This window comes from Glutamicibacter sp. AOP38-B1-38, from assembly GCF_052377485.1.
Classification (GTDB): domain Bacteria; phylum Actinomycetota; class Actinomycetes; order Actinomycetales; family Micrococcaceae; genus Glutamicibacter.
This window is the reverse complement of record NZ_JBQSWU010000007.1, coordinates 1-56,268: the sequence shown is the minus strand read 5'-3', so window position 1 is coordinate 56,268 and position 56,268 is coordinate 1. Positions and strand designations below refer to the sequence as shown.

The window sequence follows — 56,268 nt, the reverse complement described above, 5'->3', positions numbered from 1 at the left end:
CACTTGTGGGGGTTGATCTTCCGCGTCGGCGCGCTGCGCGCCGTCTTCCTCGACTGTGTTCCGTGTCATAACGAAAAAGTTTAGCCTTTGTTTCAGATTTTACGAAGCATTCCATGCCGCAGAAGGCGAGCAATAGCTTCATAAAGCCTTTCAGTGAAATTCTCCTCGCCCTCACCGATCAGTGAATCAAGGGCTACAACCAACTGCGCGACCGATAATTCACCATCGCAGGCCGACAGGAATCCGGCCTGCGCCGAGTCCAAAATTTCGGTTCGGCGGATCCCCGCGCCCTGGCGCAAGAGGATCACTCCTGGATGTTCGGCACCGGGGCGCTGATGGCGTTCCTCGGTGACATCTTCTGCGACTAGCAGGTGCCACTGCTTCCATTCTTCTCCGGCTTCGCGCAATGCATCTGCCATCAGAATGTCTCGCTCCAAGGCAGGAGCCAGCGGCTGTTCCACCTGGTGCGGTATCTGTTCGAAGAGACGGAAGGTTACCTCCGGTTGCGCGGGCCGGCGGAAATACACCATGCCGAAACCGACCGCACCGACCTGGCGGGATTCGAAGTCGTCGAGGTAGGCGTCATAGGCGGCCGCGTAGGCGGCGCTGTCCTCGCTTTGCGACGCATCGCGCAACCAGGTTTCGGCATAAACGCTCGGAGTGGCCTGTTCACGTTCAATCACCCAGACGTCCAAGTCATCGGCAAACCAATCGGAGACCCGCCGCGCCCATGGTTCATTGGATTCCTCATCTAGGCGAGGTATCTCCCAATTCGACAGCATCTGCATATGTGCACCGGGGTTCAGATGCTCGGGGGCCTGGGCAATCAGCGTGCTCACCAAGGAATCGCCGGCCATGCCACCATCACGGTAGGTGAAGCGGTCTTGCTCACGCTCGGACTTATTGCGCGGTGTGATCACGAATGGCGGATTGCTGGCGATCAAGTCGAATTTCTGGCCGGCCACCGGTTCGAACAGGCTGCCCTGCAATAGCGTAACCCGCTCTTCTAGCCGCTGCGGGTCCAGCTTCAAAGCTCGGTGGTTGAGCACCAGGTTAAACCGGGTGAACGCCAGTGCGCGGTCCGAAAGGTCCGTGGCGGTCACGTGCTTGGAGTGCGAGAGCAAATGGAATAGCTGTATTCCGCATCCCGTGCCGAGATCGAGGGCCCGTTCAGCGTCCGGACGGACGGTGACCTGCGCAAGCGTGCGCGAAGCATGGCCAATGCCTAAAACGTGGTCCGTGCGCAGAACCCCGGGACGCTGGTGCGAACCCAGGTCGTGAGCCACCCACAATTCACCATCTACATCCGAGCCATGCACCGCCAACGCCACCTTAGCCCGGTACCCCGAGGCCCATGGCTCAATCAACCCGAGCTTGAGCAGCCCGTCGGCACGCACCGTGGGGAATGCCGCGGCGATCGCCGCGACTGATTCCGCCTGTCCCAACTGGAACAGCCGAACGGCGCACGCCAGGGAACCGGCTTCGGGCTGCTTGTTCAGAACTCGAAGCGCCGAGTGGATCTGATCCCGACCATAAGCAGCCACCGCATCATCACCTAATAGCTCGGTGATGGCATCAAAGCCAAACTTCATTGTTGTCAAGTCGGCATGGAGCTTGTCCAGCAACGCGAGGTCGTAACTACTAGGGGCATCTTCAATGGCAGAAAATTCAGCGGCATTCACAGTTCCAAGTCTAACGAGTCCGCGGGTGTTACAAGACTGCGCAACAACTGCCCAACCGCCTTAGGATGTTCGGTATGCCAGTCGTGACCATCACCTATTTGCAGCAGCTTTCGAGTGCCGAAATGCGCCCGAGTGCCAGAAAACTTCCGCAGCATGCGAGGATCGAACGCGCCCAACAGATCTCGGCCGAGTTTTCCCGCTTCCTCTATCAAAGCGTGGGGAGCAAATTGAACTGGGCAGATCGGCTGGCTTCCAGCCGTGAACAATGGGATGCGACGCTGCGCCGTGCGGGCTCTGAAACCTATGTGCTCTACCAGGATGGGGTGCCGAAGGGGTACGCGGAACTGGTGACCGAGGTGACCGAGGCCCAGAGCGAGGTAGAGATCTACTACTTCGGGCTATTCCCCGAAGCCATCGGGCAGGGTCTCGGTGGTCTGTTGCTCAGCGAAGCCAATCGTCGGGCTTGGGATCTGCACACGCGCTTCGAAGATCTCCCGCCGGTGGGCCGGGTGTGGCTGCACACCTGCTCGTTGGATGGGGAAGCGGCCATCCCGAACTACCAAGCACGAGGCTTCAGCGTTTATGACACCACGGCCGAGGAAACCGAAGTAATCGATGCGTCACTCGACCTGTGGCCAAGTTCCTAAGCGCCGATTAAATGCCAGCGCACCGCATGATCTCTAGATCATGCGGCGCGCTGGCTCTTGCCTAGGCTTCGATCGATACTTCGGTGCAGTCTGGGCACCGGCGCAATTCTTCATCCTTGGCGCAGTCTTCACAGAAGAGACGCAGGTTGCGGCATGTCGGGTTCGCGCAATTCTCGAACTTGTTCGTGGGCCCCTGGCAACCGACGCATTCGCCGATGGTCACCGCATCCTCGGAGAATTCGGTGTGCATGCGCTTGTCGAAGACATACAGGGAACCTTCCCACAGGCCCTTGTCACCGTACTGTTCGCCGTAGCGGACGATTCCGCCCTGCATCTGGTAAACCTCTTGGAAACCGCGCTTGACCATCAGCGCGGAGAGCACCTCGCAGCGAATGCCGCCGGTGCAGTAGGTGACGATCGGCTGATCTTTCAGGTGGTCGTACTTTCCCGAATCGAGTTCATCCATGAACTCGCGGGTGGTTTCCACCGCTGGAACGATCGCGTCCTTGAACTTGCCGATCTGGGCTTCGAACGCGTTTCGGCCATCGAAGAAGTGAATTTTCTCCCCAACCTTCTCCTTCGTTTCGACCAGTTCGTGCAGCTGCTCGGGACGCAGGTGGACCCCGCCGCCGACCACACCGTTCTCGTCGATCTCGATCTCGCCCGGGGCGCCGAACGTGACAATTTCGTCACGGACCTTGACGGATATACGCGGGAAGTCTTCGGCCGAGCCCTCGGACCACTTAATATCCATCTTGGTGAATGGCGGGAACTCGCGGGTAGCTTTCACGTATTTCTTGACGGCAGAAATCTCGCCGCCAACGGTCCCGTTGATGCCGTCCTTGGAGATGATAATTCGACCGCGCAAGCCCCAGCGTTCCAGCAGCGAACGCTGCCACAAGCGGACGGCTTCCGGGTCGGGAAGCGGAGTAAATGCGTAATACAAAACGATGCGATGAATGGCCACCATATAAGGGTAGTAGCTTTTCGGCACAAATCGCCGCGCAAAAGAGCAAAGTCACATTCTCGGTCCCGACCATTGTCCGGGTATCAGCATTGACTATAGTTTCAAGTAAGCAACGATTAGCTCAACGTCAGCTAATTCCTAGGTAAGACAAGGTAGGGTCAAAACATGGCATCAAACGCAAGCGATGAACTGATTGGTACCTGGGTAGACGGCTGGGCAGGCGTCCGTGGATACGAGACCCGCCATGAGGGGCGAGTCCACGCGGCCCTCCGTCACGATACGACCGGGGACTGGGAATACGTTATTTATGAGCCTTCCAAGGAAGAGCTCGCAGCGGTCGCCGAGACGCTTAAAAAGCATCCAAAGCGCCGTCTCACCGCATTCGATGACTCGATCGAGGGACTGCTGCGTACCGCCAGCGAGGTTGGCCTTCAGGTGTCCGCAGACGATGAAGTCCTCATGGTCACCGAATTAGCCGTGCACGACGTCGAAGTACCTTTGCCCGCAGATGGCTTCGTCTTCCAGATCGAACGCGACGGCACCCATGCCTATGTATCGCTGCATCCAGAAGACAATCAGGAGATCGTAGCCGCTTCCGGCCACGTCTCGGCAGTCGCCGGATTCGCGATCTTCGACCGCATCATTACCGGTACAGATTTCCGCCGTCAGGGTCTTGGAACTTTGATCATGCGCGCGCTTGCCTCACTGGCCCAAGAGCACGATGTGGACGAGGGCCTGCTCATCGCCTCCGTTGACGGCCAGCAGCTCTACGCTTCCTTGGGCTGGACCTCGCTAGGCAAGGTTGTCCTGTTCAAAGGCTAACCGCCACCATTTCTTCGCTGATCGCCGTCGGAATTATTTTCGACGGCGATAAGCTTTTAACTACCCACCGTTGCTCAGAGAGGCTCTAGACGTGAAGTCCGTGCGCGCGTTGCTGGATCCGTTCAATCGGCAAAACGATCCCGAAGCGGTCATCCATCGCAAGTCGGTGGCCGCGAAAGATGAGATCACCGCGCCATGGCCGACCTGGATCCACGACGCGGTCCGGCAAACCTTTGAGGAACTAGGCATTCAGCGGCCCTGGCTGCACCAGGTGCAAGCCGCGGAATCCGTTCATGCGGGAAACCACACGATCATTTCTACCGGCACGGCCTCCGGCAAATCTTTGGCATATCTCATGCCAAGTATTGACCTGCTCTACCGCACCCGAGAGACCGGCCCCAATGACGCCGAGGCCCAAGGGACCATCTTGTACATCTGCCCCACCAAGGCCTTGGCGGCAGACCAGTTGGCCTCGGTGCAGGCTTTGAAGGTGCCAGGCGTTCGGGCCTCTAGCTATGACGGCGACACCGACCAAGGGACCCGCAGCTGGGTCAGGCAACACGCGAACTTTGTCTTCACCAACCCGGATATGCTCCATCGTGGCATCCTGTCCAACCATCAGGCCTGGTCGCGTTTCTTCAAACGGTTGCGCTACGTGGTCATCGACGAGGCGCATTCATATCGCGGAGTTTTTGGTGCCCACGTCGCAAACTTGATGCGCCGGCTGCGGCGCATCTGCGCCCACTACGGAAACGACCCGGTCTTCATCGGCGCCTCGGCAACCAGCTCGGACCCGGAAGAATCCTTCTCGAGGCTCATCGGCGCCCCGGCACAGGCCGTTACCCACGATTTCTCCGCCTCGGGGGAACTAGTCATCGGACTGTGGGAACCGCCCTTGACCGATCGGACCGGCGAAAATGGTGCCCCGGTACGTCGCACGGCGATCGCAGAGAGCGCCTCAATCCTCACCGATTTAATGGCGGACCATGTGCGCAGCATCGTGTTCATCAAATCCCGCCGCGGCGCAGAGACCATTGCGGCACTCACGCGCAAGCATTTGGAAAAGTTCGCTCCAGAACTCAGCGTCCGCTTGGCGGCGTATCGATCAGGATACCTGCCGGCCGAACGCCGCGAAGTCGAAAAACAGCTGCGCTCCGGCCAACTATTGGGAGTCACCTCGACATCCGCATTGGAGCTTGGCATCGACATCGCCGGATTGGACGCGGTGGTGGTGGCCGGATGGCCCGGAACGCGCGCTTCATTCTTCCAACAGATCGGTCGTGCCGGTAGAAGCGGGCAAGATGCGCTCGCAATATTTGTCGCCGCCGAAGACCCGCTCGACACCTATCTGGTGCACCATCCCGAGGCAATTTTTGAACTCGGAGTCGAAGCGACGGTCTTTGACCCGCAAAATAAATACGTGCTCAGCGGCCACCTGTGCGCAGCCGCCCAGGAACACCCGTTGCGGCCCGAAGAATTAGACCTTTTTGGTCCGCAGACCGAAGAGTTGCTGGACTCCTTGGTGCAACGCGGCTACTTGCGCCGCAGACCGGCCGGATGGTTCTGGACGCATCCACAACACGCTGCCTCGATGTTCTCTATTCGGGCAGACGGTGGTGGCCCGGTCGACATCATCGACGCCGAAACCGGGGCGCTGCTTGGAACCATGGACTCCCCGCAGACGCATTATCAGGCACACCCCGGAGCCATTTACGTGCATCAAGGAGCCAGCTACCACGTTGAAGAACTCGACGAACAGAATCACGTGGTCGTGGTCAGTCGAGTCAATCCGGATTATTACACCAACGCCCGTGACCTGACAACGGTAGAGATCCATTCCCAAGAGCGCAGTAGCAAACATCAAGAACTCGGTATATTTTTCGGCGAGGTCACCGTCACCACTCAGGTCGTCTCGTTCCAGCGCAAATCGGTAGCCTCCAATGAAGTGCTCTCCGAGGAACCGCTGGAGCTGGAAGCTCGTGAGCTCCATACAAAATCTGTGTGGTTCACGCTCACCGAACAGCGGCTACTGGGCGCCGGGCTCACCGTGGACCAGTTCCCGGGCGCGTTGCATGCGGCCGAACATGCCATGATCGGGCTGCTTCCCTTGGTCGCGACCTCGGACCGCTGGGATATTGGCGGGGTGTCAACGGCCCTTCATATGGACACCGGCCACCCCTCCATCTTCGTTTATGACGCCCAGCCGGGGGGAGCCGGATTCGCCGAGCGTGGTTTCGAGCGTTTCCTAGATTGGGTGCGAGCTACCCGAGACGCCATTCAATCTTGCGAATGCGCCCACGGGTGCCCCAGCTGTGTGCAGTCACCGAAGTGTGGAAACCGCAATAACCCTTTGGACAAAAGCGGAGCCATACTTCTGCTCAACACCGTACTGCAGGATATTGAGCCTGCTCATCATCGCTGATCCAACGGTGGTGCACCGGCCCGGGCTCGCGCCGTAGCCGCGTGCAGCTTCACCTCAAGCGCGACGAAGGTCACCGGCACGCTGACGGTTACACGCACAGAGGTTCCTCCGTCTTCCACGGCACAGTGCTCAAGTTCGGCTTCATTGGCCGCCGATACGCTTCGGGCGATCTCGCAGGGATCCCCGGCGCGAAGACCTCTAGCGGTATCTGCGGCGGCTAGCGCCGCTAGATCGGCGGCAGCCGCCGCATGCATCGATGCATGGGTCGCGGCCGTCCAAAGGAGCACCGCCGAGGCCAGGATCAGTGCCACCGCCACTAATGCGGTGGCCGTCACCGTTCCGTTGCCGCGTTCGCCTCTCGCGCTGGCTGGTTCTCTCATTCCAGCGCCACGCTAGCTTCGCCACGGACCTGTATCGGTCCGAGCAATGGAATGCGCACAGACTTGCTGACATGAACTTCGGAGAATCCCCCACCCTGTGAAATCGCATATGTCGCGTCATGTCCGGCGAGCCTGATCCCGCTCGAATGCACTACCGAGCTCTCTTCTCCGCGTGCCAGTTCTCTGGCCATGGCAGCGGCAGCCTGTTGCACTTGGATCTGCTTCATACCCAACACTCCAAAGCACAACAGCAAAGATAAAAACACGGCAACAGCCGGTAGCAGCACCGCGAATTCCGCCGTGCTGCTACCTCTCTCGTCGTTGAAGTTCATTGCCTACAGCGACAGGGCCTTGCTGATAAGACCCATCAGCATGCCACGCACATCCCCACTGGACAGGATGCTGATCAGCAATCCGGCGAAGGCTACGGCGGCCAGAGTGACCATAGCAAATTCTGCGGTGGTTGAGCCCTCTTCGTCAGCAAGACGCTCGGAAAGCATAGCTTCCATACGTTTCATGATTTTTCCTTTCGTTGTTTCCCAAATGCGAAATAATTTGGGGTGGTGCCTTCAGCTTGAGCTACCTGAACGTTCCACGGATTAGGTTCCTTTCAAGCTGGGGATTACTCGTTCAGAGCCCCGGCAGCAAGGCAATAATCAGCGGCACCACGCCCAAGGCAATGAATGCTGGCAAGGCGCATGCGCCCAGGGGCAGCACCAATCTGGTCCCGAATTGCGCGCCCAGCCTTGCGACTCTTTGGCTGCGTTCGCGACGCTGCAACGCTGCCGCATTGCGCAGCAAGCTCGCCGCCGGGGCTCCGGTGACATGGGCGAAGCGCAAAGCCTTTTCAAGTGGTCGCAACCAATCCGGTGCCGAGTGCCAGGCTTTATCCCACTCCATGTTCATTTCCAAGCATCGTGCGACGGTGCAGAGCTGTGCGCCTTGCGGGACACCGCGACCTAGCGTGTCTAAAATGTCTTTAATCGGCATTCCCGAATCCAACAAGCTTGCGCTGACATCCAGAATCAGCTCAACAGGTTGATTCTGGATGTCAGCGGCTTTGGCTTGCGGACGCTTTATGCTCAGCGTTCTTTCGTGCCTCTCGTGGCTTGAAATAGCCAGCAAGACCGCGGCAACCGCACAGCACAACGCGAAGAAAGTCATTGCAGGGCCTGCCGAGTGGTGGTGCGCAGCAGGAACCTGCACCACAGCCGATTGAGCAGCCACAACGCCATCCCGAGGACTACGCTCAGCTGCGCCGCCCATGAGGTGGCTAGGGCACCTAGCACGTCAATGCCTAGAAGGATTCCGGCACCGAACCCAACCAGTGGCAGCCAGGTCAGCAACTTGGCCGTGGCCTTGGGGCCGGCCATGGCGGCGTCGAATGCCTGTGATGCGACCAGGTCTGCTTCCAAATCATCGGCCAACCGTTCCAGCACCTCCGCAAGGCTTGCGCCGCTGCGCTCGGAAACCCGCAAGCACCAATGCATTCGATGCACCGACGAGGGAAGCGCGTTGTTCGCCGTCGGTTCAGTCGGATTAGGCCTCCGAGCACCCAGCCGGTGCGTGGCGCGTAATTGGTGAAGCGCCTGGTGCACCGGACACTGGCTGTGTTCGGCGGCCAGCAAGGCATCAACGGCGGGGTAGAAGGTCAGTCCGCTGCGCACCAAAGCGGCAAGCTCGCGAATCGTGCGGGCGTCTTCGGCCAACGAATTCTTCGGCTCAGCGGACCGTCGCGAGGACCCGAAAATACCGTGTTGCTGCCAGGGACGACCGCCCGTTTCATTTTTAGCTTTGCCAGGAAACCAGAGCCAGAGTGCCACAGCGCTCAGTAGGAGAATCAACATCGCAGTTCAGCCTCCACTTCGAGCCATCCGCTCGGCGAGCGCGCTGAGAGTCGCCTGACCGAGTTTCTGTTCAAGGATCGGCAGCGAAGCCGGGTCCAGGGGTACGCGCCGATTGCTGTCGATCGCAGTGATCACGCTCATGTGTCCGTCTCCCTCGGAGTTCAGGATGCCTAGGGCCACCGGACCGCGTTGTCCCTGTGCTCCGCGCGACATGTGAATAATAAGGTCAAGCGCGCTGGTCGCCTGCAGGGCCGTCGCTTGGAGGTTCCACCCGGCTAGTGCGCCCAGAGCTGCCAGACGGGCGGGAACGGCTTCGGGGTTATTGGCGTGCAGAGTCCCGGCAGCTCCTTGATGGCCGGTATTCATGGCAGCCAAGAAATCTCGGATCTCTGCCCCTCGGCACTCCCCGACGATCAATCGATCCGGTCGCATTCGAAGTGCTTGAACCACCAGATCGCGCAGTTCGATGTTGCCGGCCGCTTCAACGTTTGCCGCACGAGTCTGCATGCCGACCACATGTTGGTGGGTGACGTGCAGCTCTTGGGAGTCTTCCACGACAACGATGCGTTGACCCTCGTGAGCCAGCGAAAGCATAGCCTGAAGCAAGGTGGTCTTGCCGCTGCCGGTGCCTCCGGTGACGAGAAAATTCAGTTCCCGTTTCATGATTTCTTCAAGCAACGGATGCCACCAGCACGCCGCGTGTTCCAGTACCCCGGCGAGGTCCAAGGGCTTGGTTTTCTTAACACGAATCGAGATCAGCGGCCCCTGCGTGGCAATCGGAGGCAGCACCGCGTGGACTCGGTAGTGCTTCAAGCTCATGTCCATAAATGGGCTTGCATCGTCTAGTCTGCGTCCAGCTAGCGTGGCAAGGTGGACTGCCAGCCTGCGGACCTGTTCGGCTGATCCGAAGACGTATTCGGTCGGTTCCAACCCGCGAGGCGAATCGATCCACACCCTGCCCTGCCCGTCAACCAAGACATCGGTCACCTCGGGCTGTTGGGCGAATGGTTCGAGTACCGATAGGCCGGCGACTTCGTCTTGCAGAGCTTTTAGTGATTCGGCGGCTCCCGAGGCGCCCAAGGCGGCCCCAGAATCCTGTACGGCCCCGGCGAGGGCTACCGCATCGAGTTGCCCACCGGTGGCCATCGCCCGCTGACGCACCGATTCGAGGATGCGTTCATCGACTTCGCGACGGGTTGCGCGCCCCGCACCTTGCGCACTGTGTTTGCCCGTGCTCATCTCTTGCTCCCCTCGGATTCTGGCAGGAGCCGCAGGTCCGCTAGCACGTGGCGGACTTTTCGAGAGCGCAGCGCGTCAAAGAGCACTCCGCGTTGTATCGCCCGGGAAATCCTCGGCAAGCTCGCAAAATGCCCTAGGTACTGTCCCGTCGCGGTATTCGAATTTCGCAGGTTCCTTGGACCGCAGCGGATATGGGCTTCGGCCGGCGGTGTGCCGGTATCTTCACAGGTCAGGATCTGCCGGTCAACGAATTGTTCAAGCACCGCACGCTGCGGGTGCACCGCGCGTCCGGTATCGACCACTAGCAGGTCGAAGCCTTGTCTGGCCGCCGCCAATAATCGCACCACCAGTTGTTCATCCAGCTCGCTGGGTGCGGCGCTGGGCGACCAAGTCAAAACCGCGGTGTCTCGCACCGTGGGCAAGGTATCCACCAGCTGGTGCGGTGCCAACGCGCCACCGGAGCGGCACAGCTCTTCCCAGCCGATTCCCGTGGGCGGATCGAGCGTCACCCGCGGCCACAATCCGGTGGAATGAGGATCCAGATCGATCAGCAGGCTCTTCAATCCGCACAGCGTGCCCGCGTGGGCAACGAGCGCCGCCAAGGTACTGGTTCCCAAGCCGCCGGCGAGAGAACCCAAGGAAAGACAATGCGCCTGGCCTGCGCGCATTCCCCAAAGCCCTAGGTACTCCCCCAACCATTGCTGTGCCCTGGGCAAGACGGCCACTCTGGCACGCGGGATTTGGCTAGCCACCGACCACAGCTGTTGGTCGTCTTCTTCAAAGCCGAGGACAACGTCGCAGAGTCCGGGGAATGCCAGTGCTTCGGCGGCCATATCCGCGCCCCAGAGCACCGGGCCGTTGCCGGGAGCCGGCAGATCCTTGAGCTCGGCGCACTGGTGTATGCGCACGGCCGCGCCCAGCGCGATGAGCGCACAGCTTTCGACTAGTCGCTCATCGTGGCTGACCAAGGTGCAGGCTAGTTCGCCAGCGCCCCAGAGGCGCTCAGCGCTTATCGCGGCCGACCTCGGCGCATCGCACGCTTGTTCGGTCGCCACAAACCGCCCATCGCTCTTTACCGGCGGTGAGCCGGAGCTGGGAAAAGATAACCAATTCATAGTTGAACGGTGCCATCGTTTCGCATGGTGCCGGGCCGATGCTTGGCAAGCTGGGGATATTGTCCGTCTTCAATGCACAATAGAACAATGAGCATGCTTGCCTTTATCGCCGCTGACCCCGAAGGCTACGCCATCCTCGAACTTCGCCACGCACTAAGTGGCAAGCCAGTGCTCCCGGGCCGCCCGGTGTCCAAAGCCCACTTCCCGGCGGCCGTTCGCACCATTGAAGACGAACACGCCCCACGGTGGGTCATGCTGCGCACCGCGGACTGGATGCCCTCCTTGCTGGCAGCGGGAGTCTTCATTTCCAAGGCGCACGTACTTTCGCTCTCCCAACGAATCCTGCACCGCAGCCCACTGAGCGCGCAGCAACTAGACGACATCGATCTGGAAAACCCGCACAGCCCGGTTACCCGGCCCAATCAAGACGCCTTATTTGAGACTCCGGTCAACGGGGAAAGCTTGGACGAAGTCGTGGCCATGTATGTGCGCCAACGCCAGGCCCTGCCCGATGAGCCGGCAGCGCGCCGAAAGCTTGAATTGCTCATTCATGCCGAGTCGGTCGGTGCGCTTGTTGCCTGCGAAATGGAGCATGCCGGGCTTGCCTGGAACGAGGCAGATCACCGCGCGCTGCTGCGGGAGAAGCTTGGGCCTGCGGTCGGCGAAGGGATGCGTCCGGCCAAACTCGCCCACCTGGCCGAGGCCCTCGGACAGGCCTTGCGGTGGCCCGGGCTGAACCCGGATTCCCCGCACGACCTGCTGCGTGCCCTGCACCGCGCAGGTTTTTCGGTCCAGTCGGTGCGTGCCTGGGAGCTGGAACAGCTCAAGGATCCGCTCATCGAGCAGGTCCTTGAATACAAGAAGCTTTCCCGGCTGGCCAGCACGCACGGGGACGCGTGGCTTGACCAATGGGTCAAGAACGGGCGGTTCCACCCGCATTACGTGCTAGGCACCGTCGCCTCCGGGCGCTGGGCCGCCAGCGGTGGAGGAGCGCTGCAGCTGCCCCATTCGATCCGCCAGGTGGTGCGCACCGGCGCAGGGCGCACCTTCGTCATCGCCGACGGCCGGCAGCTCGAGCCACGCATTCTCGCCGCGATCTCCCAAGATCGCCGGCTCCAAGAGGCGGGCCAGCAAGATGACCTTTATCAGTGGCTCATCGATGCCAGGCTCGTCTCGGACCGCAACGAGGCGAAATTGGGAATGCTCTCGGTCATCTACGGCGGCGGGGGCGGCACCTCCGGTGCGGTGGGCGTCGCCTTGAAGAAGAACTTCCCGCAGGCCATGGCGTATGTGGATCAGGCCGCGAAAGCAGGCGAGCGCGGCGAAGGAGTACAAAGCTGGCTAGGCCGCGGCTGCCCGCCGGCGGAAGAAAGTTGGGTGCAAGCCCAGCGGGCTACCAAAGATGAGGCCGGGCAGCGAGCCGCCAATGCTGCGGCACGGTCGCGTGGCAGGTTCACCCGAAATTTCGTGGTGCAGTCAACCGCCGCCGAGTGGGCATTGGTGTGGATGGGCCATGCCCGTCATCTGATTCGCCAGGCCGGCTGGGCCCAGTCCTGCCAGCAGGTGTTTTTCGTTCACGACGAGGTCGTTTTCGAGTGCCCGGTAGAACTGGCCGATCGCCTTGGTGAGTTGGTGCGCCACGCGGCGCTGCTCGCCGGACGCACGCTCTTTGGCGGGCACAGCCCAAATTTTCCGGTCAGCGTCGCTATTTCGCAGAACTATTCCGAAGGAAAATAGCCGCTTACTTCAACTTGATTTCGCGTTGCGCGTTCCAAGGTTTGTTCCAGCCCAACTCGGCAAATAACCGATCGATCACGATCGCGGTGAATCCCCAGATCAGGTGTCCCTCGTATTCGAAGGCCGGGGATTTGAAACGTTGGGCCCCGCGCTGCACCACCGCGGTCAGCCGGTTATGCGGATCGAGCAGATGCGTTACCGGCGCCCGGAAGACATCCGAGCTCTCGCGCAGGTCCGCCGCATAGACCCTGGACTCGGTGTGCCACCAGCCCACCACGGGGGTGACCAAGAAGCTGGACACCGGAAGCTCCGTTTCGGTCAATTGGCCAAGAACTTCAATCCCTGAAATATCAACCCCGGTTTCTTCCCACGCCTCGCGCAGTGCCGCAGCGCTCGCCGAACCATCCTCGGGATCTATCCCACCGCCGGGGAAAGCGATCTGCCCGGCATGTTTGCGCAGCGTGGAGGCGCGCTCCACAAAAAGCAGGTCAAGGTCCTCGGGTTTGGCCGCTTCGTGCACGCCCCGCCCGGTGGCCGATCCGAAGAGGAGGAGCACCGCTGCCTTGCGCACGCTGTTGGCGTCCATCTGGTTAAAAACCCAGTGTTTCGGAAGTTTTACCGTAGAGCCCATTTTTTGGGCATGGGTCGCGATGACTTTTTCCAGCTCAGCACGTGCACTCATGCGTCCAGTCCGTATCCTTCGGCGCGCAGTTCCCGGCGGGTGGACCCCTCGAGCATTTTCTGCAGCAGTTCTTCGCGTCCCGGAGCGAGCTCATACTTCAGCAATTTCTGTGCCTTCGCCGGAATCTCCTCGCCCATCCCGGAGGACGGGCAGAGCGTTGCCAAGACGCAGGCGCCACAGGCCGGCTTGCGGGCATGGCAGACTCGGCGGCCGTGGAAGACCACGCGATGGCTGAGCATGGTCCAGTCGCGCTTTTCGAATAATTCGCCCACGGCGTGCTCAACTTTAACCGGGTCGGTTTCGCCGGTCCAGCCAAAGCGGTTGGCGAGCCGTCCGAAGTGCGTATCCACGGTGATGCCCGGGACGCCGAAGGCGTTTCCCAACACCACATTCGCGGTCTTCCGCCCCACCCCGGCAAGCTTAACCAGGTCTTCGAGCCGAGCGGGGACCTGGCCGCCATGGCGCTCCACCAGCGCGGCCGAGAGCCCCAGCAGGGATTCTGTCTTAGCGCGGAAGAATCCGGTGGGCCGGATCAGTTCTTCAAGTTCGCCGCGTTCGGCCTGGCTCATCGCCAGCGCGTCGGGATACCTTGCGAAGAGCCGTGGGGTGATCGAATTGACGCGGACGTCGGTAGTTTGCGCGGAGAGCACCGTTGCCACCAGCAGCTCGAAGGGATTCTCGAAATCCAGTTCGGCCACCGCATAGGGGTATGCCTCGGCCAACAGGCGGTGCATCTTCCGTGCCCGCCGTTTGAGTCCGATCTCTGTTTCAACTTTCACTTTTGCTGCCACGAGATGATCGTGTCATGAGCCGGGAAAAATATCACTGTTTGCCTGCATTTCACCGCGCCCTGATGACCGTTCGGCGCACAAAATGCCCGCTGCAGGGCCCGTCAGTGACACAAACCACAGGCCCGGTGTTCGAGCGTGTAACCTTGATCACAGAGTAATTTTTGTTTAACCGAAAGGACGCGATCACCGGTGAGTGACTCCAAGACCCTGGACAACCTATCGCATGAAACTCGTGCGTTTGCCCCTAGCAAGAACTTCAGCGACCAAGCCATCGGCTCGGCGGGCCAGTACGCGGCAGCGGGCGAAGACCGGTTGGGCTACTGGGCGCAACAGGCACGGAGCGTGTTGACCTGGGACACCGATTTCACCGAGACCCTGGATTGGTCCGAAGCTCCGGTGGCCAAGTGGTTCGTCGGCGGCAAACTCAACGCGGCCTACAACGCGCTGGACCGCCATGTGGAGAACGGCTTGGGCGAACGCGTTGCCATTCACTTCGAAGGCGAGCCGGGAGACACCCGCAGCTACACCTACGCGCAGCTGACCGAAGAGGTGAAGAAGGCGGCCAACGCCTTCGAATCCCTGGGCGTGGCCAAGGGTGACCGGGTGGCCGTCTACCTGCCGATGATCCCCGAAGCGGTGATCACCATGCTCGCCTGCGCTCGCATCGGCGCGATCCATTCGGTGGTCTTCGGCGGTTTCTCCGCCGACGCGCTGCGCTCCCGCATCGATGACGCGGACGCCAAGCTCGTGGTCACCGCCGACGGCACCTGGCGCCGCGGAAAGCCCTCGCCGCTGAAGCCTGCGGTGGACGCCGCCCTGGAAAAGCCCGGCCACACCGTGGAAAACGTGCTGGTGGTCAAGCGCAACGGAGAAGAAACCGCGGTCAACCCGCTGGACAAGTGGTGGCACGACGTCGTGGGTTCGGCCTCGGCGGAGCACAGCGCCGTGCCGCACGATTCCGAGCACCCGCTGTTCGTGCTCTACACCTCGGGCACCACCGGCAAGCCCAAGGGCATCGTGCACACCACCGGCGGCTTCCTGGCCCAGGGCGCGGTCACCCACCGCGACACCTTCGACCTGCACCCGGAAACCGACGTGTACTGGTGCACCGCCGATATCGGCTGGGTCACCGGGCACTCCTACGTCACCTATGCCCCGCTGATCAATGGCGCCACCCAGGTGATGTACGAAGGCACCCCGGACACCCCGCATCAGGGTCGCTGGTGGGAACTGATCGAGAAGTACAAGGTCTCGATCCTCTACACCGCGCCGACGGCGATCCGCACCTTCATGAAGTGGGGACGCGAAATCCCCGACGGCTACGACCTCTCCAGCCTGCGCGTGCTCGGCTCGGTCGGCGAACCGATCAACCCGGAAGCCTGGATGTGGTACCGCGAGGTCATCGGCACCAACAACGGCAAGAACGGCGAACGCAAGGAGCACCCAACCCCCATTGTGGACACCTGGTGGCAGACCGAAACCGGGGCGCATATGATCACCCCGATGCCCGGAGTGACCGCCACCAAGCCGGGCTCGGCGCAGGTCGCCGTGCCGGGGATCAGCATCGACGTGGTCGACGAGGCCGGGGTTTCGGTGGCCGACGGCGAGGGTGGCTTCCTGGTCATCCGCGACCCGTGGCCAGCCATGCTGCGCGGCATCTGGGGCGATATGGAGCGCTATAAGGAGACCTACTGGTCCCGCTTCGAGGGCATGTACTTCGCCGGCGACGGCGCGAAGAAGGACGAGGACGGCGACATCTGGCTGCTGGGCCGGGTAGATGACGTGATGAACGTGTCCGGGCACCGGCTGTCCACCACGGAGATCGAGTCCTCGCTGGTGGCCCACCCGTACGTTGCCGAGGCCGCGGTGGTCGGGGCGAAGGACGAGACCACCGGTGAGGCGGTGGTCGCATTCGTGATCCTGCAGACCGAACCGCCCGAAGGCGAGGACGTGGTCGCGACGCTGCGCAACCATGTGGGCAAGGACATCGGCCCGATCGCCAAGCCGCGGCACATCCTGGTGGTTCCAGAGCTGCCCAAAACCCGCTCGGGCAAGATCATGCGCCGCCTGCTCAAGGACGTGGCCGAGGGCCGCGAGGTCGGCGACGCGACCACGCTGTCCGACGCGAGCGTGATGACGCAGATCGCGCAGTCAATGAAGAAGTAGCGGGCTCCGGCCCCCAGGCCGGGATCCACGGGCCGCCGCCTGCGCCACTGCCGACCGGTTCAACCGGCAACGGAGAGCGCCAGCGGTGGCCCGTTTCGTTTTACCTGGCGCATCCGTGTTCATGAAGCGCCGGAGAAAAGCTGAGGTGTATTAGATTGTTTCCATGTCTGAAAACGCTTCACGCACCATCTTGTTACTCAACGGACCGAACCTGAACCTGCTAGGAACTCGCGAGCCCGAAATCTATGGCCACGAAACGCTCGCCGATGTCGAGGCGCTGGCGCAGCGCACCGCGGCGGTCCATGGCCTCACCGTGGAGGCATTCCAGTCGAACCACGAGGGCGTGCTCATCGATGCGATCCACGAAGCGCGGCTGACCAAGGCCGGCATCATCATGAATCCGGGCGCCTACACGCACACCTCGGTGGCCATCGCCGATGCGCTCAGCGGGGTATCGCTGCCGGTCATAGAGGTCCATATTTCCAATGTGCACCGGCGTGAGGCATTCCGCCATCACTCCTACGTCTCCCCGGTGGCCACCTCGATCATCATCGGCGCCGGGATCAACGGCTACCGGCTCGCGGTCCAGCAGCTGGCGCATATCCTCGGCCACTAGCCGCCAATGCATTCACCGGTCTTGATCGAGGTGGTGCGGTCCCCGGCCGCTTTGAGGGCGCGTTCGATCTCCTCAAGGCTCAGCGCGAAGCCCACCTCGTCATTGCCTCGCGACTTGGCGAAGATCATGCCTACCGCTTCGCCGGAATCGTTGACCATGGGACCGCCGGAGTTGCCTTGGGCCACCTTGGCCGTCAGCTGGTAAACCGAGAGCGAGGCGGGGTTCTCGCCGTAGATGTTGGCGATGGACACCGTGGCGCGTGAGGCGACCACCGCGCCGCGCACCTGCAGCGGTCCGCCGGAAGGGTATCCGATGAAGGCAGCCTGCTCGCCGCGGCCCAGGTTCTCGTCGGCGAGCTCCAGAGGCTGCGCTTCCATCCCGTCGACACGCAGCACCGCGATATCGGCTTCCGGATCAAAATAAACTACTTTTCCGCGGTGAAGTTGATCACCCTCGACCTCCACCGTAGCCGCGCTCAAACCTGCCACCACGTGGGCATTGGTCATCACCAATTGGTCGTCGATGACGAAGCCGGAACCGGTGAGGTTCACACCGCATTGAACGGCGGTCCCGGAGATCTTTGCCACCGAATTCACCGAGGCGCGCTGCAGGTCGTTGGCGGACCATTGACCTTCCTCGACCGGCTCCACCGGCGGGGCGAAGGGATCGAGCAGGGCGGGGATGGTTTCGGCCATGACCGCCGAACGCGCCGAGGAGATGGCCGAGTTCACGAACTCGGGTGTCAGCCCACGGATCGAGGCGATCATTTTCGACTTGTCGATTTCGCTGGAAAGCCGCGGAATACCCATGCTTGACGTGGAAAATGCCAGTGCGCCGATGATTGTGGCGGTAATGAAAACCGAAAGCACGCCACCGGCCAAACCGTCTGCGGCACGCAGGAAATCGAAGTTCATCCAGCGCCTGATTCGGGTGGCAATAACCCTGCCCAGGGCCTGGCCCAAAATGATCAGCACGGCGGCCGTGGCGACCATCAGCGCGACCCGCCACCAAGGGTTCGAGGCGAAGGTCGAAACCAGCGGAATGGCGAAGAACGCGGCGATGCCTCCGGCGATGAGACCGAGCATGTCCCCGACCGTATAGAGGAAGCCGCGGCGGATTCCGGCAATAAAAAATGAAAGTAAAACTACGCAGATGGCGACGTCCAGCCAACTGAATACTCCGAGCACCGAGACCCCGCTTCATTCACAAACTTACTATTAACCCAAGGTACCCTTAGAAGCTGATGGATTTCTGCGAGGATATTCGCGAGTTTTTGTATGACGAGCGTGATTCTCAACATTTCTTGGTTAAACCACGTGTGGAAACTGTCACATTGTTACCGAATACGGCACAATGAAGTGAGCGCTTACTACTGTTGACAGGAGATTTAATGGATATCGAGGTACTGCGCCGCGCGCCGCTTTTCGCGTCGCTTGGTGATGAAGTATTCGCCACGCTAACCGAAGAATTGACCGAGGTCGATCTGTCTCGCGGTGCATCAGTGTTCCGCGAAGGCGATCAGGGTGACCGTCTCTACTTCATCGTCTCGGGCAAGATCAAGCTCGGCCGCACTTCCGCCGACGGACGTGAAAACCTGATTGCCGTGCTCGGCCCAGGTGAACTGTTCGGCGAAATGGCGCTGTTCGATCCACACCCGCGCAACGCAACCGCAACCGCCGTGTCGGAGACCCGACTAGCTGGTCTGAGCCATGAAAACATGCGCAAGGCGATCCTGAACTCCCCGGAGGTCTCGATCCAGCTGCTGCAGGCTTTGGCTGCGCGTCTGCGTCGCACTAATGAATCCCTGGCCGATCTGGTGTTCTCCGATGTTCCTGGCCGTGTGGCTAAGGCGCTATTGGACCTCGCTGACCGTTTCGGTCGCCCAGCCACCGATGGCATCCTGGTCGCTCACGAGCTGACCCAGGAAGAGCTGGCCCAGCTGGTCGGTGCCTCCCGCGAAACCGTGAACAAGGCCCTGGCCGAGTTCGTGCAGCGCGGCTGGCTCCGTCTGGAAGCCCGCGCCGTCGTGATCCTGGACATCCAGCGTCTGCGTCAGCGTTCGCGCTAAGCACCGCTGAGCAAAAGGCCGGACAACCCTCGCGGGTTGTCCGGCCTTTTGCTTTTCGACCGATGATCTAGTGGCCGGGCTCCGCCTGCCAAGGACGCGTCGATTCGACCCCGAGCGCGCTCAGCACTTCGAGATAATAGCTTCCGTCACGCACCAGCAGGTCCGGATGCTGCACGTCCAAGGTGCGTGCGCGCGAGAGATAGGCGACCGCACCGTGGGCATCGGCCATCCGCTCCAGCATCTGTTCGACCGCTGGACTGGTTATCTGTGACAATCTCAGGCCAACGGTGCTCGGCTGGCCAATGCGGTCTCCCAGTTCACTGGTGGCACGCTGCGCCATGATCTGCTTGGAGCTGCACCATTGCGCCCACTTGCCCTTAGCACGCAGCAGACGGGGCTCCTGATGCACGGGAACCGTTGCGGTGAAGTACCAGGTGTCGAATCGCCGGAAGGCGAAGTTGGGACTCAGCCAGTGGCTGACCGGGCGCATCAGGTCGGTGCGCAGGCCCAGCCCGCGCCGGCGAAGAAATTCTTCAAAGGCCAGATCCTGTCCGGCGATGGCTTCGCGGGCGGACATCCATTCTTCGGGATCGTTCATTTCGACAACCGACTGTTCGTCGGTTCCGGCGAGCAGGATCCCGGTTTCTTCGAAAAGTTCTCGGATGGCGCAGACCAGATGCGCGCGAACGAGCTGCTGATCCAACACGTCCATGCGCTTGGACCACTGCGAAAGGTTCGGGCCGAACCATTTGTACTCGACGCGGTCTCCCGCTTCGACACTGCCTCCGGGAAATGCCACGCTCCCGAGAGGGGACTCGCCGGGGCGGTAGCCCAGGAAGGTTTCTACTCCATGCGCCCCGTCTTGAACCAGGCAGACCGAGGAAGCGCGGCGGGCGGTGCGCGGGGTCCGCGAACCGAAAGTGAACCAGTTTTCCGCCGCTGGAATTTGATGCGGCGGTAGTTCTACGAGGCGACGCGCAACTCCGGTGCGCGTCGCGGACGGACTGGACCGCCCCTGACGCACACCGGAATCGCGTTGTGGACTACTCAAATTCGGCGATGACCTCAACCTCGACCGGAGCGTCCAACGGCAGCACCGCCACGCCTACGGCCGAACGTGCGTGCACGCCGGCCTCACCCAGGACATTTCCGAAGAATTCCGAGGCCCCGTTGATGACGCCAGGCTGACCGGTGAAGGACGGGTCCGAGGACACGAATCCAACAACCTTCACGATACGCTTAATGCGATCTAGGTCACCAATTTCTGCCTTGATGGCAGCTAAGGCATTCAGTGCGCAAGTCTGCGCCATGGCCTTGGCATCTTCGGGCGAAACCTCGGCGCCGACCTTGCCAAGAGCTGAGAGTTCTCCCTTAATCAGCGGAAGCTGGCCGGAGGTGTAAACGTAGTTGCCGGTGGTGATAGCCGGCAGGTATGCGGCGACCGGCTTTGCCACCGCTGGCAAGGTCAGATCGAGCTCTGCGAGGCGTGCTTCGACACGCGAGGAAGTAGCTTCTTGCATGGGGTTTTACTCCTTCTGAAAGTTAGGCTTTTGGACGCTTCATGTAGGCCACTGGATTGGTGCCATTAGGGCCGGGAACGATCGCTACGAGCTCCCAGCCATCGTCACCCCACTGGTCCAAAATCTGCTTGGTTGCGTGGATAACGAGCGGCAAAGTGGCGTATTCCCATTTAGTCATACTCGATACGTTAGCGCGTCCTTGTAAACTAGTAGGTATGGCAGCCAAGAAGTCACCCTTTTTTGATACAGCTACCACTCTGGGAAAGATCGTTGCGTTCTTCGGAATCAGTGCCCTGTGTGGCGTGCTGGCCGCGGGCATGCTCGTTCCCGTGGCAGCTATCGCAAAAACCGGTTTGACCACCGGAAATAATATTGTAAGCGCGCTTCCGAGCACATTCGAGAAGCTTCCCATTCCCGAGCCTTCGAATGTCTTGGACTCCGAGGGAAAGCTGATTGCGACGTTCTATGAACAGAACCGCGATCCGGTGGACCTCGAGGATATTTCTCCGTACATGCGCAAGGCGATTGTTTCGGTGGAGGACGAGCGTTTCTACGAGCACAGCGGCATTGACCCCAAGGGCATTGCCCGTGCGGTCATCAGCAACGCGACCTCCTCTTCGCGTTCCGGTGCGTCCACGCTGACTCAGCAGTACGTGAACAACCTGCTGGTCAATAACCAGATCTTGACCGGTTCCGACGAGAGCACCGTGTCGGGCAGCAAGGATTACTCGGACAAGATCCGCGAGCTGAAGTACGCGGTAGCCATCGAAAAGGAAATGTCGAAGGACGAAATCCTCGAAGGCTACCTGAATCTCGTATTGTTCTCGGGCCGTGAGTATGGTGTGCAGGCCGCCGCGCAGCGCTTCTTCTCCGTGGACGCCAAGGACCTGAACCTGCAGCAGTCGGCAATGCTCGCCGGCATGGTACAGCTGCCTAACGTCTACAACCCGCTCAAGAACCCTGAACGCTCCTTGGATCGACGTAACAAGGTGCTGGGCAACATGTACCGCACCGGCGCGATCACCAAAAAGGAATATGACAAGGCTGTGAAGTCGGACTTGGGCGAGGACCCTAGCAGCTCCGCTTCGGGTTGCATGGCTGCCAAAGATGACGGTTATTTCTGCGACTACATCACCAACTTGATCCTCAAGGACAAGAACTTTGGCAAGACCAAGGAAGACCGCGAGAACTTGCTGTTCCGCGGCGGCCTGACTATCAAGACCACGCTGAACTCCGCGTTGAACAAGCAGGCTGCCAAGGATGCCCGCGAGGCGATCGATCCTAACGCCAAGTCGAACGAGGATATCTACTCGTCGCTGGTTTCGGTTGAACCGGGAACCGGAAATATCTTGACCATGGCCCAGAACACCACATATGCGCCAGAATCCGAGGAAACCGGCAGCCGGACGTTCTACAACTTCGCGGTAGAAAGTCGACTAGGTGGAGCGGGCGGCTTCCAGGGTGGCTCCACCATGAAGCCATTCACCACCCTTGCTTGGCTTGACGAGGGCAATCACATGTACGACAAGATCAATGCTAAGAAGGAACTCTTCACCGCTGGCGATAAATGGCGAGCTTCTTGCCTTCCAGGTGGACAGACCTACACTGCAAAGTGGGAACCAAAGAACGCTTCGCGTGGCTTCTATCGCACGATGACGGTGGATACTGGGCTGTACTGGTCAATTAACTCCGCCACCGTTCAGGAAGCCAAAAAGGTCGATCTTTGCACCATTGCTGATTACGCAACCAAAATCGGGCTGATCGATCAAAAGCCAGTGGGTAGCGAGGGGCCAGCACCTATCAATCCTGCCAACCCTTCATTCGTTATTGGTACTGCATCGGTAACCCCGCTGGCGCAAGCGGCGGCTTTCGCCACCTTCGCAAACAAGGGTGAATACTGCGAACCGCGGGCTATCACCTCAGTGGTCGATAAAGACGGCACCAAGTACAAGGTGCCGAAGCAAAACTGCTCCCAGCAGATCAACCCTCAGTACGTGGCCGATTTGAATGGGACGTTGAAGAAGATCGCCACGAACCGTGTTTCCAAGGGCCAAGTTGCCGGACCAATTGCGGGCAAGACCGGCACAAATAACGGTGCGACTTCAACTTGGTTCGTCGGCTACAGCACCGGCATTTCGAGCGCGGCTTGGGTTGGCCGGCTTAAGGGACAAGGCGAAGAGGAAAAGAAGAATTGGCTGCACGGCAAGATGATCAACGACGAACGCGCTCCGAAGATGGTTGATTCCTCGACCTATGCGGCTCCATTGTGGGTTGACTTCATGTCCAAGGCGGTTCAGCAGTACGAGCGAAATTCCTTCGGTTCGGTCAGCAAGGCTCCTAAGCCGAAGCCAGCTCCTAAGCCGAAGGAAGACGACGAGGACAAAGAGGAAGACTCTAAAAAGGAAGACTCCGAAAATGAGGATTCCAAGGAGTCCGACGACGACAAGTCTGAAGCCACCGGCAATGGAAACGGTAATGGCAACGGAAACGGTCAAAACAACTCGAAGCCGACTACTCCGGCCAAGCCCGGAGATGATTCGGACGACTAAGTAGTCGCCGAAAGGCCGCGTTCAACTTTGGTTGAACGCGGCCTTTCGGTTTAGATTGGCACTATCATCAGACTCAAACGGGTCTGTTCCCTTGAAAGGACACTGACGGACCGGTCATGGTTGAACACACTAATTTCTCTTCGGCATTCGGCCGCGCCACCGGCACCGCGGCGCTGCTCGCCGGCGGTGCCGTCGCAGCAGGCGCGGCGGTGCTTGGCTACGGATTATACGAAACCCAGAAATTCGGGCTCCGTCGCGAAACCGTCAAGGTCCTTCCCCGAGGGGCGGGCGATATCCGCGTGCTGCACCTCTCGGACATCCACATGATCCCCGGCCAAGCCCTCAAGCGGCGCTGGCTGCACCGGCTCGCCGACGAGCGCCCCGACTACGTGATCAACACCGGTGACAACCTCAGCCACCGCGATGGCGTTCCGGCGCTGATCGACGCGCTGACGCCTCTGATGCAATTCCCCGGAGCCTTCGTGCCCGGCTCGAATTGCTACTACGCGCCGCGCCTGAAGAACCCGTTGCGCTACCTCAGCGCGGGCTCCGGCACCCCGAACCCTTCGAGCCGTGACAAGTTGCCCTTCGAAGAGATGCACCGGGCCTTCGGGTCCGCCGGGTGGGTCAACATGACCAACCGGGCCTACTCCACCGTACTCAACGGAATCCGGCTTGATCTGACCGGCGTCGATGATCCGCATCTGGAACGCGACCAATTCGCTGGATGGCCGCAAGGCTCGGTCACCGGATACCAGGCTCCGCACGTACGCATCGCGCTAACCCATGCCCCCTACCAACGAGTGCTGGATCAACTCACCGAGGCCGGAGCGGATATCATCTTCGCCGGCCACACCCACGGCGGACAGGTATGCATTCCGGGATACGGCGCCCTGGTGTCGAACTGCGATTTGCCGACGTGGCGAGCTCGCGGGCTGACCGAATGGGAATATGCCGGGCGCACCGTCCCGCTGAATGTCTCCGCCGGCCTGGGCCACTCTCGCTTCGCACCATTTCGCATTGCCTGCCCGCCCGAGGCAGTACTGCTCACGCTCACCGCAAGGGACTAATCATTCACTCCATCAGGCCCCGCACTTGGTTCAGGTGCGGGGCCTGAAGCCGTCTCTGAGCCAGCAACAAATAATCTATCCACTAGTGATTATTTGATTGAATTTTCCCAACTACTGACGGTAGGGTGTAGTCCGGTCGATATTGTTATTGGTGATGGTGGGGAACTCGCATGGCGCGACAACAAAACTCAGAAGCAGCTGAAGCGGTGTCGTTGACAACCACCTTAAAACGGCTGGGGCCGTTTGTCCGCCCGATTCTTCCGCGGCTCATCGGCGGCTTCCTCTGCGCCTTGGGCGCAGGTATTGTCGCCCTCGTCATTCCGCAGGTCCTCGCCTGGCTGGTGAACAACGTCCTGGACAGCGATGGGACGAACAACGCAATCTGGATCGCCATGGCGATTGTGGGTGCCTTGGGTTTCCTGGAAGCGTTATTCATCTACCTGCGCCGCCAATTCGTGCTCAACCCGGCGGCGGGGTTGGAAGCGCAGATGCGCATCCGCTTCTACAAGCATCTGCAGCGCCTGCCCGTGGCGTTCCACGAGCGCTGGGGCTCGGGCCAACTACTCTCCCGCTCGATGTCGGATCTGTCGCTGCTGCGCCGCTGGCTCGCCTTCGGCGCCATGATGCTCGTGGTGGACACGGTCACCGTGATCACCGGCCTGGCGCTGATGTTCTACCACTCGTGGATCCTCGGATTGCTCTACCTGCTAGGCGCCATCCCCATCTCGATCAAGGCCTACCACTTCCGCAACAACTACCGGGCCGCGAGCCGGCTGAGCCAAGACCAAGCCGGTGACCTCGCGACCGCTGTCGAAGAATCTGTCCATGGCATTCGCGTCATCAAGGCCTTCGGCCGCGGCCCCCATGTGTATGCCGGATTCAACGAGCAGGCCAAGTCGCTGCAGCAGACGGAAATCAGCAAGGCCAAAACCCTGGCCAGCTTCCTGATGGCCGTCGTGGCAATCCCCGAAACGATCTTGGGGCTGGGCGTACTGATCGGCATCTCGCTGGTTGCCGGCGGGCAGCTGAGCATCGGCTCGCTCGTGGCCTACTTCGCCATCGCAGCGGTGATCGCAGGGCCGGTGGAAGGCATGGGGATGCTGCTGGGCATGACGCTGAGCACCAAAACCGCACTGGACCGCCACTTCGAAGTGATGGACGCTTCCAACGACATCGTCTCCCCCGACCAGCCGAAATCCCCCGCCGAACGCACCGGTGAAGTGCAACTCAAGCACGTTCGATTTGCCTACCCCGATGCCTCCGGGCGCGGGCGCCCCATCCTTGCCGATATCGAGCTGACCATCCGCGCCGGGGAAACCATGGCGCTGGTCGGAATCACCGGCTCGGGCAAATCGACGCTGCTGAACCTGATCCCCCGACTGCATGAGGTAAGCGCCGGGCAGGTACTGGTGCACGGGCAAGACGTGCGCGAATGGGATCTGGAAGAGCTGCGCAAAGAAATAGCCGTAGCTTTCGAAGACACCACCCTCTTCTCGAATTCGGTCCGCGAGAACGTGCTGCTCGGCGCCCCGGCTGATTACAGCCCCGCGCAGCGCGAAGAACTCTTGGCGCAGTCCCTTGACGTGGCGCAGGCGCACTTCGCCTATCAGCTGCCGCAGGGGGTCGATACGCTCATTGGCGAAGAAGGCCTGTCCTTGTCCGGAGGCCAGCGCCAGCGTCTGGCCCTGGCCCGCGCCATCGCCGCCCGGCCCCGCATCCTGGTCCTGGATGATCCGCTCTCCGCCTTGGACGTGCGCACGGAGGAAGCGGTCACCACGAAGCTGCGCGAGGTGCTGGGCGGCACTACCACCTTGGTGGTGGCTCACCGCCCTTCCACTGTGATGCTCGCCGACCGGGTGGCGTTGCTGCGCGATGGTCGCATCGACGCGATCGGCAGCCACACGCACCTGCTGAGCACGAACGAACATTACCGATATGTGATCGCCAGCCTGGATGACGAAGCACCGATGAGCGAAGAGGTCGCGCGATGAGCCAACCACTAGGTGTCACCGAAGAGGACAATATCAACCTCTCCGGTGCCCAACGCAAACGAGTGCGCCGCCGCTCATTCAGGCTCCTGGCAACGCTCGCCATGCCGCAGAAGAAACTCTTCATTCTCACCGTGGTGCTGGTGCTGGTTTCCAATGCGGCCCGCGTCATCTTGCCAATCCTCATTGCCTTGGCCATCGACTGGACGCTGCCGCAGGTCCGCGAGGGCAACTGGGGCGCACTGGGAGTCTCCGGCGGCGCCTACATTGTTTGCGCCATCTTGGCCGGAGTCCTGCTGGCCTGGTACATCAATTGCGCCGCCCGCATTTCCCAGGCCATGCTCTTGGATCTGCGTCAGCAGGTCTTCCGCCACACTCAGCGGTTGAGCCTCGAATTCCACGAGAACTACACCTCGGGCCGGATCATCTCGCGGCAGACCTCGGACTTGGAAACCCTGCGTGAACTGCTGGACCAGGGAGTATCCGAACTCGCCTCCTCCTGCGTCTTCGTGATTTTCACGTTGGCCACCATCTTCATCCTGGATTGGCGCAGCGCTCTGGTGCTGTGCGTTGCGGCCATCCCAGTGGCGATCCTCTTCTTCTGGTACCAGAGCCGGTCCGAGGTGCTCTACCGTGAGTCCCGCGTAGTTTCCGCGAAGGTGATCTCCATGTTCGTCGAAACGATGACCGGCATTCGCGCGGTCAAGGCGTTCCGCCGGGAAGCGGCAAATGACGAAAACTATGGCGAGGTCGCCGAAAAGTATCGGGTCAACTCGGTGCGCTCCTTCAACCTATTCGGCATCCTCCAGCCGGGTCTGGTGCTCATTGGAAACCTCACCGTCGCGGTATTGCTGGCCTACGGAGGCTTCCGCATTCTGGAGGGGACGCTGGCGGTCGGCGTGATGGTGGCCCTGCTGCTTGCTGCTAAACGCGTCTTCCAACCGGTCGAACAGATCGCCATGTTCTATTCCTCCTTGCAATCGGCCACCGCAGCCCTCGAAAAGGTCTCCGGGCTCCTGGAAGAGGAACCGAGCGTCAGGGAGCCACTGACACCGCGCAGCATCGAGCAGGTCAAGGGAGAGATCGTCTTCAGCGACGCGGTCTTCGGCTACGGGCAGGGGCCGATCATCATGGACCGCTTCGATCTGAAGATCGAAGCCGGGCAAACGGTGGCGGTGGTCGGGCAGACCGGTGCCGGCAAATCCACCCTCGCAAAACTCATTTCGCGTTTCTACGATCTGCGCTCGGGCAGCCTGGAAATCGATTCGGTTCCCATCAATGAACTCTCGAATCAGGAACTACGCCGGCATGTGGTGATGGTCACCCAGGAAGCGTTCCTGTTCTCCGGGACGGTTGCCGAGAACATAGCGCTCGGCAAGCCCACCGCGACCCTCGCGGAGATCCATGATGCGGCCAAGGCGGTGGGCGCCGACGAGTTCATCCGCGAACTTCCCGAAGGCTATGAGACCGACATGAACAAGCGTGGCGGCCGGGTCTCCGCCGGGCAACGCCAGCTCATCTCCTTCGCCCGCGCCTTCCTAGCCGACCCGGCCGTGCTGATCCTCGATGAGGCCACCAGCTCGCTGGACATCCCTTCGGAGCGTGCGGTGCAACGCGGCCTGCAGCAGCTGCTGGGAAACCGTACGGCGTTGATCATCGCCCACCGGCTGTCCACGGTGCAGATCGCCGACCGGGTGCTGGTGGTGCACGATGGGAAAATCATCGAGGACGGCTCCCCGCAACAGCTGATCGCGGACGAGGGACGTTTCGCTTCGCTGCACAAGGCGTGGAAGGACTCGCTGGTCTAACCGGCCGCAAGCATATGGCAAACGAACTGGGCGACTTCCTTCCGGCCCCGAATCAGGGGGCGGACCCGGAAGTCTACGAGATTGAAAATAGCGCGCTGGATCGCACCGGGGTGCTCTTTGCGCGCTTGCGCTCCCTGGCGCCCTGGGCGGGCAAGGTCCTGCTGGATTTGGGATGCGGCAGCGGCTATTGGCTCCCCAAATACCTCACCGAACATGGCACGGTCCTCGGGGTGGAACCGGATCTGCGCCTGCTGGATGCCGCGCGGGCGCGTAGTTCGCGGGTTCAGGTGCTGCACGGGTCTGCCGAACATCTTCCGCTAGCGGATTCCAGCGTCGCGGTGGTGCACGCGCGCTTCGCCTATTTCTTCCCTTCCGCGAACTACGACTGCACCGCCGGGCTCCGCGAGGTCCTGCGTGTCCTGCGCCCCGGCGGGTCGCTGCTGGTGATCGACAACGACCACCAGCACGGAGAATTCGCTTCACTTTTGCGGCAGAGCCCTTGGGCGTCGGATCAGGGCGAGGATGACTACATCCGGCGGTGGTGGGCCGCGCAGGGAGCCCAACGCCATGAGGTGATGAGCAGTTGGAGCTTCGACTCTACGGAGGATCTCGCCAAGGTACTTCACCTTGAATTTCCGGCGGATCTGGCTCGCGACTGGATCGCGCGGCACCCGTTGGCGACCGAGTTGAGCTACGGCTACGTGCTGTATCACGTACGCAAGGGCGCAGCCGAGCTGGGCGGCTAGTTCTCTGCTTCGCGAAAAGGCCGGGGTGAAGGAATTTCTCCTTCACCCCGGCCTTTCGTTTTTGCCCTTAGGCGGAGAATTTCTCCCCGGTCAAACGCTCATAGGCGTCGATGTACCGGGCGCGCGTCTTCTCCACAATCTCTGCGGGCAACGCCGGTGGCTCTGCCCCGGAGTTCTTGTCCCAACCGGATGCCGCTGAGGTCAGCCAGTCGCGCACGAACTGCTTGTCAAAACTCGCCTGGGCCTTGCCCGGTGCGTAGGACTGGGCATCCCAGAAGCGCGAGGAGTCGGGGGTGAGCACCTCGTCGCCGAGCGTGATCTCGCCGTTGCTCGGATCGGCGCCGAATTCGACCTTGGTGTCGGCAAGGATGATGCCGCGTTCGCGGGCGATCTGCTCGGCGCGTTCGTAGAGGGCGACGGTCTTCTCGCGCAAGGCCTCGGAGACCTGCGCGCCGACACGTTCCACCGTCTGCGCAAAGGAGATGTTCTCGTCATGCTCGCCGACCTCGGCCTTGGCCGAAGGGGTGAACAGCGCCGGCTGCAGGCGTGAACCGTCAACCAGGCCCGCGGGCAACGGCAGCTCGCACACGGTCGAGGAGACCTTGTATTCGGCCAATCCGGAGCCTGTCAGATAACCGCGGGCGATGCACTCGATGGGGTACATCTCAAGCTTCTTGCACACCATCGCCCGGCCGGCTACCGCCTCGGGCACCTCGGTGGAGATCACATGGTTGGCGAATTCGCTCAGCTGCCCGAACCACCACAGGCTCAGCTGGGTCAGCACCTTGCCCTTGTCCGGAATCTCGCTGGTCAGCACGAAGTCATAGGCGCTGATCCGGTCCGAAGCGACCACCAGCACCCGGTCGGAGTCCGCGAAACCCACCCCGGCGGGCAGGTACAGGTCGCGCACCTTGCCCGAATAGAAGTGGTCCCAGCCATCGAGGGAAAGCGTTTCGGTCTGGAATCCTGCCATTACTTGCTCTCCCCGTTCACTACGATTTCTCCGCGTTCGGCCTTCAAGGCGATATCGCTGCGCGACTGGGCACCGCTCCAACTGATCTTGGAGACACCCGCGTAGGCGTTCGCCCGGGCGGCGGCCAGGTCATCGCCCAGCGCGACGACCGCCAAGACGCGGCCACCGGCCACGGTGATGTTGCCTTCGGCGTCGGTGCTGGTGCCGGCATGCATCACATGCACCTCGCCGACCTGGTTGGCTTCTTCCAGCCCTTCGATCACCGCGCCCTTGACCGGGGCATCGGGGTAATTCTCGGCGGCGATGACCACGTCCACGGCGGTCTTCGAGGACCAGCGCAGCTGCTCGGCATCGTCGAGCTTGCCGTTCGCCGCGGCGAGCAGAATCGCGCCCAGCGGGGTCTTCAGCCGAGCCAGGACCGCTTGGGTCTCCGGGTCGCCGAAGCGGGCGTTGAATTCGATGACGCGGATGCCGCGCTTGGTGATGGCCAGGCCGCAGTACAGCACGCCGGTGAACGGGGTGCCGCGCTTTTCCATTTCGCGCAATGTCGGGTAGGCGACGCGGTCCATCACCTCGTCGACGAAGCCTTCCGGAAGCCATTGAAGCGGCGAGTAGGCGCCCATGCCACCGGTGTTGGGGCCTTCGTCATTGTCGAAGATCCGTTTGAAGTCCTGGGCCGGAGACAGCGGCACGGCATGCTTGCCATCGCAGATGACGAACAGCGAAACTTCCGGGCCGTCAAGGAATTCTTCGATCACCACGGTGCCGCCGGCGGCAAAGCAAAGCTCTGCGTGGGCCAGCGCTTCGGCACGGTCCGCGGTCACCACAACCCCCTTGCCGGCGGCCAGGCCGTCGTCTTTGACCACATAGGGTGCGCCAAAGTCATCCAGCGCCGCTGCGGCTTCCGCCGCGGTCGTTGCCACGTGCGCCATGGCGGTGGGCACCTGCGCGGCGGCCATGACGTCCTTGGCGAATGCCTTGGAGGCTTCCAGCTGTGCCGCGGCGCGGGTTGGGCCGAAGACCGGAATCCCGGCTTCGATGAGCGCGTCGGCAACGCCGGCGGCCAATGGCGCCTCGGGGCCGACGATCACCAGCTCGCTGGCAAGTTCACGCGCCAGCCCCAGCACCGCCTGCGGGTCCTGGGCGTTGATCTCGTGGGTGGTGACGTCCTGTGCGATGCCGGCGTTGCCGGGAGCGCAATGAACCTCATTGACGTAGGGGTCTGCACTAAGTGCACGGACAATTGCATGCTCACGGCCGCCTGGGCCAATAACCAGTACCTTCACTGCACCGAGTTTACCGGAGAACCACACACGATTAGTGGTCTGTGACCGGGGGATGAAAAGTTGCCGCAGATCACCGCGCCAGCCCCTGGGGGCTTGCCTTCCTTGGGAAAGCCCTCCGTGCGGGCCTGCGCCTAGACTTGGCCTCATGGGTTCGGCGATAGACATCACACAGTGCAGCGAGCTGCTGCGGATCACCCGCAATTCGGTGATCGAATCGCGGCATTATGGCGCAGCGGTAGTTCTGGATCCGGCCGGGCAGGTTCTGGAGGCCATCGGCGATCCCGAAGCCCTGATCTTTCCCCGCTCCGCGCTGAAGCCTTTTCAGGCGATCGGTTCGTTGCGCGCCGGGGCGGCGTTGGAATCCGCGCAACTGGCGCTCGCCTGCGCCAGCCATCTGGGAACCGAACAGCATCAGCTGCTCGCGCGCAGCGTGCTCGACTCGGTGAAGCTGGGCGAAGAGCATCTGCAATGCCCGGCCTCCTGGCCCGGCGATTCGGCAACACGCTCCGAGATGGCCGCGCGTGGCCAGAGCCAGAACAAGCTTGCCTTCAACTGTTCGGGCAAACACGCCGCTTTTCTCGCGGCGGCGGCGGCCAGCGGCGAACCGCTCGGCAGCTATCTGTCACCCGAGCATCCGGTGCAGCTTTCGGCCTTCCGGGCGATGGAAGAATTCTGCGGGCCGATCACTTTCCTGGGCGTCGATGGCTGCGGAGCTCCGGCACCGCAGATGTCGCTGCGGTCCCTGGCGGAGGGATTTCGAAAGCTGGCGGCATCCACCGACCCGGCCGCGCGGTCGGTGGCCAGCGCCATGCGCGAACACCCGTGGGCGGTACGCGGCGCGGGCAGCCCCAATACGCTGGTCATCGAGTCCACCGGAATCATCGCCAAGCTCGGTGCCGAAGGAGTGCTGGGGATGTGCGCCCCCAACGGGGTGAGCGTGGCGGTGAAAATCCTTGATGGCGCTTCGCGCGGAATCGATGTGCTGGCGCTGGGGCTATTGGCCAGCCATGGCGCGCTCAGCGCGCAGAAGCTGGAAGAATTATCAAGCCGGCTGGGCGCCACAGCGCACACCGCCGGGGCGCGCGCTGCCGGGCTTTGCTACCTCGGCCGGGACTTCGCGGCCCGCTAGCCCCTCCGAGCACGAAATCCAGGGGCGGAATATGACATTTTTTCGTCATCCAAGGAAGGGAATTTAACGCCATGGCGATCAAGCGAAGAATCGATGAGCTCTCCGGTCGCGCCGCGCTGCGCGAATGGGCTGAAAACGCGGAAACCCGGGGGAAAACAGCCCGCCCAACGCTGGCCATGGCGGTGCGTTTCGCCTTGGAGGAACTCGCTTCGCGGGCCGAGGGGAACTCGGTTGAGGTGCGGGTTCCGCCCTTTGGTGTGACCCAATGCATTGAAGGCCCCCGCCATACCCGTGGTACGCCGCCTAATGTGGTCGAAATGCCCGCCGAATTATGGCTTTCACTGGTCACCGGGCGCACCGACTGGGCTTCGGCCACGCAAACGGGCCAACTGCACGCCTCCGGACTAAGGGCAGACTTGTCGGCACACCTGCCGCTAATTGAGTACCCTTAAAACTATGGAGCAACACCCCGCTACCCCGTCATCCGCAGACCAGCCGATCCAAGTGCAGGTTCATTCGGCACCGCGCTTCTGGCCAATAGTCCTCGCCGGCGCCGTACTCGGCGCCTTGGTAGGCGTAGTCATTGGCTTGATTGGTGAACCGTCCATGGATTACACCGTGGGATCGGCCGTCGGATTCTTCGCCATGTTCTGCGCGGGACTTGGCACCGGGCTGGGCGCGCTCGCATATGTAATTATCGATCGCGTAACTTCGCGCAAGACCACCCAAAAACTGGCGGTGCCCCTGGCCGGGGACACCGGCAGCGAGCTACAAGGCTAGGCGCCCTCCCCTTCCCAGGAAGGCAAGCGGTGGCCGCGCACCTGGTCGCCGTTCACCACATAAACGGTCGGTGTCGACCAATAGATACATGAGAGAATAATTGACATGGCGCGTGGCGATGGATTCCTGAATCATGACTTGCTTCCCAACGAAAAAGGGCCGCAGGACGAATGCGGCGTTTTTGGTGTCTGGGCACCTGGCGAAGAAGTTGCAAAACTAACCTATTACGGGCTGTACGCTTTGCAGCACCGCGGACAGGAGTCCGCGGGCATCGCAACCAGCGACGGCGCGCGAATCAACGTATACAAGGATATGGGCCTGGTCTCCCAGGTCTTCGACGAAAACACGTTGAACTCGATGACCGGCCACCTGGCCGTGGGCCACTGCCGCTATTCGACGACCGGCGCCAGCCACTGGGCCAATGCGCAGCCGACCTTGGGCCCGACCCAGACCGGCACCGTAGCCCTGGCGCATAACGGCAACCTCACCAACTCGGCGCAGCTGGCCGAAATGGTCGAGGCCAAGCAGGTCTCCGAGGGCGGCAAGCTGCGCGGTGAAATCGCCCAGGGCAATACCACCGATACCGCGCTGGTCACCGCCCTGCTTGCGGGCAAGGAGAGCCAGAGCCTCGAAGAGACCGCGCTCGAGCTGCTGCCCAAGATCGAGGGTGCCTTCTGCTTCGTGTTCATGGATGAGAACACCATGTACGCGGCCCGCGATCCGCACGGGGTGCGCCCCCTGGTGCTGGGACGGCTGAACCGCGGCTGGGTGGTTGCCTCCGAGCAGCCGGCCCTGGCCACCGTGGGCGCTTCCTTCATCCGCGAGATCGAACCGGGCGAACTGATCGCCATCGACGAGACCGGCATCCGCTCCACCCGCTTCGCCGAAGCCACCCCGAAGGGCTGCGTCTTCGAGTACGTCTACCTGGCCCGCCCGGATGCGACCATCGCCGGCCGTTCGGTCTACGAAGCCCGCGTGGAGATGGGCCGCCAGCTGGCCCGCGAAAACAGCGCAGACGCGGACATCGTGATCCCGGTTCCGGAATCCGGCACCCCGGCGGCCATCGGCTACGCCGAGGAGTCCGGCATTCCGTTCACCCACGGCTTCGTGAAGAACGCCTATGTGGGCCGCACCTTCATCCAGCCCTCGCAGACCCTGCGCCAGCTGGGCATCAAGCTGAAGCTCAACGCGCTGGAGACCGTGCTGCGCGGCAAGCGCGTGGTGGTCGTGGACGACTCGATCGTGCGCGGCAACACCCAGCGTGCGGTGGTGCGCATGCTGCGCGAGGCCGGCGCCGCCGAGGTGCATGTGAAGATCTCCTCGCCACCGGTGAAGTGGCCTTGCTTCTACGGCATCGACTTCGCCACCCGCGCGGAGCTGATCGCCAATGGCGCGGCCGTGGACGAAATCGGCAAGTCCATCGGCGCCGACTCGCTGGCGTACATCTCCGAGGACGGCATGATCGGCGCCACCATGCAGCCGCGGGAGAAGCTGTGCACCGCCTGCTTCACCGGCGACTACCCGATCCCGCTGCCCGGTGATGAGCGCCATGGCAAGAACCTGCTGGAGCAGGCAAATCAGAGCGGTTGCGAACCCGGCCCGGATGCCGAGCTCGAAGCAACTCTCTAGTCACCAATCCATCACCCACCTCGTTGCAAGCGGCACCGGCTATCCGGTGTTCACGACAGAAAAGGATCCATCTGCCATGAGCGGCACGCAAGAGCAGCCAACCTCCATCACCTACGCCGGAGCGGGCGTCGACGTCGAGGCCGGTGACCGTGCCGTCGAGCTGATGAAGGGCGCGATCAAGGCCACCCACACCAATGGCGTGGTCGGCGGAGTCGGCGGATTCGCCGGCCTGTTCGACGTTTCCTTCCTCACCGGGTACAAGAAGCCCTACCTGGCCACCTCCACCGACGGGGTGGGCACCAAGGTTGCGATCGCGCAGAAGCTGGACATCCACGACACCATCGGCCAGGACCTGGTGGGCATGGTGGTCGATGACATCGTGGTGGTCGGCGCCAAGCCGCTGTTCATGACCGACTACATCGCCACCGGCAAGGTCGTCCCCGAGCGCATCGCGGATATCGTGCGCGGCATCGCCGAAGGCTGCAAGCTGGCCGGCACCGCCCTGGTGGGCGGCGAAACCGCCGAGCACCCGGGCCTGCTGGCCGAGGACGAGTACGATGTGGCCGGTGCCGCCACCGGCGTCATCGAAGCCGATCAGCTGCTCGGCCCGGAGCGCGTGCAGGCCGGCGACGTCATCATCGGCATGGCTTCCTCGGGCATCCACTCCAACGGCTATTCGCTGGTGCGCCGCGTGATCGCCCACGCGCAGTGGGAGCTGGAGCGCGAGGTCGCCGAATTCGGCCGCACCCTGGGCGAAGAGCTGCTGGTTCCGACCCGCATCTACACCACCGCCTGCCTGGACCTGATCGGCGAGCTGAACGACGGGGAGAACTTCGGCGTGCACGGCTTCAGCCACGTCACCGGCGGCGGCCTGGCGGCCAACCTGGCCCGCGTGCTGCCCAAGGGCCTGATGGCCCGCGTGGACCGCTCCACCTGGTCCCTGCCCGCGGTCTTCTCCACCATTGCGGCGCTGGGCAATGTGCCGCAGCCGGACCTTGAGCGCACCCTGAACCTGGGTGTGGGCATGGTTGCGGTGGTCGAGCAGAACGTCGCCGACCGCGCGGTGGCACTGCTGAACAAGGCCGGCATGGGCGCCTGGATCATGGGTTCGGTCGAGAACCTCGAGCCTTCCGCTAGCTCCGCCGGCCTGGACTTCGTCCAGGGCGCCAAGGGCGTGGACGGCGGCGCGGTGCTGCTGACCGGCAACTACGCCAAGTAACTTTCGAAGCATCCCGCAAAAGGGGGCGATGCGGCACCAGCACGGTGCCGCATCGCCCCCTTTTTTTCTGCCCGCTTATCCACAGCTTGCCCGCCGCCGGCCCGCACCCGGCATTCGTGGGGCAAGCTGGGGCACATGAGTACGCATGCAGCCACCGTCCAGGCGCTGGATCAGCTGGCGAAAGCCGTCGGCCAGGTCGCGCAGGCCACGCGCGCGCTGGCCGGGATCGACCTCGCTCCGGGCCACGCCGCGTACTTCGCCTGGCTGACCGAGCGCTGCGCGGCCGAGCTCGCCCGCAGCCAGATTCATGCGGCCGACGCGCTGCGCTCCAGCGGTGCGCATCAACTGGACGAGCAGTCCCTGCAGGCTGTTGCCGAGGCCGGCCCGGCCCCCACCCTCCAAACCCTTGAGCAGCTTTCCGGCCAGCGGGCCAGCGGGCGCGCGCACTTCACCGACTGCACCTCGATGTACACCTCATGGCTCCAGGTACCGGTCTCCGCGGCCAACTATCGGCTCGCCCAGGCGGACGCGCTGATCGCGCGGGTCACCGAGGACGGGGTGCGCCATGGTCCGGGCTATCCGCTGCTGTCCGCCGAATTCACCGGCCGGGAAACCGATCCCCGCCTCGTGGCCCAAGCCGCCAGCAAACTCCGCGGCGTGCAAAAAGACCTCTCCTCCGCCGCGCAACGCGACAAACTCGAAGCGCAGGCGGCCACCTTGCTTCGCCAGGAGCCGGCTACCGCCCTGACGCATCTGGGCACGCTGGTCCAAGAACAGGTCAGCACGCAGCGCCCGCCCCAGGCACTCGTCGCCGAAGCCGGGATCTTCCGCAAGGGCATGCGCAACGGACTGGTGATCTATCAGCTCAAGGTGCTGCCCCATGAGGCGGAACTCATCGAATCCCTCCGCACGCAGATCGACAATCCGGCGACCATCGCCGGCAACCGGCAAGAACTCGCACAGTTGACCGCGCGGAGCTACGCGCAGGCAGGCGGCGGCCCGTCATCCAATTCCACTCCCGAGCCCGGAGCGGTGTCCGCGCCATCCCCAGCAACCACGTCGTGGAACGATCCGGAAACGATGCCCCGCTGGGCACAAGAAGGTACCCCCGCAGCGCAAGGGGTCCCGGCGGAGAATTCCGGCGACCAGTCCGCTGCCCAAACAGGCCCGGGAAACTCGGAACCCGAGGCGCCGGTTCCCGCGGATCATGCCGCGGTGACCGCAGACCTGCCCGGTGATTCCTTCTACCCGCAGACCTTCGAAGACCTCACCCCGGCGATGCGGCATCTGACGGCGCTGCTCAGCGCGCTTCGATCCACCGGCGCCACGGGAAAGAAAACCACCGGTATCGTCACCCCGCAGGTCATCGTGCACCTGGACTTCGCGAAAATGATCGCGGGCGACAAGAGCTACGCGATCACCGAGAACGGCATTCCGCTCTCCGATACCGAGGCACGCACGCAGATGTGCAATGCGGGGATCCTCCCGGTCGTCTTTAATGGCAATGGACAGATTCTCGATGTCGGTCGGGCCGAACGGCTTTTCCCGCCTCATATGAAACGAGCCCTGATTGCCCGCGACCGTGGCTGCCTCTATCCGGGATGCACCATGCCCGCGGGGCGCTGCGAAGCCGACCACCTCCTGCCGTGGGAGGAAGGCGGCGAGACGAGTGTTGAAAACGGGGCGATATTCTGCCCCCGGCACCACCATGCGCGCCATGCCGGGCTCTTCCGAGTCATCATCCGCAAAGACCGGCCTCCGGCCGTGCTCTTGCCCCGGTCGCTGGACCCGCCGCAAATTCCCCGCCGGAATACCTACTGGCTCTCGCCCGCGGAGGTTCGCGAGTCCCACGCCGGCTAGCCTTCAGCCTGCGAGAATACGCTCCCTTCGACATGGGGTGCGGCATACGCGAACAGCACCCGGAGCCCGGATTGGCACGGTTTGGCGCTAGGCTGGGACTGCTGGGCGCCGGCGCCGGATCGCTGCGGCGCAGGATGCTCGTGCCGTTCGCTGTCCGGGCCGAGTCCGGCTCCAGCGCACCGGTTGAAGCTGGACTGAATTTTGTCCCGTTTCGGCCCCTGGCGTCTATCCAGGACGCTTAGCTCGCCGTTAGCATGATCGCCGGGGTGAGCTTGGCCTTCGAGATCGTCCAGTACGTTCTCGCCCCGGGGAGTTCCGCTGCCACCGATATCTTTGTCGATATCATCGGGGGCCTGTTCCGATACCTCCTCATCGCTCCTCTGCAAAGCAGCGCGCGGCCCCGTATCTGGCGGACGATCTAGGGGATCTGCACTATTTTCACCGTGCTCTTCATCCTGCCGCCTGTGCGTTGTGCTCCACTGGGCGCGGAACCAAGATTAGCGGCGACGAGTACGGAGCATCCCCAGCCGCGCATTTTGCCTTCTGCAGCTAATCGAGCTGCCGCATCGCATGAGACAGCGGCACCCGCCAACGCCACGTGGCTTTCTCCTCGCCGCGCACATGACCATTGGTTACCAAAGCGACCGGCAACCCGCGTTTGACGAAGTTCAACAGAATCTTGTACCCGCTCATCACCGCCAGCGATGAGCCGAGCACCAACAACCCGGTAGAAGCCTCTTCGAGCTGCGCCATCTGTTGTTTGCGCTCCACGGGCACGCTTTCGCCGAAGTACACCACGTCGGGCTTCAATGCCAAGGAGCCGCAGTTTTCACAATTAGCCATGGTGAACCGGTCGACCCAATACTGCGGCAGTTCCACATCCCCATCCGGGTTGACGGCGCTGGGGTCGATTTCAACGGATTCAATGTAACCGACATTGAGCTCCTGCAGGCGGATGTCAAAGTGTTGGCGGTCCTCGCTCTGGCCGCAGTCCAGGCATCGCACAATCGAAAGGTCGCCATGCACCGGGATCACCGTTTTTGATCCGGCCCGATGGTGCAGCCCGTCAACGTTTTGCGTAATGATTCCGCTGATCCGGCCGGTATCTTCCCAGTCCACCAGCCGGCGGTGAATTCCATTCGGTTCGGCTTGGAACATGTGACGCCAGCCCACGAACCCGCGCGCCCAATAGCGGTGGCGTGCCTCAGGACGGTATTTGAATTCCTGATAGGTCATCGGACGGTGCCGTTGCAGCGAGCCGTTCGGTCCCCGGTAGTCGGGGATCCCGGAATCGGTGGAAACTCCCGCCCCTGTCACCACCAGCACATTGCCTCGGTCGAGCATTGCCTGCACGCCGGCTCTGGCGTCTTCTTCCGAGGAAGGATCCGCTTGCTGCTCCACGATGCGTTGCATGGACCGGATGGCCGAGTGATGGGCCATTTGGATGGAAAGCTCTTCGGGGGTGCTCACGTTCTGACCTTTCGGAGCATTCGGGGACGACAAAGGCCGCAACGACCTTGAAGCTAATTTAGCTTAGTCGTTGCGGCATGTCGCAAAAATGTACTGAAGAGCTGCACAACTTCATATGAAGGCAGGCACCCGAGCCAAGGACTCTCGGTTGAGTAGCTGAGGATTAGTCAGCGTCGTCGTCTCCGGAGTACTTCTTAGTCAGCTCGTCGTAATCAGACTCTTCGTCGTCATGCGATGAATTATCAGGCTCCAGATTCTGGGCATGATAATCGGACCGGACACCAAGCTCACGCTCTAGTGCCGTAAGGTCAGTCGAGGGCGAGTAGTACTTAATATCTCGCGCTTGACGCTGTGCTTTAGCCTTTTGACGGCCGCGCCCCATGGCGTGACCCCCTCTTTTCAGTAGAGTCGGGAGGTGGTCCACCTAATAGGTGAAGGCCCCCGAATATGTGATCAGTTCTTTCGTAATTAAAGGTTAACACGATTCGACGGCGAGCGCTGAACGCAACACGTGTCAGACCCGTTAGACTGTCGATTAGTCCAACGACTATTTAGTGAGCTTGCTCCCTTTCAAACCAAGGCGAACCTTCAAGGAGCACTACAGGTGGTGGAAAAAGATCTACCCGAGCCGCAAGCGGCATTACCGCCATTGCAGCCCGAACCGGAGAAGCCCAAACGGCAAATCGGCCAGTGGGTTTTACTCGTCATCGCCGTTTTAGCCCTAAGCGCTGCGGTGGTATTCGTTGTACTTCGCTTTATTACGCCAGCTACGCCAGAGGCGAACAATGTGGAGCGGAATCCGAGCCCCGGCCTGGATGGAATTATCGCCGCGTCCATTCCACCGGAACAACTCATCCTCGGCGACTGCCTTCGCGGCTTCGAGTCTCCGCTTGCAGTGCAGACCGTAGTGACCTGTGATTCTGCACATAATGCTCAGCTCATCGGTTCCTTCGAGCTAGCCGGCGAAGAATACCCGGGCTCTAACGAGTTGCTGACCGAGTCCGAGTCGCTGTGCAAGTCGGTTTCCTTGGACCCCAGCGCCGGCCTCGATTCAACTTGGACGTATCACTTCTCCCGTCCGTCGGAAAGCACCTGGACGCAGGGAGACCGCCAGGTCTCCTGCTTCCTGAGCCTCTCCGAAGGCAATGTGCGCAACTCGCTGCTTCCAGAGAACGAAGAAAGCTAAGCCCCGCAGATTTTCAATAGCCGTGGCCGGTGGATTCCACCGGCCACGGCTATATCCGATGCCCTGGCATTAAGGTTGCGGCGCCTCACCCCGAGCGACCCTGAGCCGGTCGCCCTCCGGATCGAGACCGACCTTGACGGTATCCCCATCCTGGATGCTTCCACCGAGAATCTCCCGCGCTAGCCGGTCACCGATTTCTCGCTGGACCAGCCGGCGCAGCGGACGGGCGCCGTAGGCCGGATCATAGCCAGTCAAGGCCAACCACTCTCCGGCGGATTCGTCCACATCGAGGCTGAGCCGGCGTTCGGACAGCCTTTCGGCCAGCAGGTCGATTTGCAGCTTCACGATATTGCCAAGCTGCTCGATGCTCAACGGATCGAAGATGATGACCTCGTCCAAACGGTTCAAGAACTCCGGCTTGAAGGACGCGTTGACCACGTTCATCACCGCAGACTTCTTGTCTTTGTCCTCCATGGTTGGATCCACCAGGAATTGGGAACCCAAATTTGAGGTCAGGATCAAGATCGTGTTCCTGAAATCCACGGTGCGTCCCTGCCCGTCGGTCAAGCGGCCGTCGTCCAGCACCTGCAGCAGGATGTCGAACACCTCCGGGTGCGCCTTCTCCACCTCGTCGAGCAGGATGACCGAGTATGGTCGACGGCGCACCGCTTCGGTGAGCTGCCCGCCCTCTTCGTATCCCACATATCCTGGAGGCGCTCCGACGAGTCGGGCGACCGAGTGCTTCTCGGAGTACTCGGACATGTCAATCCGCACCATGGCCCGCGGGTCGTCAAAGAGGAAATCGGCCAGCGACTTGGCCAGCTCGGTCTTGCCCACACCGGTAGGCCCAAGGAACAAGAAGGACCCGGTGGGGCGGTCCGGATCGGCAATCCCGGCACGTGTGCGGCGCACCGCGTCGGAGACCGCCGCAACCGCTTGCTGCTGGCCGATCAGCCGCTGTCCGATGCGCTCTTCCATCTGCAGCAGCTTCTGGCTCTCGCCCTGCAGCATCCGCCCGGCGGGGATGCCGGTCCAGGCCGAGATGACCTCGGCAATATCGTCGGCCGTGACTTCATCAGCCACCATGGTGTGTTCCGCGGTGTTGCCGGCTTCGGCTTCGGCCGCTGCCTCAAGTTCGCCTTGCAGCGTCGGAATCTCCCCGTACAGCAGGCGCGAGGCATTCTCCAGGTCCCCCTCACGCTGGAACTTTTCGGCCTGCGAGCGCAGGTCGTCCAGTTTCACCTTCAGGTCGCCGACGCGGTTCAGCCCGGCTTTCTCCGCGTCCCACTGGGCGTTGAGCGCGTCCAATTTCTCCTGCTTATCCGCCATGTCAAAACGCAGTGCCTCCAGCCGTTCGATCGAGGCTGGGTCGCTCTCCCCGGAGAGCGCCAGCTCTTCCATGGTCAGCCTGTCGACTTCGCGGCGCAGCTCATCAATCTCTTCCGGTGCGGAATCGATCTCCATGCGCAGCCGGCTCGCGGCCTCGTCAACCAGGTCGATAGCCTTATCCGGCAGCTGCCGCCCGGAGATATAACGGTTGGACAGCGTGGAGGCGGCGACCAACGCCGAGTCGGCGATGGAAACCTTATGGTGCGCCTCGTAGCGCTCCTTCAGGCCGCGCAGGATCGCGATGGTGTCATTCACGCTAGGCTCCCCCACGTAGACCTGGGCGAAGCGGCGCTCCAGGGCCGGGTCCTTTTCGATATTCTCGCGGTACTCATCCAGCGTGGTCGCGCCGATGAGCCGCAGCTCACCACGGGCAAGCATCGGCTTGAGCATATTTCCGGCGTCCATGGCCCCTTCGGAGGCCCCGGCGCCGACCACCGTGTGGATCTCATCGATGAACGTGACGATCTGCCCGGCGGAAGATTTGATCTCTTCGAGTACCGACTTCAGCCGTTCTTCGAACTCGCCGCGGTATTTGGCGCCAGCGATCATGGACCCGAGGTCCAGGGAGATCAGCGTCTTGCCGCGAAGGGACTCCGGTACGTCACCGGCGATCATGCGCTGGGCGAGTCCTTCGACGACGGCGGTCTTGCCTACGCCGGGTTCACCGATCAGCACGGGGTTGTTTTTTGTGCGCCGCGAAAGCACCTGAACGACGCGTCGGATTTCCTTGTCGCGGCCGATGACCGGATCCAGTTTGCCCGCGCGTGCCAGCGCCGTCATATCGGTGCCGAACTTTTCCAGCGCTTGGAAGGTGTCTTCCGGGTTCGGATTGTCGACCTTGCGGTCCCCGCGGATGGTTGGCAGGGTTCCTACCAGCAGCTCGCGGGTGGCTCCGGCATTGCGCAGGGCTTCGCCGGCCTTGGTCTGGTCGGAGGCCAGCGCGATGAGCAGATGTTCGGTGGAGACATAGGTGTCCCCCATATTGTTCGCGATCTCCTGGGCGGTGCTGACCGCTTGGAGCAGCTGACGCGAAAATTGCGCTTGGGCCACCGAGGATCCGGAGTTGGCCGGCAGTGCATTGATGGCGCTGCTTGCCTCGACGGAGAGGGCGTCAACGTCCAGTCCTGCGGTTTTCAGCAGCGCCACGGCGACCGAGTCCCGCTGATCCAGCAGAGCCTTCAACAGGTGAGCCGGTTCGATCTGCGGATTGCCCGCGGTCGACGCATTCATCCCGGAAGCAGATAGTGCCTCTTGGCTTTTGGTAGTGAGCTTGGTGTCCACGCGCATCCTTTCTCTCTGAGGGTGAACCCATAAACTTGAGTGTACTTAACTCAATTCTACTCTTCATATCGATATTCCGCGGTTGCTAAATATTTTTCGAGAAATTTGCGTCGCGACGCAAATAGCTTGCCTCGAGGTATCGCCGGCAGCCCAGGCACGGGCAGACGGTGCGCGGCCCACTCCCAGTACCGGTACACGCATCGGAGCACAATGCGCTCCATGATTGTTCGGCCCCAGCACCGCGGCCTGGCGCGTGCCCCGCGAAAGCAGCCTCGCACGGCAACGGGGCTGAGCCGCAGATTTTTAGCTCATGGCTCGTGGACCGATGGGCAACCGATGCGGTTCAGCCGAGGCGAGCGCGCGACTCCGCGATACTGCACCTAGCCGGTCGGCACGTCACGCCGGCGGAATCCGGCGAAGCCAAGCGCGAACGAGAGGACGGCGACCCCCGCCAGCCCGAGCATGTGCCCGAGCTCCGGTTGCTCGGTGAACGCGGCCGGAAGCCAGTAGAAGGGCGAGATCCCGTGCACCCAGTCCGGCAGGTCCTGCAGTAGCCCGCCGAACATGCCGATCACGAAAGTGTAGATCAGCAGCACCCACCCGGCGCCCGACGCCCGCGGGATCCACGCATACAGGACCGTGGCGAATCCCAGATAGCTGGCCAGGGCCACAAGGTAGGGCCACAGCACCCCGGTATAGTCAGCGAACGTCTGTTCCGCGTAGCCAACGGATGCCGCGCCTAGCCACATGGCCCAGATGCTGACCGCGGCAAGCATGCCGGTACCCAGCGCCGCGACCAGCAGTTGGGCGCCGAACCAGCGATGCCGGGATATCGGCTTGGCCAGCGCGATTTCGGCACGGCCGGCGCCTTCCTCCACCTTGGCCCGCTGCCCCATCACGACGGCGTATGCGGCGCAACACAGCATGGCGAACATGATCATCACCCCGAGGAAGGCCGTGGTGAACTGGCTCGGATCCGCACCGAACACCGCGGCGAAGACCGGATTGCTCTCCGGGATTTCGGCGATCATGGAGGTGATGTCCGGCAGCAGGGTGCCCGAGGCGAACCACATGAGGCCCAACCCTATGGCGCTCCAGCTGAACGCGGTGCGCTGCTGGAGCCAGGCGAGGGTGGCCGGCCCGCGCAGCACCGCCCGGGCATCGGACCGGCCCGCGCGAACCGCAATCAGGCCCCCGCCGAAGTCGCGGCGTGATCCGAGGAAGGCGCCGACGAGGAGGAACACGAAGATGGCGACGAGGCACAGCGCGGCCGGCCACCACCGCACGTCGACGAAGGGCCGCATCTGCTGCGGCCAGGCGATCGGGGAGAACCACGACAACGCGCTGCCGTGCCGCTGCTGGATATCGCCCGCGGCGCGGAGCATGAAGGCAAGACCGAACGCCGCGAGGCTGATGCCCACCGCGCCCCGGCCGTGCTCGGTCACCTGCGCGGCCACCAAGGCGATCGCGCCGAACACCATGGCGCTCAGCCCGCTCCCGGCGGTCAGTGCGAACGAGTCGGCCAGAGCCAGCTCCGCCCCGCCCACGCCGGAAAGGACGAGCGCAGAGGCGAGCGCAATGACGGCGTTGACGGCGCACAGGGTGATTGCCGCCGCGACCGCGGGCGCGTGCCGCCCGACCGTCCGGGCGAGCACCAGCTCCGAGCGTCCGCTTTCCTCCTCGCCACGCGTGTGCCGCACGATGTGCAGGATGCTCATGATCGCGAGCCCCATGACCATCCAGGTGATGCCCTCGTTGGCGATGGCGACGCCCACCGTGTAGTTCTCGATGCCGTACCCCGGTCCGCCCATGGCGATGCCGCTCGGGGTCTGCATGATCAGCGCGCGCCCGGCAAGCGCCTGATCGCCCAAGGCGCCAAGTGCCACCACGAAGTACGCATAGAAGAATACGATCGACGCCGTCCATACGCCCAGCCGCACGCGGTCCCGGCGCAGCATGAACCGCACCAGCGCGCCGGTTCCGGCCAAGGCCGATCCGCGGGCCGAACGCGGCCCGGCAGCAGGCGACACGGAGGCGAGGTGGGCATTCATCGCGCACCCGCGCCCTTGGCGCCCTCCGGCGATCCACTCGCCGCTGCGGTGCCAGAGTCGAGCACATCGCCGTAGTGGCGCATGAACAGGTCCTCCAGCGACGGCGGGGTGGCGCTGAGGCTGCGCACCTCGAGTGCGGTGAGCGCCGTCAGCACGGCGCCGATCTGCGCGTTGTCGGTATCGAACGTGACCCGGGTGGCACCGGCAAAGGCCGTGGTGGCCAGGTCATGAACCCCGGGCAGCGCGGCGAGCGCCGACGGGTCTGCGCCGACCACCGCGCTCACGCTGGTGCGCGTGAGGTGCCGCAGCTCCTCCAGCGTGCCGGACTCGACGTCCTTCCCGTTGCGGATGATCGTGACGGTGTCGCAGACCTTCTCGACCTCGGAGAGGATGTGGCTGCTGAGCAGCACGGATTTGCCCGCGGCTCCGGCCTCGCGGACGTACCCGGTGAACACGGACTCCATCAGCGGGTCCAGCCCGGAGGTCGGCTCGTCGAGCACGTACAGCTCCGCGTCGGCCAGGAAGGCCGCAACCAAAGCGACCTTCTGCCGGTTGCCTTTGGAATAGGTGCGCGTCTTCTTGCGCGGGTCCAGTTCGAAGCGCTCCAGCAGCTCGGCCTTGCGGGCTTTGAGCCGGCGCTTGTCGGCGCGGCCACCGAGCCGGGCGAGGTAGTCGATGCACTCGCCTCCGGTCAGGTTGGGCCACAGGCTGACGTCTCCGGGCACGTAGGCGATGCGCTGGTGCAGCTTGACGGCGTCGCGCCACACCTCGCCGCCGAACAGTCGGGCGGAGCCCGCGTCGGCCCGCAGCAGCCCGAGCAGAACGCGCAGGGTGGTGGATTTGCCGGCCCCATTGGGCCCCAGGAAACCACGGATCTCCCCGGGCTGCACACTCAGGCTCAGCCCGTCCAGGGCCCGCACCCTGCCGAAGGACTTGGACAGTTCGTGGATCTCGATAGCTGGTGTCGTGCTCATGGCTCACTCACTTTCACATGCCTGTCGCAGTTGTTGCTACTCAGCGCGCCCGGGCCCGGTGCCACCGGCGGCCCAGGGCGCAACGCGGACGCTGCCGGCTCCCGCTAGGGCGGGGTGGACATGTAGCTGAGGCAGTCCTCCAACGCACGACGGGAGGTGAGATAGCCCTCGGTGAACAATTCCAGCATCGGCAGGTAGCTGCTGCTCAGGTAGCCGCGGACGATCGATGCGAGGTCGGATGGGTCCGCCGGTGGCTTGAGCGTCACCTCCAGCAGCAGCGCGCCGAGCGCGGAAAGCGTGAGGTAGCGCGCCCGCGCCGCTTCGTCCCGGCTGGGCACGATCACCCCCGCGGCGACGCCCTCGCGGCTGTAGCCCACCGCGTCGTCGACCATATGGTCGATGAACTCCCGGGCCAGCGGGCCGCCGTCCTGCATGGACCGCAGAACGTACCCGAGGACCGCCGCATTCTCCTCGGCGGCCGCGAACATGTGCATGAGGCTCTGGCCCGCGGCGGCCTCGGCGACGTGCTCGCGCTTGAGCCGGCGAATCGTGGCCAGCATGTTCTCATCGCAGGCGTCGCGGAGCTTGGCCTTCGAGCCGAAGTGGTGCATCACCAGGCCGGCGCTCACCCCGGCGTCGGAGGCGATGGCCCGCACCGAGGCGCCGAAGCCCTCCACCGCGAACCGGTAGGCCGCCGCATCGCGGATCCTGGCGCGCGCGGTCAGGTCGCTGCTACCCGGCGACGACGCGGTCGACGGGCTTCCCGCAGGGTCTTGCCCACCCTTAGCTGAACGCATGTTCAAGATTCTAGTCCTGTGTTCAGCCCCGTGTACAGGTCCTGCTGGCCTTCGGCTCGCGGGGATGCCGAAGGGCCTGCGCGCGATCTTTGGCGTGGCTCGATCTGCGGATGGCGAGGCCGTGCTCAGGCAAGGCGGGCCCTATCCACGTTGCCAATCCGCCAAGGCATCGCAGGCCACGGTCTTGACCTGGCTAGCAAAACTGGCACAGTATGTCGCATGACCAATCCAGATGCCCCAATTCACTACCGCCAGGACCCAGCCGAGCTGGTGGACGTGTTCATTGGGCAGCATCGCCAGATGCTGCTTGGATATCTCGATGGGCTGACCGAGTCCGAGGCAAGGACACATTTGGTTGCCTCGAAGACCACGCTGCTCGGGTTGCTGAAGCATGCGGTGTTTGTTGAACGGGTCTGGTTTGGCGAGGCAGCCACCGGGGCCTCGCGCGCTGAACTCGGTATTCCGCAGTCCCCGGATGAATCATTTGACCTGGCACCAGGGGACACTATCGCCTCGGCAAGCCGGGCTTATCGACAAGCGGTAGCCCGCTCTCGCCAGATCCGCCAAGGCCTGGCGGATGATGCGGTGCTTTCCGGAAATCGGCGTGGTCCGCTCTCGCTCGCCTGGATACAGCTGCACCTGCTGCGCGAGCTCGCCCAACACTGCGGGCATGCGGAAATCCTTCGCGAACAGCTGCTCGGCGCACGCACCGAAAGTTGCAGAAGTCTCGTGAAGGCAGCAAGGCCGACTCCCTGAATAATGGGAATCGGCCTTGATATTGCTCTTGGATTTTAGCGGCGGACGTTGCCGATGAAGTAGTCGGAAGGAACGATTTCCTTGCCCAGCGGCATCAAGGATACCGGGATCATCTTCAGGTTGGCGATGCCCAGTGGGATGCCGATAATTGATACGAACATCGGGATCGCGGTGAGCACATGGCTGATGGCAATCCAGATACCGGCGAAGATCAACCAGATGACGTTGCCCAACGTCGAAAACGCGCCGACCGGCCCGCGGTCAACGACCGTGCGCCCAAATGGCCACAGCGCGTAACCGGCAATTCTGAATGACGCGATGCCGAAAGGAATCGTGACGATCAACAGGCAGCAGATGATACCGGCTAGGACATAGCCCAACGCCAGCCAAAGTCCTCCAAAAACAAGCCAAATGATGTTCAATAAACCGCGCACTAGATCTGTCATACTTCTAGGATGCCTGTTCGAGGCGGCTATTCGCCATAGGGGAACACCCGGAACGCCCCCTAGTATTTCTCGATGCCCGCTTCGCGGGTGTGCAACGCCCTATAAATTCCAAGTTTGTGCCGGCCGGTACTCGGCTAGGATTAATAATCATGAGCGAACGTAGCGAAGAGCAGCCTGCAGTCACCGGCAAGGCGGCCAAAGACCCATCTTATTTCCGTGCCGAACCGGTCTCTTTCGTACGCAGAGGCAATCGGCTGCAAGGACGCCGCGCAGCTGCTTGGGACCGCAACGCCGATCGCTACGTGATCGAGCCGCCGCGTAAAATTGCAGATACTTCGGTGGCAGACGACTTCCGCTTGGATCCCGAGCAGGCATTCGGACGCGTCGCCCCGCTGATCGTAGAAATCGGCACGGGCTTGGGCGAATGCATCGCCAATGCCGCCAAGGATGACCCCGAGCGCAATTACCTGGCCGTCGAGGTGTACCTTCCGGGATTGGCCCAGCTGATGCTGAAGGTTGAATCATTCGAGTTGGAAAACGTTCGCGCGGTGCAGGCCAACGCGCCAGAAGTACTCGAGGTCATGCTCGAAGAGAATAGCGCCGATGAGCTCTGGATCTTCTTCTCGGACCCTTGGCACAAGCCGCGTCATCACAAGCGCCGCCTCATTACCTCCTCATTCCTGGACAAGGTCGCGCGCGTGCTGAAACCCGGCGGGACACTGCGCTTGGCCACCGACTGGTCGAACTATGCCGAGCAAATGCGCGAGGTGCTGGAAGCTCACCAGGCTTTCGAAAACCAGTACCCCGGCAACGCTGCCGGGGAGGAAAGCAACCTGACCAAGGTGCGCCGGAACGGCATGGAGGGCTTCGACCCTGAACCGGAATTTGTCGATGACCGAGGTGGCTGGGCACCACGATTTGAGCGTCGCATCCTCACCAGCTTCGAAGGCAAGGCCTTGAAGGCGGGACGTTTGGTCTTCGACTTGGCCTTCACCCGAGCCGCCAAGTAGGTCTTAGTTTCGCAGGGCCATGATTGCAATAGACTTGCAGCCATGGCCCTTAGCGCATCCCCCACCCTAGAATTCGCCGGTGTCCGGCTCGAACAGCTCGACCCGAAGCATGCGGCAGATCTCAGCGCTCTGGTGGCCCGCGACGGGCTGGACCAGGCCTGGTTCGCTAAGACCCCTTCGGCGCAAGCCATGTACTCCGAGATTGAGCGGCGGCTGGCCCTGCAGGGCGAAGGCAAGATGGCCCCGTTCGCAATTCTCGATCTGCAAAGCAACAAAGCGGTGGGCGCGACGACCTACCTCAACATCGATGCGGTCAATCGTCGGGTGGAAATCGGTTCAACCTTCCTGGGACTTGCCCACCAAGGCACGGGCATCAATGCCGCCGCGAAGTACCTATTGCTTCAGCGCGCCTTCGAAGAGCTCGACTGCATCGCCGTGGCTTTCTGCACGCATTGGCATAACCGGCAGTCCCGGGAAGCTATCGCCCGGCTAGGCGCCAAGCAAGATGGGGTGCTGCGCAATCACATGTATGACGCTCGCACCGGCACCTTGCGAGATACCGTGGTTTTCTCGATTTTGCCGCACGAATGGCCCAGCGTGAAGCAGGGGCTCTTGGCGCGTTTAGCCAAGCACGACCGCATCTAGGCTCCCGCAGTCCTTAGCTGAGCAGGGATTTCGCCGCGTCTTCGCGCAGTTGCACCTTGCGAATCTTGCCGGTGACCGTAATCGGGAACTCATCGAGGATCATCACATAGGCCGGGATCTTGTAGTGCGCCAATTGCCCTTCGGCGAAGTTCTTGATGTCTTGGACCCCAAGGGGCGTTTTGCCAGCCTTCATCTTGATGCAGGCACAGATCTCTTCTCCATATTTTTCATTTGGCACGCCCACCACGGAGACATCTTCTATATCGGGATGCCCGAATAGGAACTCCTCGATCTCCCGCGGGTAGATGTTCTCTCCCCCGCGGATCACCATGTCCTTGATTCGCCCCACGATGGTGCAGCAGCCGTCCTCGCGCATCACCGCGAGGTCTCCGCTATGCAGCCAGTTCTCCGAGTCGATGGCTTCTTCGGTTTTCGCCGCGTCGTTCCAGTAGCCGAGCATCACCGAGTAGCCTCGGGTGCAGTACTCGCCGGGTTGCCCGCGCTCCACCGTCTCGCCGGTTGCCGGGTCCACGATCTTGACCTCAAGGTGCGGATGCACCCTGCCGATGGTTTCCGTGCGAGCCGCCAAATCGTCATCGGCACGCGTCTGGCAGGAGACCGGACTGGTTTCGGTCATCCCATAGGCGATGGAAATCTCGGTCATGTTCATCTCCTCGAGGCAGCGGCGCATCACCTCGACAGGACATACCGAACCTGCCATGATTCCGGTACGCAAGGTGCTCAGGTCATGGGTGCCGAAGCTGGGATGATTCTGCATGGCGATAAACATGGTGGGCACCCCATAAACCCCCGTGCATTTTTCCTCGGCGATGACTCGCAAGGTGGTTTCGGCATCGAAGCTCGGGGCGGGAATCACCATGGTGGTACCGTGCGCGGTGCATCCGAGATTACCCATCACCATGCCAAAGCAGTGATAAAACGGCACCGGGATGCAGAGCCGATCTTCCGGTCCAAGCCGAATGGTCTGGGTGACGAAGAACCCGTTGTTCAAGATATTTCGATGGCTGAGCGTTGCGCCTTTCGGATATCCGGTGGTCCCCGAGGTGTATTGAATATTAATCGCTTGATCCGGGGCCGTCTGCGCCAGGCGTTGCGCGACCTGCCCCGCTTCCACGCCCTGTCCGCCGTGGATTAGTTCGGTCCAGTCCTCGGTGTCGAGGTAAACCACCCGCTCAAGGGTTGGGGTGTCCACCGCGCAGCGTTCGACCATGTCTCGATAGTTGCTTGTCTTGAAGCGGGACATGGTGATCAGCATTCGCAGGCCACTGTGATTGACCGCGTAGGAGTATTCGTGGCTGCGATATGTCGGATTGACGTTCACCAGGATCACGCCGATTTTTGCGGTGGCATATTGCGTGAGCGTCCACTCGGCGCAGTTCGGCGCCCAAATGCCCAGCCGGTCGCCTTGCTGAAGGCCCGCCGCGAGCAGACCGCGTGCGAGGTCGTTGACCGCCTGGTCTAGCTCATTCCATGACCATCTTCTTCCGCTGGCGACCTCCACGAGCGCTTCACGTTCACCGTACTTGGCGACGGTACGCTCTAAATTTGCGCCGATGGTTTCGTCGAGAAGCTGTGCACCTGTTTCGCCCTGGGCATATGATTTCATGCGCGCACCGGCAAACCGGGGGTCGCGGAAACCGAAGGTGTCGGCTGAAAGTGCGCCGTTGCTGAAAGATGTTCCTGCACGAAGCTCTCCGTTCTCAAAACAGTCCTGCTGCACTATTTTCTGGTCCGGAACGGTGCTCCGGTGTGCAACTGCGCGATTCACGAAAGGTGAGGTGGATCACGTTATTCTGAGACTAATCCGGATGCTGGCAAATGGCCAGTTGAAATCGCTGAGAGGCGCCGCCGAGGGTGCGAGAGGTACGCGGAGCGCGGGACTAGCGGCCGATGGCGCGGCGGGTGGTAAATAGGGTGACGCTTGGCTCGCGGCGTGCCGGGCGCATGCCACGGGCCATGGACACCACATCTCCGGCGGCCGTACCCGCGGCGAAGACCCGGGTTTGGCCTTGCTGGACCGCGTGCAGCTCATCGCGCAGTTCGGCCACTTGGCCCTGGAGGTGGGCTACCTGGTTTTGCAGCTCGATGATGCGTTTAATGCCTTCGAGCGAAACACCTTCCTTGCTCAGCAGCTGCACCTGGCGCAGCAGCGAAACATCACGTTGAGAGTAGCGACGCTGCTTGCCGGCTTGGCGGCTTGGAGAGACCAATCCGATGCGGTCGTATTGCCGCAGCGTCTGCGGATGCATGTCGGCTAGTTGCGCGGCGACTGAAATGACGAATACAGGTCGCAAGAACTCGTGGGCCATGAAATTCAGTCTCCTTACTTCCGCTGCTGGGGATACATCCATTGTCCACCGCGGCGTGCCCCTTTCGGGGAACGCCGCCGCGTTGCACTACATCGCTCCTGGATTAATCCTAGAGCCTGGCCTTGGCTTCAAGACCCACGCGAGGATCTTCCCCCGCGGTGGCGGCAGCGAAGTCTTCGATGGCCGTCTTCGCCTTGTCATTCAGGTTCTGTGGAATCACCACATCCAAGACGATCAGCATGTCACCGGTGGACTTCGAGGTCTTCACCCCACGCCCCTTCAGGCGCAAGGTACGACCCGAGTTCGAACCGGCGGGCACCTTCACGGCTACTTGTTCCCCGTCGAGAGTCGGCACGTGGATCTTGGCTCCGAGGACTGCCTCATCAAAGGTAACCGGCAGGTGCACACGAATGTTGTTCTCTTCGCGTTTGAAGAACGGGTGCTCGGTGACCTTGACCTTGACCAGCAGGTCGCCGTTGCCGGCTCCGCCAGGTTGGCCTCGTCCACGCACGCGCACCGACTGGCCATCCTTGATTCCAGCCGGAACACGCACGTCAATGACTTCACCGCTCTGCTCACGCAACCCGATGGTGGTGCCCTTGATGGAACCAGCGAAGGAGATGGTGGTGCTGGCCGTCCGGTCAGCTCCCTTGCGCGGCGGGGCGCTTTGGCCGAATCCGCCGCCGAACCCAGCCCCGCCGCCGAAGAGATCGGAGAAGTCGGGCTGTCCGCCGCGGCCGCGCGGGCCTCCCCCACCGCCGAAGAGGTTGGAGAAGACGTCGTCGAATCCCGCCTGGCCGCCCGGGGCGCCGCCAGCTCCGCCGGCGCTGAACCGGGCGCCTCCACCCATGGCGCGGATGGCGTCGTATTGTTCGCGCTCTTCCTTATCGGAAAGCACCGAGTTGGCCTCGGAGATGTCCTTGAATTTCCGCTCGGCGTCCGCATCGCCCTGGTTGGTATCCGGGTGGTACTTACGCGCTTGCTTGCGGTACGCCTTCTTGATGTCCGCCTCGTTGGCGTCCTTGGAGACGCCCAGAATGGCGTAGAAGTCTTTGTCGATCCAGTCCTGACTTGCCATCAGGGCCCCCTTTCTTTCGACTAGCGATTCGAAACTGCCCACTGACGAATTCTCGGCAGTGGGCAGTTTCGCTATCTAGATGTGCGGCTATTCGCCGGTGGCGACCAGCACCTGCGCGGCGCGCAGAGTGTAGGTGCCCTTGCGGTAACCGGCTCGCAATACCTGTCCCACATGGTCCGCCGGAATTTCGGGGACCGGCTGGCGCAGCAAAGCTTCGTGGACGTTAGGGTCGAATTCGACCCCAGCCTCGTCGATTCGCTCCAGGCCGTGCGATGCCAAAACCGTGTCCAGCTTGTTGGCGATGGCCGCAAACGGTCCATCGGCCAGGTCGCCGTGAGCACGAGCGGCATCGATGTCATCGAGTACCGGCAGCAAGGTGGAGAGCACCGACTGGACGGCGCTGTCGCGCACTGCCACCCGGTCGCGCTCGACGCGCTTGCGGTAGTTGACATACTCGGCCTGCAGGCGGAGCAGGTCGTTGCGCAACTCGTTTTCCTTCTCGGTGACCTCAGCCTGCGCCTCTTCGACGCCGGCGGCCGCCTCGTTCAGGATCGCCTCGGCCTGACCCAAAGCGTCTGCAGTCTGCTGCTCATTGGCGGCATCCTGCTCGTTCTCCGGCTCCTGGCCGGAGTTGGCGTTCTGGTCCTGTGCCTCGGACATATTCCCGTCTCTCCCTTACTTCTTGACGTTCTCGTCGTCTTCGTCGATTACCTCGGCGTCGACGATGTCTTCATCAGCATTCGAAGCCTGCTCACCCTCGGGAGCTTCGGCGCCTTCGGTCGGGGCATTGGCGTAGATTGCCTCGCCCAGCTTGGTCTGCGAAGCCTGCAGCTTCTCAAACGCGGCCTTGACCTCGTCGTCGTTGTCCTGCTTCTCCAGGGTTTCCTTCAGCGCGTCGACGTCGGCCTGAACCTCGGTCTTGACCTCTTCCGGAAGCTTGTCCTCGTTGTCCTTGATGAGCTTGTCAACCGAGTAGGCTGCCTGTTCGGCGGCGTTACGGGTCTCGGCTGCCTCGCGGCGGGCCTTGTCCTCTTCGGCGTGGGCCTCGGCTTCCTGCACCATGCGCTCGATGTCTTCCTTCGACAGCGAGGAGCCGCCGGTGATGGTCATCGACTGCTCGGTGCCGGTGCCCTTGTCCTTGGCGGAGACGTGCACGATGCCGTTGGCGTCGATGTCGAAGGTGACCTCGACCTGCGGGATGCCGCGCGGCGCCGGGGCGATGCCGGTCAGCTCGAAGGTGCCCAGCGGCTTGTTGTCGCGGGTGAACTCGCGCTCGCCCTGGAAGACCTGGATGGACACCGAAGGCTGGTTGTCCTCAGCGGTGGTGAAGGTCTCCGAACGCTTGGTTGGGATCGCGGTGTTGCGCTCGATCAACTTGGTCATCACGCCGCCCTTGGTTTCAATACCCAGGGACAGTGGGGTGACGTCGATGAGCAGCACGTCCTTGCGCTCGCCCTTCAGCACGCCTGCCTGCAAGGCTGCGCCCACGGCGACAACCTCATCAGGGTTGACGCCCTTGTTGGCTTCCTTGCCGGCCATGTCCTTGACCAGATCGGCAACGGCTGGCATACGGGTCGAACCGCCAACGAGGATCACGTGTGCGATCTCCGAAACCTTCACGCCGGCTTCGGCGATCACGTCGTGGAATGGCTTCTTGGTGCGATCGAGCAGGTCCTTGGTCAGGTCCTGGAACTTGGCACGCGAAAGGTGCTCGTCCAGGTGCACCGGACCCTCTGGGGTGACCGAGAGGTACTGCAACGAGATGTTGGTGCTGGTGGCCGAGGAGAGTTCCTTCTTGGCCTGCTCGGCAGCTTCCTTCAGACGCTGCAGCGCGATCTTGTCCTTGGACAGGTCTGCGCCTTTCTGCTTGGCCTGAGCCAGCAGCCAGTCAACGATGCGCTGATCCCAGTCGTCGCCGCCGAGGCGGTTATCGCCAGCGGTGGAGCGGACCTGGATGGTGGAGAAGCCGTCTTCGTCCTTGCCAACTTCGAGCAGGGAAACGTCGAAGGTACCGCCACCGAGGTCGAAGACCAGGATGAGTTCGTCTTCTTTGCCCTTTTCCAGGCCGTAGGCCAGCGCCGCGGCGGTTGGCTCGTTGACGATGCGCAGCACGTTCATGCCCGCGATTTCGCCGGCTTCCTTGGTGGACTGGCGCTCGGCATCGTTGAAGTATGCAGGAACCGTGATGACCGCGTCGGTGACCTTTTCGCCCAAGTACGACTCGGCGTCGTTCTTCAGCTTCATCAGGGTGCGCGCGGAGATTTCCTGAGCGGTGTACTTCTTCTCGTCTACGTCGATGGACCAGTCGGTACCCATGTGACGCTTGACCGAAGCGATGGTGCGGTCGATGTTGTTCACTGCCTGGCGCTTGGCGATATCGCCGACCAGAACTTCGCCGCTCTTCGAGAAAGCAACGATCGACGGGGTAGTGCGGTTGCCTTCCGCGTTTGCGATAACGGTTGGCTCACCACCTTCGAGCACGGAAACTACGGAGTTGGTGGTTCCTAGGTCGATACCTACGGCACGCGACATAATGGCTCTCCTTTGCCTTGGTTGAAAGTACTAACGCTGAGGATTTTTATCCTGATTGAGCGTTCTGGACTCAAGTTTACTCAGCCGCTTTCGACTGTCAAATTAACTTGAGCCAACCTCACTCAACTTTGCGTTCTGTCTTCTTCAACGAACAAAGGGCAAGAATGATTCCCATGCCGAAAAATAATTTTCAGACACAGGACACCCAAGGCATTCAAGGACAATCCACCCTGCGCTCCCGGCGCCTCAACCTACCGAAAAAACGGTCCTTCCGGGAGCTGGATCGCCGCACCCAGGTTGCTGTCATCCTCGCTGGAATTATCGAGCTGACTTTGATGTTTGCAGCCTTGCGCGATCTTCGTCGACGCCCCGTTCAGCTGGCGAGAGGGCCAAAACCACTGTGGGCCGTGGTCAGTTGCCTCAACGTACTAGGAAGCATTTCCTACTTTGTCTTTGGGCGTCGCAAAGACCCTCAAAACTGATTTACAGACACAATGGAACAACCCGCTCTCGTGATGACGAGAGCGGGTTGTTCGCTGTCAGCGTGGACGCTTTGGCAATGAAAAACTCGATTGCCACACTGGC

Annotated in this window: 53 protein-coding genes (1 of these 53 only partly in view); 23 read left to right on the top strand and 30 right to left on the bottom strand. The window is 62.1% G+C overall.

What is annotated here, in order from left to right; genetic code table 11:
• On the bottom strand, positions 1-69 hold the 5' end (the start) of the coding sequence (locus ACT3TP_RS05770; protein ID WP_105650052.1) for an ArsR/SmtB family transcription factor. The gene continues 582 nt to the left of window position 1, outside the view; only the first 69 of its 651 coding nucleotides appear in the window; the start codon lies at positions 67-69; its stop codon lies beyond the left edge, outside the window.
• Between the two features lie 23 nt (positions 70-92).
• Positions 93-1,682, bottom strand: a complete 1,590-nt coding sequence (locus ACT3TP_RS05765) for a DUF7059 domain-containing protein (protein WP_444619820.1) — start codon at positions 1,680-1,682, stop codon at positions 93-95.
• 74 nt (positions 1,683-1,756) lie between these two features.
• Here ACT3TP_RS05765 and ACT3TP_RS05760 point away from each other — a divergent pair, with 74 nt between their 5' ends.
• Entirely contained in the window at positions 1,757-2,329 is a 573-nt protein-coding gene (locus tag ACT3TP_RS05760) for a GNAT family N-acetyltransferase (RefSeq protein ID WP_096283382.1), read from the top strand.
• A gap of 61 nt (positions 2,330-2,390) precedes the next feature.
• Here ACT3TP_RS05760 and trhO read toward each other — a convergent pair whose 3' ends face one another.
• Positions 2,391-3,296 (bottom strand): oxygen-dependent tRNA uridine(34) hydroxylase TrhO, encoded by a 906-nt coding sequence (gene trhO / locus ACT3TP_RS05755; RefSeq protein WP_096283550.1) that lies wholly within the window; start codon positions 3,294-3,296, stop codon positions 2,391-2,393.
• A gap of 165 nt (positions 3,297-3,461) precedes the next feature.
• Here trhO and ACT3TP_RS05750 point away from each other — a divergent pair, with 165 nt between their 5' ends.
• Positions 3,462-4,118 (top strand): GNAT family N-acetyltransferase, encoded by a 657-nt coding sequence (locus tag ACT3TP_RS05750; RefSeq protein WP_096283380.1) that lies wholly within the window; start codon positions 3,462-3,464, stop codon positions 4,116-4,118.
• A gap of 91 nt (positions 4,119-4,209) precedes the next feature.
• Positions 4,210-6,540, top strand: a complete 2,331-nt coding sequence (locus ACT3TP_RS05745; protein WP_096283378.1) for a DEAD/DEAH box helicase — start codon at positions 4,210-4,212, stop codon at positions 6,538-6,540.
• Here the strand turns inward: ACT3TP_RS05745 and ACT3TP_RS05740 are convergent.
• The 7 genes from ACT3TP_RS05740 to ACT3TP_RS05710 form a co-directional block, all read right to left on the bottom strand.
• A complete protein-coding gene (locus tag ACT3TP_RS05740; RefSeq protein ID WP_444619817.1) occupies positions 6,531-6,920 on the bottom strand; it encodes an Rv3654c family TadE-like protein in 390 nt (129 codons plus the stop codon). The genes ACT3TP_RS05745 and ACT3TP_RS05740 overlap by 10 nt on opposite strands.
• Positions 6,917-7,252 carry a TadE family type IV pilus minor pilin gene (locus ACT3TP_RS05735; RefSeq protein ID WP_444616287.1) on the bottom strand — a complete coding sequence of 112 codons (336 nt, stop codon included), beginning with the start codon at positions 7,250-7,252 and terminating at the stop codon, positions 6,917-6,919. Before ACT3TP_RS05735 ends, ACT3TP_RS05740 begins: the two co-directional genes overlap by 4 nt.
• A gap of 3 nt (positions 7,253-7,255) precedes the next feature.
• The gene (locus tag ACT3TP_RS05730) at positions 7,256-7,438 is read right to left on the bottom strand and encodes a DUF4244 domain-containing protein (protein WP_096283372.1); all 183 of its coding nucleotides are present in this window, start codon (positions 7,436-7,438) and stop codon (positions 7,256-7,258) included.
• Positions 7,439-7,550: 112 nt separating this feature from the next.
• Positions 7,551-8,084 carry a type II secretion system F family protein gene (locus ACT3TP_RS05725; RefSeq protein ID WP_444616285.1) on the bottom strand — a complete coding sequence of 178 codons (534 nt, stop codon included), beginning with the start codon at positions 8,082-8,084 and terminating at the stop codon, positions 7,551-7,553.
• Positions 8,081-8,629: a type II secretion system F family protein gene (locus tag ACT3TP_RS05720; protein WP_444619815.1), complete on the bottom strand. Its 549-nt coding sequence runs from the start codon at positions 8,627-8,629 to the stop codon at positions 8,081-8,083. Before ACT3TP_RS05720 ends, ACT3TP_RS05725 begins: the two co-directional genes overlap by 4 nt.
• A gap of 144 nt (positions 8,630-8,773) precedes the next feature.
• Positions 8,774-10,006 (bottom strand): TadA family conjugal transfer-associated ATPase, encoded by a 1,233-nt coding sequence (locus ACT3TP_RS05715; RefSeq protein ID WP_444619813.1) that lies wholly within the window; start codon positions 10,004-10,006, stop codon positions 8,774-8,776.
• The gene (locus ACT3TP_RS05710) at positions 10,003-11,061 is read right to left on the bottom strand and encodes a hypothetical protein (protein WP_444619811.1); all 1,059 of its coding nucleotides are present in this window, start codon (positions 11,059-11,061) and stop codon (positions 10,003-10,005) included. Before ACT3TP_RS05710 ends, ACT3TP_RS05715 begins: the two co-directional genes overlap by 4 nt.
• 147 nt (positions 11,062-11,208) lie before the next feature.
• Between ACT3TP_RS05710 and ACT3TP_RS05705 the strand changes: the two genes are divergently transcribed.
• Complete coding sequence (locus tag ACT3TP_RS05705; protein WP_444619809.1) at positions 11,209-12,858, top strand: bifunctional 3'-5' exonuclease/DNA polymerase; 1,650 nt, start codon at positions 11,209-11,211, stop codon at positions 12,856-12,858.
• A gap of 4 nt (positions 12,859-12,862) precedes the next feature.
• Here ACT3TP_RS05705 and ACT3TP_RS05700 read toward each other — a convergent pair whose 3' ends face one another.
• Both ACT3TP_RS05700 and nth read right to left on the bottom strand, forming a co-directional pair.
• The gene (locus ACT3TP_RS05700; protein ID WP_444616275.1) at positions 12,863-13,540 is read right to left on the bottom strand and encodes an NUDIX hydrolase; all 678 of its coding nucleotides are present in this window, start codon (positions 13,538-13,540) and stop codon (positions 12,863-12,865) included.
• Entirely contained in the window at positions 13,537-14,331 is a 795-nt protein-coding gene (nth, locus tag ACT3TP_RS05695) for an endonuclease III (protein WP_444619807.1), read from the bottom strand. Before nth ends, ACT3TP_RS05700 begins: the two co-directional genes overlap by 4 nt.
• 189 nt (positions 14,332-14,520) lie before the next feature.
• On the opposite strand from nth, the gene acs reads away from it, so the two are divergent.
• Both acs and aroQ read left to right on the top strand, forming a co-directional pair.
• Positions 14,521-16,497 carry an acetate--CoA ligase gene (acs, locus tag ACT3TP_RS05690; protein WP_444619805.1) on the top strand — a complete coding sequence of 659 codons (1,977 nt, stop codon included), beginning with the start codon at positions 14,521-14,523 and terminating at the stop codon, positions 16,495-16,497.
• Positions 16,498-16,660: 163 nt separating this feature from the next.
• On the top strand, positions 16,661-17,113 hold the full coding sequence (gene aroQ, locus ACT3TP_RS05685; RefSeq protein WP_444619803.1) for a type II 3-dehydroquinate dehydratase: 453 nt from the start codon (positions 16,661-16,663) through the stop codon (positions 17,111-17,113).
• Here aroQ and ACT3TP_RS05680 read toward each other — a convergent pair.
• A complete protein-coding gene (locus tag ACT3TP_RS05680; RefSeq protein ID WP_444619801.1) occupies positions 17,110-18,300 on the bottom strand; it encodes a MarP family serine protease in 1,191 nt (396 codons plus the stop codon). The genes aroQ and ACT3TP_RS05680 overlap by 4 nt on opposite strands.
• 203 nt (positions 18,301-18,503) lie before the next feature.
• On the opposite strand from ACT3TP_RS05680, the gene ACT3TP_RS05675 reads away from it, so the two are divergent.
• The gene (locus ACT3TP_RS05675) at positions 18,504-19,181 is read left to right on the top strand and encodes a Crp/Fnr family transcriptional regulator (RefSeq protein ID WP_096257040.1); all 678 of its coding nucleotides are present in this window, start codon (positions 18,504-18,506) and stop codon (positions 19,179-19,181) included.
• Between the two features lie 67 nt (positions 19,182-19,248).
• On the opposite strand, the gene ACT3TP_RS05670 is transcribed toward ACT3TP_RS05675, so the two are convergent.
• The 3 genes from ACT3TP_RS05670 to ACT3TP_RS05660 are packed head-to-tail and all read right to left on the bottom strand — an operon-like array spanning position 19,249 to position 20,879.
• Positions 19,249-20,205 (bottom strand): NUDIX hydrolase, encoded by a 957-nt coding sequence (locus ACT3TP_RS05670; RefSeq protein ID WP_444619893.1) that lies wholly within the window; start codon positions 20,203-20,205, stop codon positions 19,249-19,251.
• Between the two features lie 19 nt (positions 20,206-20,224).
• Entirely contained in the window at positions 20,225-20,701 is a 477-nt protein-coding gene (locus ACT3TP_RS05665) for a RidA family protein (protein ID WP_444619799.1), read from the bottom strand.
• 22 nt (positions 20,702-20,723) lie between these two features.
• Positions 20,724-20,879 carry a hypothetical protein gene (locus ACT3TP_RS05660; protein WP_096283344.1) on the bottom strand — a complete coding sequence of 52 codons (156 nt, stop codon included), beginning with the start codon at positions 20,877-20,879 and terminating at the stop codon, positions 20,724-20,726.
• Positions 20,880-20,916: 37 nt separating this feature from the next.
• Between ACT3TP_RS05660 and ACT3TP_RS05655 the strand changes: the two genes are divergently transcribed.
• The 5 genes from ACT3TP_RS05655 to ACT3TP_RS05635 all read left to right on the top strand — a co-directional run bounded on the left by ACT3TP_RS05655 (position 20,917) and on the right by ACT3TP_RS05635 (position 28,862).
• On the top strand, positions 20,917-23,250 hold the full coding sequence (locus tag ACT3TP_RS05655) for a transglycosylase domain-containing protein (protein ID WP_444619797.1): 2,334 nt from the start codon (positions 20,917-20,919) through the stop codon (positions 23,248-23,250).
• 116 nt (positions 23,251-23,366) lie between these two features.
• Positions 23,367-24,320, top strand: coding sequence for a metallophosphoesterase (locus ACT3TP_RS05650; RefSeq protein WP_444616263.1), 954 nt, complete (start codon positions 23,367-23,369; stop codon positions 24,318-24,320).
• 170 nt (positions 24,321-24,490) lie between these two features.
• Entirely contained in the window at positions 24,491-26,311 is a 1,821-nt protein-coding gene (locus ACT3TP_RS05645) for an ABC transporter ATP-binding protein (RefSeq protein ID WP_096283338.1), read from the top strand.
• Entirely contained in the window at positions 26,308-28,116 is a 1,809-nt protein-coding gene (locus tag ACT3TP_RS05640) for an ABC transporter ATP-binding protein (RefSeq protein ID WP_444619795.1), read from the top strand. The genes ACT3TP_RS05645 and ACT3TP_RS05640 overlap by 4 nt, the downstream gene beginning before the upstream one ends.
• A 14-nt stretch (positions 28,117-28,130) precedes the next feature.
• Entirely contained in the window at positions 28,131-28,862 is a 732-nt protein-coding gene (locus ACT3TP_RS05635; protein WP_444619793.1) for a class I SAM-dependent methyltransferase, read from the top strand.
• Between the two features lie 67 nt (positions 28,863-28,929).
• On the opposite strand, the gene ACT3TP_RS05630 is transcribed toward ACT3TP_RS05635, so the two are convergent.
• Both ACT3TP_RS05630 and purD read right to left on the bottom strand, forming a co-directional pair.
• Positions 28,930-29,835 (bottom strand): phosphoribosylaminoimidazolesuccinocarboxamide synthase, encoded by a 906-nt coding sequence (locus ACT3TP_RS05630; protein ID WP_444619791.1) that lies wholly within the window; start codon positions 29,833-29,835, stop codon positions 28,930-28,932.
• Positions 29,835-31,121: a phosphoribosylamine--glycine ligase gene (gene purD / locus ACT3TP_RS05625; protein ID WP_096283330.1), complete on the bottom strand. Its 1,287-nt coding sequence runs from the start codon at positions 31,119-31,121 to the stop codon at positions 29,835-29,837. Before purD ends, ACT3TP_RS05630 begins: the two co-directional genes overlap by 1 nt.
• Before the next feature lie 145 nt (positions 31,122-31,266).
• Here purD and ACT3TP_RS05620 point away from each other — a divergent pair, with 145 nt between their 5' ends.
• The 6 genes from ACT3TP_RS05620 (at position 31,267) to ACT3TP_RS05595 (ending at position 37,738) form a co-directional block, all read left to right on the top strand.
• Positions 31,267-32,250 (top strand): asparaginase, encoded by a 984-nt coding sequence (locus ACT3TP_RS05620; protein ID WP_444616256.1) that lies wholly within the window; start codon positions 31,267-31,269, stop codon positions 32,248-32,250.
• Between the two features lie 71 nt (positions 32,251-32,321).
• A complete protein-coding gene (locus ACT3TP_RS05615) occupies positions 32,322-32,702 on the top strand; it encodes a sterol carrier family protein (RefSeq protein ID WP_444619789.1) in 381 nt (126 codons plus the stop codon).
• 4 nt (positions 32,703-32,706) lie between these two features.
• Complete coding sequence (locus ACT3TP_RS05610; protein WP_444619787.1) at positions 32,707-33,030, top strand: hypothetical protein; 324 nt, start codon at positions 32,707-32,709, stop codon at positions 33,028-33,030.
• Between the two features lie 105 nt (positions 33,031-33,135).
• Positions 33,136-34,659: an amidophosphoribosyltransferase gene (gene purF, locus ACT3TP_RS05605; RefSeq protein ID WP_096283324.1), complete on the top strand. Its 1,524-nt coding sequence runs from the start codon at positions 33,136-33,138 to the stop codon at positions 34,657-34,659.
• Positions 34,660-34,735: 76 nt separating this feature from the next.
• A complete protein-coding gene (purM, locus tag ACT3TP_RS05600) occupies positions 34,736-35,878 on the top strand; it encodes a phosphoribosylformylglycinamidine cyclo-ligase (protein WP_096283323.1) in 1,143 nt (380 codons plus the stop codon).
• A gap of 135 nt (positions 35,879-36,013) precedes the next feature.
• A complete protein-coding gene (locus ACT3TP_RS05595; protein WP_444619785.1) occupies positions 36,014-37,738 on the top strand; it encodes a hypothetical protein in 1,725 nt (574 codons plus the stop codon).
• Positions 37,739-38,287: 549 nt separating this feature from the next.
• Here ACT3TP_RS05595 and ACT3TP_RS05590 read toward each other — a convergent pair.
• Positions 38,288-39,178 (bottom strand): Sir2 family NAD-dependent protein deacetylase, encoded by an 891-nt coding sequence (locus ACT3TP_RS05590; RefSeq protein WP_444619891.1) that lies wholly within the window; start codon positions 39,176-39,178, stop codon positions 38,288-38,290.
• 193 nt (positions 39,179-39,371) lie between these two features.
• Positions 39,372-39,590, bottom strand: a complete 219-nt coding sequence (locus ACT3TP_RS05585) for a DUF3073 domain-containing protein (protein WP_096283320.1) — start codon at positions 39,588-39,590, stop codon at positions 39,372-39,374.
• 225 nt (positions 39,591-39,815) lie between these two features.
• Here ACT3TP_RS05585 and ACT3TP_RS05580 point away from each other — a divergent pair, with 225 nt between their 5' ends.
• Positions 39,816-40,394: a septum formation family protein gene (locus ACT3TP_RS05580; RefSeq protein WP_181148208.1), complete on the top strand. Its 579-nt coding sequence runs from the start codon at positions 39,816-39,818 to the stop codon at positions 40,392-40,394.
• Between the two features lie 69 nt (positions 40,395-40,463).
• Here ACT3TP_RS05580 and clpB read toward each other — a convergent pair whose 3' ends face one another.
• The 4 genes from clpB to ACT3TP_RS05560 form a co-directional block, all read right to left on the bottom strand.
• On the bottom strand, positions 40,464-43,064 hold the full coding sequence (clpB, locus tag ACT3TP_RS05575) for an ATP-dependent chaperone ClpB (protein ID WP_444619782.1): 2,601 nt from the start codon (positions 43,062-43,064) through the stop codon (positions 40,464-40,466).
• 380 nt (positions 43,065-43,444) lie between these two features.
• Positions 43,445-45,115, bottom strand: a complete 1,671-nt coding sequence (locus ACT3TP_RS05570; protein ID WP_444619780.1) for an ABC transporter permease — start codon at positions 45,113-45,115, stop codon at positions 43,445-43,447.
• Positions 45,112-46,089: an ABC transporter ATP-binding protein gene (locus tag ACT3TP_RS05565; RefSeq protein WP_444619778.1), complete on the bottom strand. Its 978-nt coding sequence runs from the start codon at positions 46,087-46,089 to the stop codon at positions 45,112-45,114. The genes ACT3TP_RS05570 and ACT3TP_RS05565 overlap by 4 nt, the downstream gene beginning before the upstream one ends.
• A gap of 104 nt (positions 46,090-46,193) precedes the next feature.
• On the bottom strand, positions 46,194-46,886 hold the full coding sequence (locus tag ACT3TP_RS05560; protein WP_444619776.1) for a TetR family transcriptional regulator: 693 nt from the start codon (positions 46,884-46,886) through the stop codon (positions 46,194-46,196).
• 219 nt (positions 46,887-47,105) lie between these two features.
• Here ACT3TP_RS05560 and ACT3TP_RS05555 point away from each other — a divergent pair, with 219 nt between their 5' ends.
• On the top strand, positions 47,106-47,642 hold the full coding sequence (locus ACT3TP_RS05555; RefSeq protein WP_444619774.1) for a DinB family protein: 537 nt from the start codon (positions 47,106-47,108) through the stop codon (positions 47,640-47,642).
• Positions 47,643-47,677: 35 nt separating this feature from the next.
• Here the strand turns inward: ACT3TP_RS05555 and ACT3TP_RS05550 are convergent, their stop codons facing one another.
• The gene (locus ACT3TP_RS05550) at positions 47,678-48,088 is read right to left on the bottom strand and encodes a YccF domain-containing protein (RefSeq protein ID WP_255248325.1); all 411 of its coding nucleotides are present in this window, start codon (positions 48,086-48,088) and stop codon (positions 47,678-47,680) included.
• 149 nt (positions 48,089-48,237) lie between these two features.
• Between ACT3TP_RS05550 and trmB the strand changes: the two genes are divergently transcribed.
• Complete coding sequence (gene trmB / locus ACT3TP_RS05545; protein WP_105553265.1) at positions 48,238-49,098, top strand: tRNA (guanosine(46)-N7)-methyltransferase TrmB; 861 nt, start codon at positions 48,238-48,240, stop codon at positions 49,096-49,098.
• 42 nt (positions 49,099-49,140) lie between these two features.
• Positions 49,141-49,743, top strand: a complete 603-nt coding sequence (locus ACT3TP_RS05540) for a GNAT family N-acetyltransferase (RefSeq protein WP_105553266.1) — start codon at positions 49,141-49,143, stop codon at positions 49,741-49,743.
• A gap of 13 nt (positions 49,744-49,756) precedes the next feature.
• On the opposite strand, the gene ACT3TP_RS05535 is transcribed toward ACT3TP_RS05540, so the two are convergent.
• The 5 genes from ACT3TP_RS05535 to dnaK form a co-directional block, all read right to left on the bottom strand.
• Positions 49,757-51,370, bottom strand: coding sequence for an AMP-binding protein (locus ACT3TP_RS05535; protein WP_105650111.1), 1,614 nt, complete (start codon positions 51,368-51,370; stop codon positions 49,757-49,759).
• Between the two features lie 274 nt (positions 51,371-51,644).
• A complete protein-coding gene (locus ACT3TP_RS05530) occupies positions 51,645-52,073 on the bottom strand; it encodes a heat shock protein transcriptional repressor HspR (RefSeq protein ID WP_105553267.1) in 429 nt (142 codons plus the stop codon).
• A gap of 109 nt (positions 52,074-52,182) precedes the next feature.
• The gene (locus ACT3TP_RS05525) at positions 52,183-53,151 is read right to left on the bottom strand and encodes a DnaJ C-terminal domain-containing protein (protein ID WP_444619770.1); all 969 of its coding nucleotides are present in this window, start codon (positions 53,149-53,151) and stop codon (positions 52,183-52,185) included.
• Between the two features lie 87 nt (positions 53,152-53,238).
• A complete protein-coding gene (locus tag ACT3TP_RS05520) occupies positions 53,239-53,811 on the bottom strand; it encodes a nucleotide exchange factor GrpE (RefSeq protein ID WP_096283307.1) in 573 nt (190 codons plus the stop codon).
• 15 nt (positions 53,812-53,826) lie between these two features.
• Positions 53,827-55,683 carry a molecular chaperone DnaK gene (gene dnaK, locus ACT3TP_RS05515; RefSeq protein WP_096283306.1) on the bottom strand — a complete coding sequence of 619 codons (1,857 nt, stop codon included), beginning with the start codon at positions 55,681-55,683 and terminating at the stop codon, positions 53,827-53,829.
• A gap of 173 nt (positions 55,684-55,856) precedes the next feature.
• Here dnaK and ACT3TP_RS05510 point away from each other — a divergent pair, with 173 nt between their 5' ends.
• Positions 55,857-56,165: a PLD nuclease N-terminal domain-containing protein gene (locus ACT3TP_RS05510; protein ID WP_013349867.1), complete on the top strand. Its 309-nt coding sequence runs from the start codon at positions 55,857-55,859 to the stop codon at positions 56,163-56,165.
• Positions 56,166-56,268 lie beyond the last annotated feature (103 nt).

What these genes read in the sequence shown, in the direction of transcription:
- ACT3TP_RS05760 (WP_096283382.1), top strand. Translation starts at nt 1,757, where the DNA reads ATGCCAGTCGTGACCATCACCTATTTGCAGCAGCTTTCGAGTGCCGAA.
- ACT3TP_RS05750 (WP_096283380.1), top strand. Translation starts at nt 3,462, where the DNA reads ATGGCATCAAACGCAAGCGATGAACTGATTGGTACCTGGGTAGACGGC.
- ACT3TP_RS05740 (WP_444619817.1), bottom strand. Translation starts at nt 6,920, where the DNA reads ATGAGAGAACCAGCCAGCGCGAGAGGCGAACGCGGCAACGGAACGGTG.
- ACT3TP_RS05735 (WP_444616287.1), bottom strand. Translation starts at nt 7,252, where the DNA reads ATGAACTTCAACGACGAGAGAGGTAGCAGCACGGCGGAATTCGCGGTG.
- ACT3TP_RS05730 (WP_096283372.1), bottom strand. Translation starts at nt 7,438, where the DNA reads ATGAAACGTATGGAAGCTATGCTTTCCGAGCGTCTTGCTGACGAAGAG.
- ACT3TP_RS05725 (WP_444616285.1), bottom strand. Translation starts at nt 8,084, where the DNA reads ATGACTTTCTTCGCGTTGTGCTGTGCGGTTGCCGCGGTCTTGCTGGCT.
- ACT3TP_RS05715 (WP_444619813.1), bottom strand. Translation starts at nt 10,006, where the DNA reads ATGAGCACGGGCAAACACAGTGCGCAAGGTGCGGGGCGCGCAACCCGT.
- ACT3TP_RS05705 (WP_444619809.1), top strand. Translation starts at nt 11,209, where the DNA reads ATGAGCATGCTTGCCTTTATCGCCGCTGACCCCGAAGGCTACGCCATC.
- ACT3TP_RS05700 (WP_444616275.1), bottom strand. Translation starts at nt 13,540, where the DNA reads ATGAGTGCACGTGCTGAGCTGGAAAAAGTCATCGCGACCCATGCCCAA.
- aroQ (WP_444619803.1), top strand. Translation starts at nt 16,661, where the DNA reads ATGTCTGAAAACGCTTCACGCACCATCTTGTTACTCAACGGACCGAAC.
- ACT3TP_RS05675 (WP_096257040.1), top strand. Translation starts at nt 18,504, where the DNA reads ATGGATATCGAGGTACTGCGCCGCGCGCCGCTTTTCGCGTCGCTTGGT.
- ACT3TP_RS05665 (WP_444619799.1), bottom strand. Translation starts at nt 20,701, where the DNA reads ATGCAAGAAGCTACTTCCTCGCGTGTCGAAGCACGCCTCGCAGAGCTC.
- ACT3TP_RS05660 (WP_096283344.1), bottom strand. Translation starts at nt 20,879, where the DNA reads ATGACTAAATGGGAATACGCCACTTTGCCGCTCGTTATCCACGCAACC.
- ACT3TP_RS05655 (WP_444619797.1), top strand. Translation starts at nt 20,917, where the DNA reads ATGGCAGCCAAGAAGTCACCCTTTTTTGATACAGCTACCACTCTGGGA.
- ACT3TP_RS05650 (WP_444616263.1), top strand. Translation starts at nt 23,367, where the DNA reads ATGGTTGAACACACTAATTTCTCTTCGGCATTCGGCCGCGCCACCGGC.
- ACT3TP_RS05645 (WP_096283338.1), top strand. Translation starts at nt 24,491, where the DNA reads ATGGCGCGACAACAAAACTCAGAAGCAGCTGAAGCGGTGTCGTTGACA.
- ACT3TP_RS05640 (WP_444619795.1), top strand. Translation starts at nt 26,308, where the DNA reads ATGAGCCAACCACTAGGTGTCACCGAAGAGGACAATATCAACCTCTCC.
- ACT3TP_RS05635 (WP_444619793.1), top strand. Translation starts at nt 28,131, where the DNA reads ATGGCAAACGAACTGGGCGACTTCCTTCCGGCCCCGAATCAGGGGGCG.
- ACT3TP_RS05630 (WP_444619791.1), bottom strand. Translation starts at nt 29,835, where the DNA reads ATGGCAGGATTCCAGACCGAAACGCTTTCCCTCGATGGCTGGGACCAC.
- ACT3TP_RS05620 (WP_444616256.1), top strand. Translation starts at nt 31,267, where the DNA reads ATGGGTTCGGCGATAGACATCACACAGTGCAGCGAGCTGCTGCGGATC.
- ACT3TP_RS05615 (WP_444619789.1), top strand. Translation starts at nt 32,322, where the DNA reads ATGGCGATCAAGCGAAGAATCGATGAGCTCTCCGGTCGCGCCGCGCTG.
- ACT3TP_RS05610 (WP_444619787.1), top strand. Translation starts at nt 32,707, where the DNA reads ATGGAGCAACACCCCGCTACCCCGTCATCCGCAGACCAGCCGATCCAA.
- purF (WP_096283324.1), top strand. Translation starts at nt 33,136, where the DNA reads ATGGCGCGTGGCGATGGATTCCTGAATCATGACTTGCTTCCCAACGAA.
- purM (WP_096283323.1), top strand. Translation starts at nt 34,736, where the DNA reads ATGAGCGGCACGCAAGAGCAGCCAACCTCCATCACCTACGCCGGAGCG.
- ACT3TP_RS05595 (WP_444619785.1), top strand. Translation starts at nt 36,014, where the DNA reads ATGAGTACGCATGCAGCCACCGTCCAGGCGCTGGATCAGCTGGCGAAA.
- ACT3TP_RS05590 (WP_444619891.1), bottom strand. Translation starts at nt 39,178, where the DNA reads ATGGCCCATCACTCGGCCATCCGGTCCATGCAACGCATCGTGGAGCAG.
- ACT3TP_RS05585 (WP_096283320.1), bottom strand. Translation starts at nt 39,590, where the DNA reads ATGGGGCGCGGCCGTCAAAAGGCTAAAGCACAGCGTCAAGCGCGAGAT.
- ACT3TP_RS05570 (WP_444619780.1), bottom strand. Translation starts at nt 45,115, where the DNA reads ATGAATGCCCACCTCGCCTCCGTGTCGCCTGCTGCCGGGCCGCGTTCG.
- ACT3TP_RS05565 (WP_444619778.1), bottom strand. Translation starts at nt 46,089, where the DNA reads ATGAGCACGACACCAGCTATCGAGATCCACGAACTGTCCAAGTCCTTC.
- ACT3TP_RS05560 (WP_444619776.1), bottom strand. Translation starts at nt 46,886, where the DNA reads ATGCGTTCAGCTAAGGGTGGGCAAGACCCTGCGGGAAGCCCGTCGACC.
- ACT3TP_RS05555 (WP_444619774.1), top strand. Translation starts at nt 47,106, where the DNA reads ATGACCAATCCAGATGCCCCAATTCACTACCGCCAGGACCCAGCCGAG.
- ACT3TP_RS05550 (WP_255248325.1), bottom strand. Translation starts at nt 48,088, where the DNA reads ATGACAGATCTAGTGCGCGGTTTATTGAACATCATTTGGCTTGTTTTT.
- trmB (WP_105553265.1), top strand. Translation starts at nt 48,238, where the DNA reads ATGAGCGAACGTAGCGAAGAGCAGCCTGCAGTCACCGGCAAGGCGGCC.
- ACT3TP_RS05540 (WP_105553266.1), top strand. Translation starts at nt 49,141, where the DNA reads ATGGCCCTTAGCGCATCCCCCACCCTAGAATTCGCCGGTGTCCGGCTC.
- ACT3TP_RS05535 (WP_105650111.1), bottom strand. Translation starts at nt 51,370, where the DNA reads ATGAAATCATATGCCCAGGGCGAAACAGGTGCACAGCTTCTCGACGAA.
- ACT3TP_RS05530 (WP_105553267.1), bottom strand. Translation starts at nt 52,073, where the DNA reads ATGGCCCACGAGTTCTTGCGACCTGTATTCGTCATTTCAGTCGCCGCG.
- ACT3TP_RS05525 (WP_444619770.1), bottom strand. Translation starts at nt 53,151, where the DNA reads ATGGCAAGTCAGGACTGGATCGACAAAGACTTCTACGCCATTCTGGGC.
- ACT3TP_RS05520 (WP_096283307.1), bottom strand. Translation starts at nt 53,811, where the DNA reads ATGTCCGAGGCACAGGACCAGAACGCCAACTCCGGCCAGGAGCCGGAG.
- dnaK (WP_096283306.1), bottom strand. Translation starts at nt 55,683, where the DNA reads ATGTCGCGTGCCGTAGGTATCGACCTAGGAACCACCAACTCCGTAGTT.
- ACT3TP_RS05510 (WP_013349867.1), top strand. Translation starts at nt 55,857, where the DNA reads ATGCCGAAAAATAATTTTCAGACACAGGACACCCAAGGCATTCAAGGA.